Origin of the sequence: Homoserinimonas aerilata (assembly GCF_006716125.1) — a bacterium.
GTDB classification, from domain to species: domain Bacteria; phylum Actinomycetota; class Actinomycetes; order Actinomycetales; family Microbacteriaceae; genus Homoserinimonas; species Homoserinimonas aerilata.
In genome coordinates this window covers 1-57671 of sequence record NZ_VFOM01000001.1, presented here as the reverse complement: position 1 = coordinate 57671, position 57671 = coordinate 1, and the positions used below count along the sequence as shown (strand labels likewise).

Below are 57671 nucleotides of genomic sequence, written 5' to 3'. Positions count from 1 at the left end.
GCACGTTCGCGTAGCCGGCGCCGAACAGTGCCTTGGCGCGGTCGCGGGCGAGATCCTCCGCCACGTCGACGTATTCGCATCCGCCGTAGTAGCGACGGCCGGGGTAGCCCTCCGCGTACTTGTTGGTGAGCACCGAACCCTGCGCCTCGAGCACCGCGCGCGAGACGAAGTTCTCGCTGGCGATCATCTCGAGGGTCGAACGCTGGCGGCCGAGTTCCTGCTCGAGAACGCGCGCGATCTCGGGGTCGACACTCGACAGCGGGTCGGTGAATGAGGAGGGAAGTTTGTCGTTCATTGCTGGCTCCTTACGGCTGACATGTCCAAGGTACCGCGACGGCTGCCGCGGGGTCTCGGGCGGCCCAGGCGTACGGCCGCGTCGATGTCAGTCGCTCCCCGGTGGTTGCCCACCTCAACGCCAGTTGCGACCCTGCGATTCTAGCTGCGCGCATCCGCCGACCGCCAGCGGCTCCTACCGAAGCAGCAGGAAAGGGCGTCAGTGCTCGATCACGCGACGCGGGCGGATGCCTCGCAGAACCACATCGGAGACGATGACCGCCACGATCGAGAGCACGATGCAGCCGACCGCGATCGGGGCGAGCGAGCCGAGGCCCCACATGTCGAGCGCGATCGCGCCGACGAGCGCACCGCCACCGATGCCGATGTTGAACGCGGTCGTGTAGAAGGCGCTCGACAGGTCACGGATGCGCGCGGGCGCCGCATGCAGCACGCGCGTCTGCAGGAAGGTGGGCAGCATCCCGATCGCAAGCCCCCACAGGATGAAGGCTGCCGCGGCGAGCCAGAACACCTGCGGCCAGACGGCCAGGACGATGAGCGCGACGAGCAGCCCGGCGAGGGCGAGGTTGAGCCCGAGACGCGGGCGCGCACCCAACCACAGGGTGACGATGAGAACGGCGACGACACCCATGGCCCCATAGACGAACAGGGCGGGGCTGATGAGGTCACGGTCGAGACCCATGCCGCGTTCGAGGAACGGCGCGACGTAGGTGTAGAAGGTGTACTGCCCGACCATCGTGATGGCCGTGATGCAGCAGACGAGCACGACGGCGAGCGCCGACTGCTCCCGCCGGGGAGCCTTGCTCGCGGTCACCACGGTGGGCACGGCGCCCGTTCCGAAGCCGACGACGGCGACAGGCTCGGTGGGCGGATGCGGGGCAGCGTGATCGACCTTGGGCAGGAACCGGTAGACGATGAGCGCGCCGAGCACGGTCACCGCGGCGACGACACCGAAGGCGAGACGCCAGCCGAGGGCATGGCCGAGGGCGACACCGATGGGCACACCGAAGACGAAGGCGAGGGTTCCACCGCCGAGGGCGATCGCCACGGCCTTCGCGATCTGCTGCGGTGGCACGAGGTAGGCCGGGTAGGCGCCGACGACCGCCCAGAACAGGCCGTGCGCGAGGCCGCCCATGATGCGGGACACGACGAGCAGCTCGTAGTTGGGCGCGACAGCGGTGAGCACGGCACTGATGGCGAGGATGAGCAGCACCGTCACGACGAGCGTGTGCCGGCTGAAGCGACGGGTGAGGTGCGAGAGCACGGCGCTCGTGAGCACGACCGTGAACGCGAAGACACTCACCGTGAGGCCGATGAGCGACTCGCTCACACCGAGCTCTTCACTCATGTCGGGCAGCAGCCCGGTGGGCAGCATCTCGATGGTGACGCTCATGAAGGTCGCGACAGCGACGGTGACCATGGCGAGGTAGGGGAACTTGGGAGGGGAGACAGTTTCTGGCGCAGACACGCGACGGATCCGATCGAGGGGCTGTGGCGCGACGCCGCCAACGGGCCGTCGCAGAGCGCGGACGACCTGAGCAGTTTACAGTGCCACCCGCCGAACAGGCATGTCTTGGGCGACCCCTACTATCGACAAGTGAGTTCAGCAGCACCAGATGCAAACCCCACCCGCCTGCAGCGCCTCCGCGCGGGGGTCGCCGACCCTGTCCTGCGCATCCTCATCACGGCGGGCTTCGTGCTCACACTGGGCCGAGGCGTGTTCCTCACACTCACGGTTCTCTACTTCACCCTCATCGTCGGGCTCGGGGCGTTCGAGGTGGCCATCGTGCTGACGGTGTCGAGCGCGTTCGGTGCCGCAGCATCCGTCGTCGCAGGTCACCTCTCCGACCGCTACAGCTCGCGCATTCTGGTCGTGGTGTTCCAGATCCTCTCGGCGATCGCACTCACGAGCTACGTCTTCGCCGAGAACTTCTCGACCGCGCTGCTGCTCGCGTGCCTCTACTCGGTGACCTCGTCTGCCGCGAGCGCCGTGCGTTCGGCGATCATCGCCCGCGCCTTCGAGGGCGAGGTGCGGGTCAACGCCCGCGCCGTTCTGCACACCGTCACCAATGTGGGCATCGCTATCGGCAGCGCAGCGGCCGGGGTCGCCCTGCTCTTCAACACCCCGTTCGCCTTCCGCGCGACGATGGTCATCGCGGGTGTCGTCATCCTGGGCAGTGTGCTGCCGCTGCTGCGCCTGCCCGAGCGGGTCAACGCCTCAGCGCAGCCCACAACGGTGACGAGCGACACCGGCACGACGACTGCGATCGCCCCCGGCCGCTCGCCCTACCGCGACCCCCGCTACCTCGCGCTCACCGCCTTCGGCACCCTCTTCGGGCTGCAGTTCGGGCTGGCCGAGATCGGCATGCCGCTCTGGATCCTTCACCACACGGATGCCCCCATCAGCATGGTCTCGCTGCTGCTGATCGTGAACACGATAATGGTGATCGCGTTTCAGATCAGGGCAAGCCGAGGCACTAACGACGTTCGCCACGCGGGCAACATCGTCGCCGTCGCCGGGCTCCTCATGGCGGGCGCGTGCGGCATCTACGCGGCATCCGGCTACGTCAGCTTCTGGTTTGCCATCGTGTTCCTCCTCATCGCGACCCTCGCGCACAGCCTCGCCGAAGTGCTCGGAACGAGCGGGCAGTGGGGCCTCAGCTTCGAGCTCGCAGACCAGCGCAGGGCGGGCGCCTACCAGGGCGTGTACGGACTGAGCTGGCCGGTGTCGGCGATGCTCTCGCCGCTCATCATCACGGCCGCCGTCAGCAACGGGGTGCTCGGCTGGGCCGGGCTCACCGCCCTGCTCCTGCTCGCCACATTCGGCACCTGGGCGATCTCGCGGCGGGCGCTGCGAGGCTGACCTGTCGAAGCGTCCAGTCGGGCGCTGGGTTCAATCGGGCGCTGGGTTCAGTCGGCGCGGTGTTCAATCGGCGCTGAGGCGAACGCTGGCCACAGCAGTGCCTTCGCCCTCCGCACCATGCCAGCCCGCAGCTCGGCGTCACCGTGCGTGAGCGTGCTCGCGAGCATCGAGATGGCGATGACGACATCGTCAGCATCGACCGACGTGTTTATGTGACCGGCCGCGCGCTCTCGGGCAACCAGAGCATCCGCTGCCCCACGGATGCGGGCTGCGAGCTGGACGACACGCTCGTCGTCGCGGTCGGCGACGATCATGTCAATGAAGGCCGACGACACGAGAACCTGCTCGATGATGAGGTCGAAGAGGCCGTCGAGGGTTCCGTCAGGCGATTCGGCGTGAGCCTCGATGACGCGGATGTTCTCATCGAAGACGGCGACGGCGAGCGCGGTGCGATCCGGGAAGTGGCGGTAGAGGCTGCCCTGCCCGACACCCGCCTTCTTGGCGACGGCGCTGAAGGGCGTGGAGTAGCCCGAGACGGCGTAGACCTCGCGGGCGGCGGCGATGAGGGCGCGGCGATTCTCGGGACCAGCGGCGGGTCCTCGGTTCTCTTTCGCTTGTGCGGCCACGGGTGTAGCCTAATAGCGGACAGAGTTGTCCGGTTAGTTGACATCCCCACCCACGAAAGCAGGGAACCCATGGCAGACACCACACTCTCCGGAGACTCCTCCATCGCACAGTGGCTCGACCACCCCACCGGCGGCGCCATCCTCCGCGACATGCTCGCCCAGAACGGCCAGTCGGCCGACGTCTTCCGCCCCGTGCGCAAACTCGCCATCAAACGCCTCGTCAAGCTCAGCCGAGGCAGCTTCACACAGGAGATGATCGACGGACTCGTCGCGCGCGTCGAAGCCGGTGACGTGCCCGCCGAGCAGCCAGCCACCGCAAGCAGCACGACTGAAGAGGCGCCCGCCGCCGAACGCCCCGCCGTTGAACGCCCCGAATGGGTCGAGCGCATCGACGCCGGGCGCTTCACCGGCAAGACCGTCATCGTCACGGGCGCAGGCTCCGGGATCGGCCGCGCCACAGCATCCCGCGTCGCCCGCGAAGGCGGCCACGTCATCGCCGTCGACATCTCAGCGGAACGCCTCGCCGAGTTCGCGGACGAGCTCGCCGGCTCGAACATCGTCACCGTCTCGGGTGACATCAGCGACGACGCCTCCGTCGCCGCCATCATCGCGGCAGCAGGCGACCGCATCGACGCTCTCGCCAATGTCGCCGGAATCATGGACGACATGACCCCCGTCGGCGACGTCAGCGACGCCGTCTGGGATCGTGTGTTCCGCATCAACGTCACCGGAACCATGAAGCTCATGCGCGCCGTCCTGCCCAAGATGCTGCCCTCCGCCACCGGCTCCATCGTCAACGTCGCATCCGAGGCAGCCCTGCGCGGCTCCGCCGCAGGCGCCGCCTACACGGCGTCCAAGCATGCCGTCGTCGGCCTCACCAAGAGCAGCGCCTACATGTACGGCCCGAGCGGCATCCGCGTCAACGCCGTCGCGCCCGGGCCCACCATCACGAACATCGAAGCCAACTTCGGTTCACCGCTCGGCGAAGAACGCGTGCGCACAGGCATGGCGATCATGCCGGATGCGGCCGAAGCCGACGCCCTCGCCGCATCCATCACCTGGCTGCTCAGCGACGATTCCGTCAACGTCAACGGCGTCACCGTCGCCTCCGACGGCGGCTGGTCGGCCGCGTAGCCAACCATGCGGGGCGGCGTCATGCGCGGTGCCGCCCCGCGCCACAAGTAGGGTGTTCTCGTGAACACGCTCTCCGCATCCGCCCCCGACAGCACCCACTGGGTGCTCACGATCGTCTGCAACGACCGCCCCGGCATCGTGCACGCCATCAGCGGGGCGATCGTCGAAGCCGGCGGAAACATCACCGAATCGCAGCAGTTCTCGAGCCTCGACACCGAACACTTCTTCATGAGACTGCAGGTCGAATCGGCCGCGAGTCGCGAACAGTTCGAAGCCTCCCTCGCCCCCGTCGTCGCCCGCTACGACATGGCCTGGCACCTCGACATCGTCGGGCGCCCGCTGCGCACGCTCGTACTCGTCTCCAAGGCGGCGCACTGCCTCAACGACCTGCTCTTCCGCGAGCGCGCCGGCCAGCTGCCCGTGCACATGCCGCTCGTGCTCAGCAACCACAACGACCTCGCCGGCCTGGCCGAGTTCTACGGCGTGCCGTTCGAAACGCACGCCGTGACATCCGCCGGCCAGAAGCTCGCCTTCGAAGACCGCGTGATGGATGCCGTCGAGCAGCACGACATCGAACTGGTCGTACTCGCCCGCTACATGCAGATCCTCTCCCCCGAACTGTGCGAGCGACTCGCGGGGCGCATCATCAACATCCACCACTCCTTCCTGCCCGGCTTCAAGGGCGCCAACCCGTACCGGCAGGCGCACGCGCGCGGCGTGAAACTCATCGGCGCGACCGCCCACTTCGTCACCAGCGACCTCGACGAGGGGCCCATCATCGAACAGAACGTGGTGCGCGTCGACCACTCGCGCAGCCCCGCCGAGCTCGTCGCCATCGGGCAGGACGAAGAGAGCCGCACCCTCACGCAGGCCGTCAAGTGGTTCGCCGAGAACCGGGTGCTGCTCGACGGGCAGCGCACCATCATCTTCAAGTAGCACCGACAGGGCGGATGCCCGGGGCGGCACCCCAGGAACACGAGCATGCGTCGCTAGGGTTGCACCATGACGACGGTGTTCCACAGTGCCCACAAGGTCGACGTCGACGGCGAAGTCGACGACTTCTGGATGCTCGTCGACGGCGACACGATCACACAGACCGGCAGCGGCGAAACCCCCGACGCAGACACCTCCATCGACCTCGCCGGCACCACCCTCACCCCCGGCTTCATCGAACTGCACTGCCACGGAGGCGGCGGCAACACCTTCGACGACGGGCCCGACGAGATCGAGCGGGCGCTGCACACGCACCGCATGCACGGCACCACCCGCACCCTCATCAGCCTCGTCTCCAACCCCATCGCCATGCTCCGCGACAGCCTCGGGACCGTCGCCGCACTCACGGAACGCGACCCGCTCATCCTCGGCTCCCACCTCGAAGGGCCATACCTGAGCGCGGCCAGACGCGGCGCACACAACCCAGAACACCTCCGCGAAACCGACCAGCTGGAACTCGAAGGGCTCCTCGAAGCCGCCCGCGGAACACTCCGGCAGATCACCATCGCGCCCGAACGGGACGGTGCACTCGACGCCATAGAACGCCTCGTCGGCGCGGGCGTCGTCGTCGCCCTCGGCCACACCGAAGCCGACTACATCACCGCCCGCGAAGCCTTCGACCGCGGCGCCACCCTGCTGACGCACGCCTTCAACGCGATGCCCGGCATCCGCCACCGCGCGCCCGGCCCGATCATCGCCGCATTCGGCGACCCGCGCGTCACCATCGAACTGATCCTCGACGGCATCCACGTGCATCCGGATGTCGCCCAACTCGCCTTCATCTCCGCCCCCGGCAGAATCGCACTCGTCACGGATGCGATGGCTGCGGCAGGCTCAAGCGACGGCGACTACCGGCTCGGCTCACTCAACGTGTCAGTGCGCGACGGGCGCGCCCTGCTCAGCGGCACCAACACCATCGCCGGCTCCACCCTCACCCAGGACGAAGCACTGCGCTGCGCCATCGAGACCGTCGGCATCGCGCCCTCCGACGCGGTTGCCGCCGTCACAGCTACGCCCGCGCGGGCACTCGGGATCGACGAGCGGTACGGGAGGCTCGCGCCCGGCTACGCGGCCGACGCCGTCGTCTTCGAAAACGGCTGGCAGGTCGAACAGGTGTGGGCAGGCGGGGCGCGGCTGCGGTAGCCGGTCGCCCCTGGTTGCTCGGGGGCCTGGTCTCGAGACTGGCGCGGCAGACCGCACCACTTCGACCAGCAAGCTACCCGCGGGCCTGGTCTCGAGACTGGCGCGGTAGACCGCACCACCTCGACCAGCGGGCTACGCAACCATGGCACGCAGCGGCATTGCATGAGACCGATCGTGAAGCGATTCGATCATCTCCGGCGGAGGCCGCTGCGCTACAGCTTGTTGTCCCAGGCCTCGCGGTAGTAGTCGGCGAAGCGCAGACCCGATGCGGCAGCCTCGTCCACGAGAACCGTCACCCGCGGGTGCAGCTGCACCACCGAGCCGGGCGTCGACGCACTCACCGGACCCTCCAGAGCTGCCGCCACCGCAACCGCCTTGTTCTCGCCGAAAGCGAGCAGAACGAGGTGCCGTGCGCGCAGGATCGTGCCGAGCCCCTGCGTGATGCAGTGCCGCGGCACCTCCTCCAGAGTGTCGAAGAAGCGGGCATTGTCGATGCGGGTCTGATGCATGAGCGTCTTCACACGTGTCGACGAGGCGAGCGAGGAGCCCGGCTCGTTGAAGGCGATGTGGCCGGTCGCGCCGATGCCGAGCAGCTGGAGGTCGACGCCGCCGGCCTCTTCGATGGCGCGCTCGTAGCGCTCGCCGGCCCCCGCATCCGTGCCGTCGTCGCCCGGAACGCGCACCAGCTGCGGGTTCAACCCGAGCGGCACGACCGCCTCGCGCTGGATGACCGAATAATACGACTGCGGATGCCCCGGCTCGAGGCCCACATACTCGTCGAGCGCGAAGCCCCTCACCCGCGAAAGGTCATGCCCCCTCGTGGCGAGCGCACGGTACGTCGTGAGCGGCGTGGAGCCGGTGGCGAGGCCGAGCACGGCATCCGGCCTCCCGCCCACGAGAGCCTCGATGGCGTCGGCCGCGATCTCCCCCGCCGCCTCCGCGCTCTCCACGATGATGACCTCAGCCATTGACCCCCGCCTCCGCGTCAGGGCGCTGAGTTGCGCCGAAATGCTCTTCATCATCCCGGGGAACAGCACTTCGGGGCAAGTCACGGGCGGCCGGCTCGCCGATCCAGGCGGCCCCGAGTGCGGCGACGGGCGCGTCGCCCGGCAGCAGCATCATCCGCTCACGCAGTTCCAGTGAGGCGATGAACGGTGACGACGCCGCCCAACCGTCGAACACCTCGCCGACCCCGTCGACGATGCGCTCGCCCAGGCGGCTGATGCCGCCACCCACGACGACCGCGTCGACATCCACGGTGAGCACCAGGATGCGCACGGCCGACGCGATGCCGTCGAACAGGCGACGCCGGATGTCCACAGCCCGCCGGTCGCCCGCATCGGCCGCATCGAGAACGGCGCTGACCGCATTCGGTTCGCCCGTCCCCCACTGCCGGGCGATGCCCGAGCCGGAGGCCATGACCTCCAGCCCGCCCGGCTGCCCGTCGAGGTCGAGCGGCCCCTTCGGGTCGACCAGAATATGTCCGATCTCGCCCGCCGCGCCGCGCGATCCCCGCCACAGCCGGCCGTCGAGCACGAGGCCGGCCGCCAGTCCGGTGCCCAGATTCAGGTAGCCGATCGAGTCGGTGCCGGGGCGCCCGAGCAGGTGGAACGCCCCCAGCGCTGCCGCATTCACATCGTTCTCGACGCGCACGCCGTAACCCACGGCATCCGCGACTCTCTGCCCCAGTTCGAGACGTTCGACGCCCAGGTTGAGGGCATGCGAGACGGTGCCCGCGACGGGGTCGACCGTGCCGGGGGTGCCGATGCCGATGGGCACGCCGGGTGCTTCCAGTCGCGAGATCGCGTCCAGTGTGGATGCGACGACGCCGTCGGGGCCGAAACCGGTCGGGATGCGAATCTGCCGCACGATGGTGCCGCCGCCATCGAGCAGAACCGCCTCGGTCTTGGTGCCGCCGATGTCGACGCCGAGGCGGGCATCCGCCGGCACCGCCGCAGTGCTCCCTGTCACAGTGTTCCCTCCAGCCACGCGTCGAGCGCGCGGCCCACATGCCCGGATGCGCCGAAGGTGGCGACATCCGCATACTTCCTGTCGTCGGCGGGCCAGCCCATGTCGACGACGATCGTCGACGGATGCTGCTGCCGCAGCGCATCCGCAAGCTCCAGCACCCACGGGTGCAGGTGGTTGTCGCGGCCGACGAGCACCGGCTGGCCGTCGATCTGGGGCAGCGGCTGCCCCTCCCGTATGCGCAGCCCCCCGGCGGGCCCCCACGGCACCTGGCCGACGGCGGCGTTCGCGGTGGACTCGGTGACGATCACCGTGCGGCGCTTCTGCGGCGTGACGCCGGGGCGCACATCGAAGACGGCCGCGGTTCGTGCGAGCGGAAAGTCGGGGGCGGCCGGGGTCTGTTCCTGCGGGGCGCGCGCCTCGCTCGTTTCGCGCGCCTCCGCCAGCTCGTGGCCGAGCGCTGTCGTGCGCTCCGCCGCATCCGCCAGGCGCGTGGCCTCGAGCGCACCGTCGGCAATGGCTGTGGTGAAGGCCCGCTCGATCTCGGCGATCTGCGCATCCGTGTTGCGGGTTCCGATGCAGAGCAGATCGCAGCCGGCCGCGATCGCCCGCACGGCCGCCGCCGGGATGCCGATGTCGCCACTCGCGCCCGCCATGTCGAGCGCGTCCGAGACGATGACGCCGCCGAAGCCGAGCTCCTCACGCAGCAGACCCTGCAGGATGCGCCGCGACAGGGTCGCAGGGTTGTCGGGGTCGAGCTGCGGCAGCAGGATGTGCGAGGTCATGATCGTCTTCGTGCCCGCGCCGATCGCGGCAATGAACGGCACCAGTTCCCGCTCGCGCAGCTGCTGCAGCGAGCGGTCGACGACCGGCAGCGCCAGATGCGAGTCCTGCGCCGTGTCGCCGTGACCCGGAAAATGCTTCACGCTGGCGGCGACGCCCGCGGCCTGCAGACCGCGCGTCCAGGCGACCGTGTGCCGGGCCACGAGCTGCGGCTCCGCCCCGAAACTGCGCACGCCGATCACCGGATTGCGCGGATTCGAATTGGTGTCGGCATCCGGAGCGAAATCGAGGTTGCAGCCGACCGTGCGCAGCTGCTCGCCGACCGACACCGCGACCTGCGCCGTGAAAGCCTCGTCATCGATGCGGCCCAAGATGGCGTTGCCGGGGAACGGGGACCCTTGCGAATAGAAGAGCCGCGTGACGTCTCCGCCCTCCTCATCGATCGCAATGAGAGCATCCGGATTCGCCTCGAAGATCGAATCGCAGAGGGCACGCAGCTGCGCGGGCGCAGCGATGTTCTCGCCGAAGACGCACACTCCGCCGAGGCCCGCACGCAGCCGTGCGGCCAGCCAGTCAGGCAGCTCCAGCCCGACGAAACCGGGCATGAGCACGGCCAGAGGGTTCGCGGTCATCCCTTCACCGCCCCACTGACGAGACCCGAGGTGAGTCGGCCCTGCACGATGAGGAAGAAGATGATCACGGGGACCGCGACAAGAGTGGATGCGGCCATCACCTGACCCCAGTCGGTCGCGCGCGTCGCGCTCGCCTGCACGAAGCCGCGCAACCACAGCGGCAGGGTCTGGGAGGCCTCAGCCGGCAGCAGAACGAGCGCCACCGTGAACTCGTTCCAGGCCTGCAGGAACGCATATACGCCGCTGGCTATGAGGCCCGGCGCGAGCAGCGGGAAGGTTATGCGAAGGAACGCCTGCGTGCGACTCAGGCCGTCGACCATCGCCGCCTCCTCCAGATCGACCGGGATGCCGGTGACGAAACCGCGCAGCATCCAGATCGTGAACGGCACGACGGCCGCGATGTAGATGATGCTGACCCCGCCCACCGAATTGAGCAGGCCGACACTCGACATCATCTTGTACTGCGCGATGAACAGGCCCTCCGCCGGCAGCATCTGCACCAGCAACACCGCGACGATGAACGACTTGCGCCCCCGGAAGCGGAACCGGCTGATCGCCACCGCCGCGAAGAACGCGAACACGAGACAGAAGAACACGGTGATGAGCGTGATCGCCACGCTCATGCCCAGAGCGGAATAGAAGTCGCCGTCAGCGAGCGCCGCCGTGAAATTGTCGAGCGAACCGCCGAACGGGATGAACGTGGGGATGAACGACTCCAGCCGCGACGTCGGCAGCAGCGAGGAGTTCACCATCCAGTAGACCGGGAACACCCAGCCGAGGGCGATGACCACGGCAAGCGCGCTCCACAGCGTCCTGACTACAGTCGAGCGCCTCATGCCTCCTCCTCCCTCAACAGGCTGCGCACATAGAACCAGCTCAGTGCGATCGTGATCGCCAGCACCAGAATGGAGACGGCGGATGCCATCCCGAAGTCCTGCGCGCGCGTACCCAGCTTGTAGATGTACGTGCCCAACAGATCGAAAGCCCCCGACTTCGAGCCCGCATCCTGCAGCATCGTGATCTGCGTGAACACCCTCAGATCCCAGATCAGCTGCAACAGGAACACGATCATGATCACCGGGCGGATCATGGGCAGGATGATCTCACGCAGGCGCTGCCACGGGGTCGCGCCATCGATCTGCGCCGCCTCCAACACCTCATCGGAGACCTGCGTGAGCCCGGCATAGGCGGAGAACGCGACGAACGGCACCGACATCCAGAGCACAATGATGCCGGCCACGATGAAGAACGTCGTCGGCGTCTCCAACCAGTTGAACCGGTTCATGTCGACGCCAGGCACCAGATCGAGCAGATAGTTGACCACGCCGCGACGGCGATCGAACAACCAGATCCACACCGTCATCGCCGCCACCACCGGCATCGCCCACGCCAACAGCAACGCCACCTGCAGGATGAGCCGGGCCGTCTTCGTGACCACCGTCATCAGCAGCGCCAACAGCATGCCGATGACAAGCGTCACCGTCGCCGTCACCACACAGAACAGCAGCGAACGCGCGACGACGCCCCACAGCTCGGCATCCGCGAACAGCGTCACATAGTTGTCAACGCCGACGAACGACGCCGGCTTGCCGAACTGCTGCTGGATGCCGAACTTCTGCAACGAGGTGACCACCTGCCACACGAGCGGGTAGCCCATGCCCAGCAGCAGGATGAGGATCGCCGGAAGCAGAAGCACCTGCGGGGTGAAAGTCCGCTTCACGGCGGCCCTCCTCTCTGTGTCAGTTGTGTTGATCGTGGGTGCGGTTCTGCGGGTTGAGGAGGCCGAGGAACGAGGCCGTCTCGAAACCTCGCCCGCGAGCGACCCTTGGGTGGGTCTCGAGACGATCGCGCTGGGGCACGATCCCTCAACCGGCGGGGTGGGCCCGCCGGTTGAGGGGCACGGGGCCGCTAGTCGTTCAGCAGCGGCGTGATCTTCTCGTCGTACTCCGCGGCGAGAGCCTTCACGTCTCCGCCTCCAGCGACCTTGCCGAAGAACTCCTCCAGCAGACCCGAGCCCTCGACCGCAGCCCAGCCGGGTGCGGCAGGCGTCAGCTTCGACCCTGCGGCCGACTCCGCGAGCGCCTTCGCGAACTGGTCGTCACCGAGCGAGCCCGTGTAGTCGAGGTTGGCCGGCCCGAGACCGTTCTCGCCCAACATGTTCTGGTACTTCTCGCTGAAGATGATCTTCAGGAGCTCCTTCGACGCATCCTGATTCTTACTGGCCGCCGAGATGGCGATGTTGGAGCCGCCGGCGAACACGGGGGCGATTCCTCCGCCAGCGCCGGGGAGCGCGAACACGCCGAACACGTCGTCATTCCAGGTGGCGACCGTCTTCGTGTCGTCCTCGGGGTCGGGGGCGAGGTCACCGATCGACCAGTGCGCCCAGCCGGGTGCGATGATCGTGGCCGACTCGGGGGCTCCCGTCGACTCGTTGTCGTTGATGTTCACCCACGGCGTGCTGTCCGCCTCGGTGACCGGCGCATTCGAGGCATCCTGGAACAGCGCCTGGAACTGCTCGAGCCCCTTCACCGTCTTCGCATCGGAGAGCGATGACGCCCACTCGCCGCCATCCTTCATAGCAAGGTCGCCGCCGTTCGCGAAGACCCAGGAGACGCCATTACGCCAGTCCTCGCCGCCGATGTAGAAGCCCGACTGGTCGTCGCTCTCCAACTCGGCGACCGTCGCGTTGAACTCCTCGAGCGACGTCGGAACGGTCTTGCCCGCCGCAGCCCAGATGTCCTTGCGGTAGAACACGTAGCGCGAACCGAAGTAGTACGGCAGCGCATAGTTGGCGCCGTCGACAACACCCGCCTCCACGAACGACGGCAGCAGGCTGTCGCCGCCGAGCTCCTCATACATGTCGCTGAGGTCGCTGAATGCACCCGCATTGGTGAACGTGGGCGACCACGTGTTTCCGATCTCCACGACGTCGGGGGTATTCTCGGCGTCGGGGAGCGCCGTGGTGAGCTTTGCGATCGCATCGCCCCACGCCTGCTCCTCGATGGTAAGGGTGCCCCCGGTCGCGTCTGCGTACTCTGTCTTAAGGAAGTCGCGCAGCGTGTCCGGGGTGTCACCGCCCATCAGCCACAGGGTCACGTCCTTGCCGCCCGCATCCTCTGCCGGTGCCGTGGTGGAGCATCCGGCCAGAATGAGAGCCGCGGTGGCTGCTGCGGCAACCACTCCAAGCGTCTTCTTCATGTCTTTTCCTTCGTTTCTTGGTGCCGTGGGTGCGACCGGGTGACCGCATCCTGTGCCCGGGTCAGGAAACCCCGAGCTGCCCCGAGAGGACCATTGCGGCAGCGCCGCGCACAACGATGTCCTCGCCGAGGGTGGTCATGCGCACGATCAGCCCACTGTGGAACTCGGCCATGGTGCGCGCTGCGAACGTCTCGATTGTGGCCTCCATGAGGGGGCCGTCGAGAAGCTCTGCCGGACCGCTGAGCACGACCTCGGCGAGGTCGAGCGCTCCGACGACGGGAGCGAGGGCGATACCGAGGTGCCGCCCCGCCTCCCGAAGAATGGGGTCTGTGGAGTTGCCGGATGCCCGGGCCGCCGAGATGGCCGCGTCGAGCCGGGGCGTCGCCAACCAGGTCTCGAGGCATCCCTTCTTGCCGCACACGCAGTCGGCCCCGCCGTGGGTGCCGACGACGACATGGCCGAGCTCGCCGGCGGCGAAGCGGCTGCCGCGCAGCAGCGAACCGCCGAGGAGCAGGCCTGCGCCGACACCGTGACCGACCTTCACGAGCATCATGTCGCTGTCGGCGCCGCCGAAGCTGTGCTCGGCAAGAACGGCCGCGTTGGCGTCGTTGGCGACAAGCACGGGCAGTGCGAGACGGGATGCGAGAGTCGCCTGCAGCGGTTCGTCACGCCACCCGAGGTTGGGCGCGGCGAGCACGACGCCGGCGAGATCGACGACGCCGGGCGAGCCGACCCCGACGCCGAGGATGGGGGCGGTCGCCTGCGCTATGAGACCTTCGGCGAGCGCCACGACCTTGGCGGTGGCGTCGGCACCGGTGCTGCCCGCGAGCGGCACCTCGGCGCGCGCGATCACGCCGCCGTCGAGATCGAGGAGGGCGCCCCGGAAGATCTCGAAGGCGCTGAGGTCGAGGCCGACGATCTGGTACGCGCCGCGGTTGAGATCGAGCAGGGTGGCGGGCTTGCCGGGCCGGCTGCCCTCGCGCTGCCCGAGCTCGATGATGAGGCCCTCGGCCATGAGCTCGGCGACGAGGTCGGAGACGGTGACGCGGGTGAGGCCCGTCTCGCGGGCGACGTCGGCGCGACTGCGTTCGCCCGCCCGGTAGAGGGTCTGGAGTACGAGGGAGCGGTTGTGACTGCGGGCGTGCTCAGGCAGCACTTTCGTGGTGGGGCGCAACGCCCGGCCCGTCATGAACTCCATCGTCATGTTTGTTAGTAAAGCTTACGAACAAATTAAATGCAAGCAACGATTTGGCATCCGTCGTGCCTTTTTCAGGAGAAGTTGCGCGGGGGAGGTTTCGAGACGCTCCTTCGTCGCTCCTCAACCAGCGAGTTATTCAGCCCTCGAGAATGGCGCGCATCGACTCGGCCGCCTTCAACCCCGAGCCGCTCAGCACCGCCACCACGCGCTGCCCCGCCACGATCGCACCGCGCCGCGCGAACTCCGGCAGCGCGGCCGCCACGAGTGCGCTCGTCGGCTCGGCGTACAGGCCGCACGCAGCCAGCATCCGCACCGCCGGGGCGATGTCGCGCTCCGCGACCGCGACCATGTCCCCGCCCGAGGTGCGCACCGCATCCAGAACCTCCCTGTCGCGCACGGGCCGCGCAATCGACGTACCCTCGGCGAGCGTCGGATGCCACGAACCCGGCTGCACCTCGGCGGCGCCGGCATCGAAGGCCCGCACCAGGGGGCCACAGTTCTCGGGCTGCGCGACCAGCAGCCGCGGCATCCGCTCGATGGCCCCCGCCCGCAGCAGCTCGCCGAAGCCGATCGAGCAGCCGAGCACGAGGCTGCCCGCGCCGGCCGGCAGCAGAACGGCGTCCGGCGCGACGAATCCGAGGTCCTCCCAGATCTCGTAGGCGAGCAGTTTGGTGCCCTGCAGAAAGAACGGATGCCAGTTGTGGCTCGCATAGAACCGCCCGGCCGACTGCCGCACGGCCTCGTCAGCCGTCGCCTGGCGCGGCCCCGGGACGAGTTCGAGCTCGGCCCCATGCATTCGCGACTGCAGCGTCTTCGCCGCAGACTTCGACTCCGGCGCCAGAATCTTCGCCCGGATGCCCGCCGCAGCCGCGTAGGCGGCGATCGCGGCCCCGCCGTTGCCGCTGCTGTCCTCGAGCAGCTCGGTGACACCCTGCTGCGCGAGCAGAGCCACCATGACGGATGCGCCGCGGTCCTTGAAGCTGCCGCTCGGGTTGAACCATTCGGGCTTCACGAGCAGCTCGGCGCCCGGCGGGAGGCCGGGCAGCTCCGCCGCGAGCAGCGGGGTGCAGCCCTCGCCCAGCGACAGGGGAACCAGCGGAAGAGGCAGTGCCGCGGCGTAGCGCCAGTGCGAGCGCACGGTCGTGTCAATGTCGGTCCGGCCGATGCCGGGCAGCGCGGTCACCATGAGCGGCGAGCCGTCGTCGCCGCGCCAGCGCGGCTGCTCGATGGGGTAGCTCTGGCCGTCGCGGCCGATCAGCGCAGCCGTCATGCGCGTGCTCCCCTCGTCTCTGTGTCGTTACCTTTCCTCATCCTATGGAGCCCCGAACATCCGCCCCACACATCGCGAGTGGTCACTTCTCACCCCACCCCGCCCACCCTTAGGGCAAGAAATGACCACTCGCGCGAGAACACGAGACACGAGAACACACACCCGATGCCACCGCACCCGAGTCAGTGCACCCGAGTCAGTGCGCGAGTGGTCACTTCTCACCCCACCCCGCCCACCCTTAGGGCAAGAAATGACCACTCGCGCGAGAACACGAGACACGAGACACGAGACACGAGACACGAGAACACGAATCCACACACCGGATGCCATCGCACCGGATGCCATCGCACCCGAGTCAGTGCGCGAGTCAGTGCGCGAGTGGTCACTTCTCACCCCACCCCGCCCACCCTTAGGGCAAGAAATGACCACTCGCGCTCAGGGTGTGACCCCACGAGCACCGGAGACTCGCGCGAAGGCGCCCGTTACAGCACGATCCAGAGCAGCTGCTTCGTGCTCTTCGACGGCGCCACGGAGGAGTCGGCCGGCACGAACTCAGCCTGCACGTAGTGGAAGCCACGGCTGATCTTCTTCAGCGTCGTCTTGACGGTGCCATTGTCCGAAGCATCAAGGGCCACTTCGGCCACCTTTCTGCCGTCGACCGTGACGATGACGGTGCCTGCCTGCGGCGCCCCGACATCCGTCGTCACCTTCACGGTCGCGGTGACCTTCTGGAAGGAGAACGCGATGGGGGTGCTCAGCTTGAGCGACGTCTTCGAGTCGACGACGATGACGACGGACTCGGATGCGGCACTCGCGCTCGGCAGCCCCTCCTTCGACGCGGTCACGACGACGGAGATGGCGGCGCCCTGGTCGGCCTTGGTCACCCTGTAGCGCTTGCCCGTCTCGCCGGCGATGTCGACGCCGTCACGCTGCCACTGGTAGGCGAACGCGAGGCCCTCGACATCCCATTCACCCGGGTCGGCCACGAGTCGGGAACCGACGTGAGGCTCACCCGACACGCTCGGGGCCACCGTGTTCACGGGCGCTCCCGGCTCTGCGCCTTCGAGCGTCGTGACGCTGATCGCGGTGCTCGCGCCCGTCTCGCCGTAGGCGATGAGGCCCAGATAGCTGGAGAACGGCGCCAGCCCCGACCACGATGCGCGGTAGGTGACGGGCTCGCCCTGCACGCCTGCGAGCACGGCCGGTTCGAGGGTGAGCGGCTCGCCCGCCGCAGCCACCGCGAAGGTGGTGAGGTCGAACGCGGTCGGCGGGTTGGCCGAGTAGATGGATGCGATGACGAGGTAGTCGCCGGGCGTCGGCTCGGCGAGGTCGACGCGCTCGTCTGCCGAGCCTGTCGCTGACTGCCAGCCGGCGACGGGCGTGCCCGAGGCATCCAGCAGGTAGACGATCAGGTCGAGGTCGGCGCTGTCGTCGATCGAGTCGAGGTCGAAGCGGGCGAACGCGGTGCCCTCCGGCACGACGATCGAGTACTGGAACTCGTCGCCGTTGGTGCCGGAGCCGGAGTGTTCCGTCTCCGTGCCGGTGGGGTCGGCCTGCAGTACGCCTGCGGTGAGGCCGGTCGTCGTCAGCGGGATCTCGCCGTCGCCGCCGGGGGTGACCGTCACGTCGACCGCGCCGGTGGTGCCGGTGCCGTCGACGCCGGCGGGTGCCACGATCGTGACGGGCCGGATGGCGACGGGGCTGTGCACCACGGTGTCACCGCTGGTCCAGTTGAGCGCACCGCTCGTGAACTGGTCGAGCGGGGCATCCGTTCTGGTGAATGTGACCTCGTAGCTCTGGCTTTCGCCGGCCGCGCCGAACGTGAGCGTCGACGGCGACACTGTCGCGTCGATACCGGGCACGCTGATCTCGGCGGTGAATGTTCCGGCCTGCGTGGCCGTGACGGTGCGCGTGACCGTCTCGGTGCCCGTGAGCGAGCCGATGGCGATGGATGCGAGGTTCAGGTTGCTGGGGTCGATCGCCTCAACAGACGGGTCGAGCACGTCGTAGCCTGCGCCCTCGATGTACGACAGCCAGTCGGGCACGTCGTTCAGGTAGAGCAGGCCTGGCTCGAAGAAGCGGGTCGGGTCGACCTCGCCGGCCCCCTGTGTGAAGGGGTCGGTGACGGATGCTCCGTCGCCGTCCACCGTGTCGTATGCGGTGGTCATCATGGCCGATTTCACTTCTGCGGGTGTCGCGTTGGGCCGCTCGCCCAGGTACAGCGCCGCGAGCCCGGTGATGTGCGGGGCCGACATGGAGGTTCCGGAGAGGAACTGGTAGCTGGGGTCTGCGCCTTCGGCGTTGGCTCCTGCCGCGAGGATTCCGACGCCGGGTGCCGCGATGTCGGGCTTCAGGATGTCGCTGCCGTCAGCCTCGACGGGTCCGCGCGACGAGAAGCCGGCGACCTGCGGGGTGGGCGACTGGTACTCGGTGTCGTTTCCGGGGGTGAGTGTTGCCGTCGCGCCGGCGGTCGCGGCGTACGCGGTGACCGCCGCGTGGAACTGCGCGTCGAGATGCACGGTGGGCACCGAGTGGGTGTCGAGGTCGGTGGAGCTCGGCGCCGGGTTGATGAGCACCATGCCGATGCCGCCGACCCTGGCGACCTCAGCAGACTTGTCGACCCTGGCGCTGACGCCGCGGTCACACACGATGATCGCGCCGGCGGCGAGCGCCGGGTCGAGCGAGTCGGCGAGGCACAGCTCGGGGGTGGCCACACCGGGCAGGGCGACGGCTGCGGCGAGCACGAGCGGCCCACTCACGGGCTCGACGCCCTCGGCGCGGTCGACGGTCGAGGAGGCGCCCGGGTAGGCACTCCCGTCACCCAGGTCGACTGTCGCCTCGTAGTTGGGGATGGTGGATGCCGCGACGGTGGTGATCCACGGGGCCGCGTTGTCGAGGGTCGAGGCTCCGGGGCCGGAGTTGCCCGCTGACGCCGAGACGAAGACGCCAGCCGCGGCCGCGCCGAGGAATGCCTGATCGGTCGGAGAGACGGTGCTCTGCGCCGCGCCGCCGCCGATGGAGTAGTTGATGACGTCGACGCCGTCGGCCACCGCCTGGTCGATTGCCGCGAGCAGGTCTGTTGTCGCGCATCCGTCGTCTGCGGTGTCGTGGGGGTCCTGCCCGGTCCAGCACACCTTGTAGGCGGCGACCTTGGCTGCGGGTGCGACGCCAGAGAAGGTGCCGAAGTCGGCCGGGCCGGAGGGGATGTCGATGGTCGCGGGGGTGTCGAGGTTTCCGGCGGCGGTGCTCGCCGTGTGCGAGCCGTGGCCGTCGCCGTCGCGCGGCGACACGTACTCGCCGAGGGACGCGTCACCGAGGTTGCCCTGGCCGAAGCCTGAGACGAAGTAGCGTGCCGACACGATCTTGGTGCTGCAGTCGTCGGCCGTGAACTGCTCGCCCACGACGCAGCTGCCCGTGAAGGTTCCGCCGTCGGACTTGGCGAAGCGGATGCTCTCACCGTCGCGATACGGTTCGGCCCCCGGCGCGGTGCCGAGTGCGTCCCCGGCGAAGGCGGGGTTCTCGGGGGCGATGCCGGTGTCGAGCACTCCGACGACGACGCCTTCGCCCGCGTTCTCGGCTCCGCCGGTGGCCGCCCAGACTCCGTCGGCGCCTTCGAGGCCGAGGAACTCGGTGGAGCGCTGCGGGGTGGCCGTCACATGCTTGAGCTCGTCGGGCACGAGCGAGGCGACGTTCTTGTTCGCCGCGAGTTCGGCGGCCTGCTCCGCGGTGAGCACCGCCGAGAAGCCGTTGCTGGCGAGCGTGTACGAGTACTCGATGTCGGCGCCGACCGATGCGGCGGCGGTGGCCTGCTGCTCTTCGAGGTAGCTGCTGTAGCTCTGCACGGCCTGGCGTCGCGGGTTGAGCTGCTCGCCCTCCGGGGGCGTCGTGGCGTCGAAGCCGCGCACGCCGCCGTCGTAGGTGGCGACGGCCTGGTCGACCATGCTCACGATGTAGCGGCCGGGCGTGAAGGTGGTCTGCCCTCCGGAGCCTATGGATGCGGGCACCGCTGATGCTGCGAGCGCCCCACCTCCCATGAGCGAGGTTGCGATGAGCGCGAACGCCGCGACCGCGGACGCTGTTGTGGTGGATGCTGCCCGGCGAAGTCTCACGGAGTTCTTCCTGTCTCGAGAGGGTGCTCTGCGGCCAGGCGGATCACGTCGGCCAAGGGCACTCTAAGCACGAATACACCCCCATTAGGGGGGGCTTAAGGGTGACTTGTTACCAATCCGTGACATCCTGTCCCCCTTTGTGCGGACAATCCGGGGTGCAATTCGGGCATGCGGCGGATGCGAGGCCCGCCCTACACTCGGATCAGGACGGCGACGATCAGGACTGCGGCGGTGAGGACCCACTGATGGCTGTGAAGACCGGGATCATCGGTGGCGGCATCGTCGGAATCGCGCTCGCCCGCGAGCTCACCCGGCTCGGCGACGAGGTCGTCGTCTTCGAGAAGGAATCGGGGCTGGCCCGGCACCAGACGGGCCACAACTCCGGCGTCGTGCACGCAGGCCTGTATTACGCGCCCGGATCGCTCAAGGCGACCCTGTGCGCGGCGGGCCGCGTCTCGATGCGCGAGTTCTGCCAGGAGAAGGGGCTGCCGTACCGCGAGGTCGGCAAGCTCGTCGTCGCGGTCGACGAGTCGGAGCTCCCCGCTCTCGCCGAGATCGAGCGGCGTTCCATCGAGAATCGCGTGCCCGACCTCGCCCGCGTCGAGGGCGTCGAGCGCCTGCGCGAGATCGAGCCGCACGTCGCCGGTATCGCGGCCGTGCATTCCCCGCACACCGCAATCGTCGACTATGCCGCCGTCACGGAGGCCATGGGGCAGGATGCCCTCGCATCCGGTGGCAGCATCCTGCTCGGTCAGGAGGTCACCGGGATGCGCCTCGAGAACGGCCGGGTGCGGGTCGTGACCTCGCAGTCGGAGCAGCTGTTCGACCGCGTCATCGTGTGCGCGGGCCTGCAGTCGGATGCCGTGGCTCGCTTCGTCGGAGCAGACCCGTCGCCCAAGATCCTTCCGTTCCGTGGCGAGTACTGGGAGCTGACTCCCGACCGCACCGATCTCGTCAACGGCATGATCTACCCGGTGCCCGACCCGCGCTTCCCCTTTCTCGGGGTGCACTTCACCCGCGGCGTCTACGACACCGTGCACATGGGCCCGAACGCTGTTCCTGCGCTCGCGCGCGAGGGCTACGACTGGCTCACGATCTCCGTCAAGGACACTTGGGAGTCGCTCATGTGGCCCGGTGCGTGGCCCCTCGCGAAGCAGCATTGGCGGATGGGCGTCGACGAGATCAGCGCGTCACTGATCAAGCGCCGCATCTACACCAAGGCCCGCCGGTTCATCCCCGAGCTGCGGATGCGCGACCTCAGCCACAAGGGAGCCGCCGGCGTGCGCGCCCAGGCGTGGGGGCGCGGCGGCGAGCTGGTCGACGACTTCGCCGTCGACCAGGTGGGGCCCGTCACGCTGCTGCGCAACGCGCCCTCGCCCGCGGCGACCTCGTCGATCGCGATCGCGCAGTACGTGCTCGAGCATTTTCTCGGTACGCCTGCCCCACCACGGTGACCACACTCGGGTTTGAGTGGCCACTCTTCGCCCCAACTGTGGCCGCATAGGGCGAAAGATGACCTCTCACCTCGAACAGGGGCGCGGATGACCACCGCGAGCGCACAGGAGAAGGCCCCCGCATCCGAGTGATGGATGCGGGGGCCTTCGACGTGCGGGAGGCGGGTTACGCCGCCATGCGCGCCTTGAGGTTCTCGTCGAGCGTCGCGAGGAACTCCTCGGTCGTCTCCCACTTCTGCTCAGGGCCGACCAGAAGCGCGAGGTCCTTGGTCATGTGACCGGCCTCAACCGACTTGATGACGACATCCTCGAGGGTGAGGCTGAAGTCGATGAGCTCCTGGTTGCCGTCGAGCTTGCCGCGGTGCGCGAGGCCGCGCGTCCAGGCGTAGATCGAGGCGATCGGGTTCGTCGAGGTGGGCTTGCCCTGCTGGTGCTGGCGGTAGTGACGCGTGACGGTGCCGTGCGCGGCCTCCGCCTCGACGACCCTGCCGTCTGGCGTCGACAGAACCGACGTCATGAGGCCGAGCGAGCCGAAGCCCTGCGCGACCGTGTCGGACTGCACGTCGCCGTCGTAGTTCTTGCAGGCCCAGACGTAGCCGCCCTCCCACTTCATGGCGGATGCCACCATGTCGTCGATGAGGCGGTGCTCGTAGGTGAGGCCCGCAGCCTCGAACTGCGCCTTGAACTCGGTCTCGTAGATCTCCTCGAAGATGTCCTTGAAGCGGCCGTCGTAGGCCTTCAGGATGGTGTTCTTGGTGGAGAGGTACACGGGGTAGTTGCGGCTGAGGCCGTAGTTGAGCGAGGCGCGAGCGAAGTCGACGATCGAGTCGTCGAGGTTGTACTGGACCTGCGCGATGCCGTCGCCGGGAGCGTCGTAGACCTCGAACTTCATCGGCTCTGAGCCATCCTCCGGCGTGAACTCCACCGTGAGCTTGCCCTTGCCCTTGAACAGGAAGTCGGTGGCGCGGTACTGGTCGCCGAAGGCGTGGCGACCGATGATGATCGGCTTGTTCCAGCCGGGCACGAGGCGCGGGATGTTGGAGATGATGATGGGCTCACGGAAGATGACGCCGCCGAGGATGTTGCGGATGGTGCCGTTCGGCGACCGCCACATCTTCTTGAGGCCGAACTCCTCGACGCGGGCCTCGTCGGGGGTGATGGTGGCGCACTTGACGCCGACGCCGTGCTTCTGGATGGCGTGGGCCGCGTCGATGGTGATCTGGTCATCCGTCTCGTCACGCTTCTCGATGCCGAGGTCGTAGTACTCGAGGTTCACGTCGAGATAGGGGTGGATCAGGGTGTCCTTGATCTTCTGCCAGATGATGCGTGTCATCTCGTCGCCGTCGAGTTCGACGACCGTGCCTTCAACCTTGATCTTTGCCAATGGGTTCTTCCTCTCGTAGGGCCGCATACATCATACCCGCCCTGAGCAACTGTCTTGACGTCGAGATAGTTGTACCCCATTGCGTGCGGCGGAGGGCATCCGTTCACGCTCCGTTCACCTGTTGTTAACCAACAACAGACCCCCCGATCTGGTGGAGGAATTCTCCCAAAAGCTATGGCAGGCTTGAGGCCGAGCATCGGCGCTCCCCCGCACGCCGACCCTCCCGAGTCGGCACCTGCCGCGCACAGCGCGCACACCCGAGTACCCCTATGGAGCGACCCGTGAACAAGAAACTGCTTGCCTGCATCGCCATGGCATCCGCCGCGGGCATGCTGCTGGCCGGATGCGCAGAAGCAGACGCCGGGGCGAAGACCGGGCTCACCGAGGTCACCATCGGCGTCGTGCCGGGCGCCGACCTCGCCCCGCTCTTCCTCGCCCAGCAGGAGGGCCTCTTCGCCGAGCACGGCATCACCCTCACCATCAACTCGCTCGCGTCGACCACGGCCGGCATCGTCACCGCCGTCGACGCCGAGAAGTTCGACTTCGGCTACAGCGACGCAATCACCCTGCTCAAGGCTCGCGAGGATGGCACGAAGCTGCACCTCGTCGGTGCCGCCGCGGCCACATCCGGCGACACCGCCCTCGACTACGCAGCCCTCGTCGTGAACGCCGACTCCCCCGTGACGTCGCTCGCGCAGCTGCACGGCGCCACGGTCGCGGTCGACGCGATCGGCACCACCAACCAGGCGGTCGTGCAGATGGTCATCGACGAGACAGAGGCCGACGGCGACACCGTCACCTGGCGCGCCATCCCCTTCATCGACGGTGCGCAGGCGGTCGCCGACGGCTCCGTCGACGCTGCGCTCCTCGTGGAGCCCTTCGTCACGGAGGCGCGCCTCAACGGGATGCGCGTGCTCGCCTACCCCTACGCCGAGTTCAGCCCGGACCTCACCGTCTCTGCCTACTTCACCTCGGAGGACACGGCGAAGAGCCACCCCGAGCTGGTCGAGCGCTTCACCGCCGCGATCGAGGATTCGCTCGAATACGCGACCAGCGAGCCCGACAAGGTGCGCAACAACATCACGACCTACATCGCATCCGGGGCGGATGTGCGCAGCCGGCTCGCTCTGCCCCGCTTCAGCAACGAGATCGATCGGGCGGCCCTGAACAAGCTCATCAACGCGGGCCTGCGCTTCCACTTCCTGTCGTCGAAACCGCAGATCGACGACCTGCTGCCGTAGGCGCGCCGTGGGCGGAGGCATTTTGCCCCCCGGTTTGGAGGTAGGCGGCCGTGGCAATCGGGGCCTGAACAGTGCGATCATGGGTTCTTGACCCGAACCCGATCACCGTTCATGATTTCGACCCGATTCCCGGTTCCCGCCCGGATCCTTCCTCCCGCTGGAGTGGTATGAAGAAGCAGATGCTTGCCGGCATCGTCGCAGCCTCCCTGTTCGCCGTCGCGCTGACCGGATGCTCAGACGAGGGCGCGAACGCAGGCTCCGGACCGAACGACGTCACCATCGGGGTCATCCCCGGCGCCGACCTCGCCCCCCTCTACCTGGGCCTCGATCAGGGATTCTTCGCGGAAGAGGGCATCACCCTCCGCATCAACTCGCTCGCCTCGAAGACCAGCGGGATCATCACCGCCGTCGCGGAGGGCAACTACGACTTCGGCTACAGCGACGCACTCTCGCTGCTCACCGCCCTCGAGGCGAAGCAGCCGGTGTCCGTCATCGGTGGCGCAGCATCCACCTCCGGCGACACCTCCTTCGACTACGCCGCGATCATCGTGGGCAAGGACTCACCGATCACGAACCTCGCCGACCTCACCAGCCACTCGGTCGGCATCGACTCGCTGCGCACCACCAACGACCTGCTCGTCCGCAACGCGATCGACGCGGCCGGTGGCAGCTCGGCGAGCATCGAACTGAAGGAGGTCGCCTTCATCGACGCGGTCCAGGCCATCTCGGAGGGCACCGTCGACGCGGCGCTCGTCGTGGAGCCCTTCGCCACGGAGGCCCGGATGAGCGGCATGCGCGTGCTCTCCTACCCCTACGCCGAATTCGACCCGGCCCTCACCGTCTCGGCCTACTTCACCTCCTCCGCCATCGCGAAGGACGACCCCGAACTGGTCGAGCGCTTCACCGCGGCCCTCACCAAGTCGATCGACTACGCCGAGGCATCCGACTACGACGTACGCGACAACATCAACACCTACATCGGTGCCGGTGCCGATGTGCGCAGCAGGCTCGCCCTGCCCGTGTTCAGCCAGACGATCGATCGCGGTGCGGCCGACAAGCTCGTCGCCGCAGCCACGAAGTACGGGATGCTCCGCGAGCAGCCCGACCTCGACAGCATCCTTCCGTAGCCGAGAGTCACGGCGGGCGCTACACTCGCAGTCACAATGGGTCGCCGCAAGATACCCACGCGGCGACCCTTCTGCCTGCCCTCGGGAGTGCGCTCCAGAAGAGCCGACGATATACCGTTGGGCTTCCACGGCGGCAGAGGTTAGCCTGAGGTCATGGCCGAACTGACACTCCACGAGCTCTCCGCGAAGAACATCGAGGCAGCGAACACGCTCACCCTCAAGCCGGGGCAGGAACAGTTCATCGCGCCCGTCTCTTACGCGATCGCCGGCCCGCTGCTCGACCCGAGCACCTACTGGCAGCGCGTCGTCGTCGACGCCGACGGCACCGTGCTCGCATTCCTGATGGCCAACTTCGATGCGGATGCCCATGAAGAGCAGTTCCGCAGCTGCATCTGGCGCATGAATGTCGCCGCAGAGGCGCAGGGTCGCGGCGTCGGCAAGTTCGCCGTGCAGGCCGCCGTCGACGAGGCACGCAGACGCGGCTTCGAACGACTCACCGTCATCTGGGAACCCGGCGAGGACGGACCGGAGGAGTTCTTCCTCCGCGTCGGCTTCGTCGTCGTCGAGGAGACCCAGTACGGCGAGAAGGTCGGATCGATCCAGCTCTGATGGCGGCGACTCCGCCATCGACTCCCCCATCGGAGGACTTCGTGTCGCGGGTGCTCGACGTCGTCGCCTCGATCCCTCCCGGCCAGGTCATGAGCTACGGCGACGTCGCCGCCGCCCTCGGCTCACGCGCGGCCCGCGCCGTCGGGCAGGTGATGGCCTGGTACGGGTCTGATGTGCCGTGGTGGCGGGTGATCCGGGCCAGCGGGCATCCGGCCGTCGACCATTCGGCACGCGCCCTCGAGCACTACCGGGCAGAGGGCACCCCGCTGCTCTGGTCTCGCTCGGGAACGTTTCGCGTGGATCTCGCCCGGGCTCGCCACTCCGGGGAGTGACCCTCCCGCCCGACACGAGGCCACCCCCTTAAGGGTTCTATTCCGCTCCATGAGGCTGTGTCATGCTTGCGCAGGGGCGCGACCGTGGTTGAGTCGCCAGACGTATCTCCTACGCATACCCGATGACAACGGAGTGATCATGAAGAAGTCCACTGTGGCAGCATTCGCTGCGCTCAGTATCGTAGGCACGGCACTCACCGGGTGCGGCTCTGAAGGCGCCGGAGCATCCGGTCTCACCGACATATCGGTCGGGGTGCTCCCCAGCCTCGAGAGCGCACCGCTGTTCGTGGGCGTCGACGAGGGCTTCTTCGCCGATGAGGGTCTGTCGCTGCGCATCGGTTCGCTCGCATCGGGCAGCGCCGCGCTCATCCAGCCGACCGTCGAAGGCAACTACGACGTCGCAGTGAGCGACATGCTCAGCCTCATGCGGGCCTCGGTCTCCGGCTCCGAACTCGAGCTCATCGCCCCCGCGGGCTCATCGTCAGGCGACGCGGAGGCAGACTTCGGCGCGCTCATCGTCAGCGGCGACTCCGACGTCCAGAGTCTCAACGACCTCGAGGGCGGTTTCGTCGGCAGCAACAGCCTGCTCGACACCAACGACACGGTGCTGCGAGCGACCATGGATGCCGTCGGCGGCATCTCCTGGACGGTGCAGTGGCGAGAGGTCGCCTTCCAGGACGCCGAGAAGGCGCTCGACGACGGCACCGTCGACGCCGCCTTCCTGGTCGAGCCCTACCTGACCCGCGCGCTCAACAACGGCAAGCGCGTGCTCAGCTACAGCTACTACGACTTCGACCCGAACCTCGACGTGGGCGCCTACTTCACCTCGGCCGACTTCGCCGCCGAGAACCCGGATGTCCTGGAGCGGTTCACGAAGGCGCTCACCAAGTCGATCGAGTTCTCGAACGAGAACCCCACCAAGGTGCGGGCCATCGTGACCACCTACACGCAGACGCAGTGGAACGAGCGCATCACCGCAGCACTCCCCACCTACAGGACCGACTTCAACGCGGAGGCGGCCACCAAGCTCGCCACCATCGCCGTCAAATACCTGAGCCTGAAGCACATCCCCGAATTCGAGACGTTCCTCCCGTAGGGGCTGCTCCGTCTGGGCAGCTGTAGGAGCCGCCCGCGGGTGCCTCAGCGCACCCGCACCGACAGGCAGGTCACGCAGCCCTCGAGCTTCTCGAACTCGCCGATCGACACCGTCACGACGTCATAGCCGAGCCGGGTGAGCAGCTCCGCCGTCTTCGGCGCGGCCGCCGACATGAGAACGGTGCCCTCGTCGAGCACCACGACCGCGGCGCCCTCCGCCTCCGGCACCGCCAGGAAGCGCTCGAACAGGCCCGTGTCGTCGATGAAGGGCTCGAAGCCGATCACGGTGCCGTCGGGCAGTGCCGTCACCGCCGTCTTCAGATGCAGCGCCTTCGTCATCGGAACCGCGACAACCGTGTAGCCGAGCGGCGACACGATGCCGCGCAACTGACGGATGCCCTCCGCATTCGTGCGACCGCTGCTGCCCACATAGACGGTGCGGCCGACCTTCAGCACATCGCCACCATCGAGCGTGCCCGGCTGCTGGATGCGGGAGACCTTCAGGCGAAGCCCGCGCACCGCCGACTCGACAGCATCCGTCTCACCGATCCGCGACGCGGCACCCGGGCTGCCGATGACAGCCGTCGTGCCGAAGATCACCACAGTGTCCTCGATGAACACCGAATCGGCGTGGCCCTCCGCGACGGGAACCTCCACGACCTCCCAGCCGTGAGCATCCAGAGCGGCAACATACTGCTCCCACTGCTGATCGGCGAGCTCCGCGTTCACGGGCAGCCGCTCGATGTGCGTGATCTCGCCCTCCGCCAGATTGCTGGCCGGAAGCCGCACAAGAGCAATACGACGCTCGGATGCCGCAGAGCTGCCCGCAATGCGCCTCCAGATGGCAACACCCGCCGTCGCCGAAGCGACCGCCGCCGCCACAGTGAAAACCAGGTTCGGCCCCACGAGCGAATTCGCCAGATAGGCGAACGCCGCCTGGTCGAGCGTGTTGCCCTGACCCACCAGCGACAACATGGTGCCGAAATATGCGGCCAGGACTGCGGCCAGCGCACCAGCCGGCAACGCCACATACCACCAGCGGAATGCCTCCAGCGCGGCAGCCAGAGCCAGCAACACGAAGCCCAACAGGCTGCCCATCTGGAAGAACTCGCTGAGCGTCGCAAAGTTCGCCGGGTCAGCCCCCGACGACACAAAGAACACGAACACCGTCACCGCGTGGGCGATGACGGCCACCACGGCACCCGCGGCAAGGGCACCGCCGACGCGGCGGGCGGGCGACAGGGTAAGAGTGGGATAGGCCATGCTCATGAGCCTATTGGGTGCGGAGACCCGGCGGGTTGCGGAGCGAGTCGCTCAGACGAGAGAGTCGCGCCAGGCGGCGTGCATGCGCGCGAAGCTGCCCGTGCCCGCGATCAGCTCCTCCGGCGCACCATCCTCCACGATGCGACCGTGCTCCATCACAAGCACCCTGTCAGCGATGGCGACCGTCGACAGGCGGTGCGCGATGATCACGGCCGTGCGATCCGCCAGCAGCGTCTGCAGCCCCTCCTGCACGAGCCTCTCGCTGGGGATGTCGAGCGACGCCGTCGCCTCGTCGAGGATGAGCACGACGGGGTCGGCGAGGAACGCGCGCGCAAAGGAGATGAGCTGCCGCTGACCGGCGCTCACCCTGCCGCCGCGCTTGTTGACATCCGTCTCATAGCCATCCGGAAGCCGCTCGATGAAATCGTGCGCACCGACCGCCTTCGCCGCGGCGACGATCTCGTCTCGCGTGGCGTCCGGCTTGCCGAGGGCGATGTTGCCGCCGACGGTGCCCGAGAACAGGTACGCCTCCTGCGTGACCATCACGATCGCGCGGCGCAGATCCTTCGGGTGCAGCCTCCGAAGGTCGACGCCGTCGAGCGAAACCCTGCCCTGCGTGGGGTCGTAGAAGCGCGAGATCAGCTTCGCGAGCGTCGACTTGCCCGCGCCCGTCGACCCGACGAGTGCGATGGTCTGGCCGGCCGGGATCTGCAGGTCGAAGCTCGGCAGCACCACCCGGTCCTCCGTGTAGGCGAACTCGACGCCGTCGAAGCCGACGCCGCCCTTCGCCTGCCACAGGTCGATCGGTGTGGTCGGATCCTGCACACTCGGCCGCTCCTCGAGCACGCCCGAGATCTTCTCCAACGCGGCAGCAGCCGACTGGTAGGAGTTGTAGAACATGGCCAGTTCCTCGACGGGGGCGAAGAACTGGCGCGAGTACAGCAGAACCGCCAGGAGCGCGCCGATCGCGAGCTGGCCGTCGGCCACCCGCAGCCCGCCCACCAACAGCAGCGCAGCGAGCGTCACATTGCCGAGCAGGATCAGCCCCGGCTCGAAGGTGCCGAACAGCTGGATGACCTTCGCGTTCGCATCCCGGTACTCCTCGACATGCTCGCCGAAGACCTCCTCGTTGCGCTTCTCCGTTCGGAACGCCTTCACCGCCCGGATGCCCGTCATCGTCTCCACGAACTTCACGATGAGGCGCGCCGAGGCCACACGGGTGCGGCGGAAGCCCGCCTGCGAGCGACGCTGGAACCAACGGAACAGCACCGCGAGCGGCACGAGCGCGATCAGCAGCAGCAGACCGCTCACCCAGTCGACGAGGAACATCGCCACCGTGATGAACCCCATGTACAGGCCGCCGCGCACCAACTGGTTGATGCCGGAATCGAGCAGCTCGCGGATCGAATCAAGGTCGCTCGTCTGGCGCGCGATGATGCGGCCAGACGTGTAGTTCTCGTGGAAGTCGAGACTCAGCCGCTGCGTGTGCAGGAACACCCGCTTGCGCAGATCGAGCAGGATCGCCTGACTGATGCGCGCCGACATGACCGTGTAGGAGGAGATCAGCACGGCGCCCATGATGCCCGCGGCCAGATAGCCGGCCACCGTCAGCCACAGCGGCATCCAGTCAGCGTTCAGCGCCGCAGGCAGGCCGTTGTCGATGCCGATCGCGATCAGCGCGGGACCCACCACCTGCGCCGCCGTGCTCAGCACGACCACGAGCGCCGTCACCGTCACCCTGCCCCACAGCGGCCGCAGCAGCGAGGAGAGCAGCGCGATGGACCGCTGACGGATCTGTCGGCTCTCGGCGCGGGAGAAGTCGTCGCGCTCCTCACCCATGACCCCTGTGACGCTCATGCCGACACCCCCTCTCGCCTGTCTTCGTCTTTGTCTTCGTCTTCGAGGCTCGAGATCACGAACCTGTAGTGCTCGCTCGTCGCGAGCAGCTCGGAGTGCGTGCCGACGGCGGTCACGCGCCCCTCCTCCAGCAGCGCGACCCTGTCGGCGAGCGCCACCGTCGACGGCCGGTGCGCCACGATGAGCGCCGTCGTCGACGCCAGAACTCTGCGCAGGGCCGCCTCCACACGCGCCTCCGTGTCGACGTCGAGCGCGGAGAGCGGGTCGTCGAGCACGAGCACGGCAGGCTTCGCCGCGACCGCCCTGGCCAGCGCCAGCCGCTGCCGCTGCCCACCCGAAAGGCTCATACCCTCCTCGCCGATGAGCGTGTCGAGGCCCTTCGGCAGCGAGTACACGAAGTCGGCCTGCGCGATCGACAGGGCCTCCGCGAGCTCCTCCTCCGAGGCATCCGGCCGCCCCAGGAGCACATTGTCGCGCACGCTCGCCGAGAACAGGATCGCGTCTTCGAACGCCATCGCGATGTGCCGGCGCAGCTCGGTGCGGCGCAGCTCGCGCACGTCGACGCCATCGATCGTGACCGCTCCGCCCGTGACGTCGTACAGCCGCGTGGCCAGCGCCGTCATCGTCGACTTGCCGCTGCCCGTGAGCCCGACCAGCGCCATCGTCTCGCCCGGTTCGACGACCAGCTCGATACCGTCGAGGAGATCGGCGGATGCGGCAGCAGCATCCTGATACCTGAAATGCACACCGTCGAAGGCCAGTCGACCCTCCACCTTCTCCAGCGTCGTGGGGGCATCCGGATCGGCAATCGCGTTGACCTCATCCATGACCTCGAAGAAACGGTCGACCGCGGTGCGCGTGTCGAACGTCATCGACAGCAGGAACCCGATCGACTCGACAGGCCAGCGCAGCACCGTCGCCGTCGCAAAGAACGCCACCAGCTCGCCCACCGTCAACTGGCCCTCCACGGCCAACCACACGCCGCCGAGCAGGCCCAGCGCGAACGTCACATCGGGCACCAGCAGCAGCCACAGCCAGATGCCGGCCACCGCCTTCGCCTTCTCGATCTCCGTCGCCTGCAGCTGCTCGGCCTGAACGCCGAAACCCCTCAACGCCTCACGGCCGCGACCGAACGCCTTCAACACGCGGATGCCGTGAACCGACTCCTCCACGGTCGTCGCCAGATCACCGCTCTGGTCCTGGCTGCGCCGCGCCACCACCGAATAGCGGTTCTCGAACACGAAACCGTAGATCCAGAGCGGCACAGAGCAGACCAGGAACAGCAGCCCCAGCATCCAGTTGATGGCCACCAGGAAGCCGAACCCGATCAAAATCGTCACCGTGTTCACCACAAGCAGCACGATGCCGAACGACAACCAGCGGCGGATCAGACTCAGATCGCTCACCGCACGCGACAGCAGCTGCCCGCTCGGCCAGCGGTCATGGAACGCGACCGGCAGATCCTGAAGCTGGTGATACAGCCCGTTGCGCATCCGCGCCTCGATGGCCGTACCCGGCAGCAGCACGAACCAGCGACGCAACCAGATCATGGCCGCCTCGAGCACACCCAAGCCGAGCACGATGAGCACAGGCGCGACGATCTGGCCCGAATCGCCATCCTTCAGCGGGCCGTCAACGAGCGAGCGCAGCACCTGCGGGATCAGAAGGGCGACAACGGATGCCACCAGGGCCGCCGCCATCCCCAGATAGATGCGCGGCATCGCCGGACGCGCATACGGGTACACCCGCACAATCGACCGGAAGGTTCCGCCCGACGAGGCGGCGCGCTTCTGCTGTTCTGGCACTTGTGGTCCCTGTGGATCGGTGGGCGGGCCGCGGGTCCGCGCGGCCTCTCACCCTGCCGCCCGCACCCCTGATGTGCGGCGGGCAGCCTTACAGACTAGATCCTCCGCCCACCCGCTGACAACCACCCATCGCCATGAGGTTTCGAGACGGTACTCCATGCCCCTCAACCAGCGAGCATCCGGCCCCGCTCAGTGGAAGAAGTGGCGCTCGCCCGTGAAGTACATGGTCACGCCGGCTTCCTTCGCCGCCGCGATGACCTCCTCGTCGCGCACCGAACCGCCCGGCTGCACGATGGCCTTCACACCCGCGCGCAGCAGAACCTCGAGCCCGTCCGCGAAGGGGAAGAAGGCGTCGGATGCTGCGACGCTGCCCGGGGCACGGTCGCCCGCGCGGTCCACGGCAAGGTGGCACGAGTCGACCCGGTTGACCTGGCCCATACCGACACCCACCGAGGCGCCGTCGTGCGCGAGCAGGATGGCGTTCGACTTGACCGAGCGCACGGCCCGCCACGCGAACTCCAGGTCGGCCATCGTGGTCTCATCGGCGGGGGCGCCCGTCACAAGCTTCCAGCCGTCCGTGCTGAAGTCGTCGTAGTTGTCGGCCGACTGCACCAGCAGGCCACCCGACACCTGGCGCAGCTCGCGCTCGCTGCGGGCGTAGCCCTCAGGAAGCTGCAGCAGGCGCAGGTTCTTCTTCGTCTGCAGGATGGCCAGCGCCTCCGGCTCGAAACCGGGAGCCACCACAACCTCGGTGAAGATGTCCTTGATCGACAGGGCGGCAGCAGCCGTCACCGTGCGGTTCGCGGCGATCACGCCACCGAACGCGGAGACGGGGTCGCAGTCGTGCGCCCGCGCATGCGCCGACGCGATCGGGTCACCCGAACCACGCGAGACGGCGATGCCGCACGGGTTCGCGTGCTTGATGATGGCGACCGCAGGCTCGCTGAAGTCGAACGCGGCCCGCAGTGCGGCATCCGCGTCGACATAGTTGTTGTACGACATCTCCTTGCCGTGCAGCTGCGTGGCCTGGGCGATGCCGTGGCCGTCGGCCTCCACATACAGGGCCGCCGACTGGTGCGAGTTCTCGCCGTACCGCAGCGTGTCCTTGAGCGTCGCGGTCAGCGTGATCGACTCGGCCGCGGCATCCGTCGACTCGCCCTGCACCGGATGCTCGGCCCGCACGCCCACATTCGCGGCGAACCACTCAGCAACCGCCGTGTCGTACGCGGCCGTGTGCGCGAACGCCTCACCCGCGAGACGCTGCCGCTGGGCGAGCGTCGTGCCGCCGAGCGTGGCCGCCTTGATGATCTGCTGGTAACTCTCGGGCGACACCGCGATCGCCACATTCGCGTGGTTCTTCGCGGCGGCACGCACCATGGCCGGCCCGCCGATGTCGATCTGCTCGACCACAGCACCACCCTGCGCACCCGACGCGACCGTCTCCACGAACGGGTACAGGTTCACGACGACAAGCTCGAACGGCTCCACCCCGAGCTCCTGCAGCTGCTGCTCGTGCGCGGCCAGGCGCAGATCGGCGAGGATGCCCGCATGGATGAACGGGTGCAGCGTCTTCACCCGGCCGTCAAGCGACTCGGGAAAGCCCGTGACCGTCGCAACCTCGGTGACCGGATGCCCCGCATCCGCAATCATCTTCGCCGTCGACCCCGTCGAGACGATCTCGACGCCGGCGTCCACCAGTGCCGCGGCCAGCTCAAGCAGGCCCGACTTGTCGCTCACCGAGATGAGGGCCCGCCTCAGCGGGATGGCGTCGCGGTCACGGTACTCGGATGCGTCATGGCTGGGGCCGCTCATGAGACAAGCTCCTTCAGGTCGATGGTTCCATTGGCGATGTCGAGCACGACCTGCACCAGCAGCTCCCGCTCGACGAGCTTGATGCGGTCGTGCAGAGACGACTCGGTGTCATTCGGCAGCACCGCAACCCGGCGCTGCGACAGGATCGGGCCACTGTCGACCCCGTTGTCGACGACGATGACACTCGCGCCCGACTCGGACACACCCGCCGCGATCGCGTCGCGCACGCCATGCGCGCCCGGGAACTCAGGCAGATACGCCGGATGCGTGTTGATCAGATTCGGAGACAGGGCCGCGACCACGCGCGGCGGCAGAAGGCGCATGAGCCCACTCAGGATGACCAGATCAGGCTGCCACTGCTGAACCTGCTCGAGCAGCGCATCCCCCCACGCCTCACGGTCGGGATAGTTCGCGAACGAGACGGCGAACGACGGGATGCCGAACTCCTCGGCGTGCACGAGGCCCTCCGCGTCACGATCGGCACCGATCGCAACCACCCGGGCCGGATACTCCGCATCCTGCGCAGCCTCCAGCAGCGAGCGCAGATTCGAGCCGCCACCGGAGATGAGCACGACGAGTTTCAGCACTCGACAAGCCTACTGCCGCCATGAGGGCCGCCCCGTCGCAGGTGGCGACACCTCGACCAGCGAATCACCCTGCTGCTTGAGGGATCGGGGTCGCGCGACCGTACCGAAACCGGCTCACGCGCCCTACTCCCGCGCGCGGGCCGCCAACATCCCGGCGGTGCACGCCAGCCCGATCTCGAGCGCCGCGCACAGCCCCACAAGCAGCGGCGACGGGCCCAACTCGGCGAGCCGGCCCGGGCCGCCAGAACCGCCCGACCACCAGGCGAGCAGCCCCATGAGCAGACCCGCCCCGAGCGCGGTCGCCCCGCCCGTCGCCAGAACCGTGCCGAGCGCCGGACGCGCACCGAGCGCCCCGCGAAGGCGGGAGCTCAGCAGCACGCCGACGAGAAACGCGAGCACCACCGGCACGAGCAACCCCAGGAACCCCCACGCGAGTTGACCCGTCGGCAGCGCCCCCAGCACAGGGATCGCCGGGATCGGCCCGAGCGCCGTGCCGAGCGGCGACACGGCCGAACCAGCGCCGATCGCGAAACCGGGACCGAGCAGCCACGACGCGCACCAGATCACCAGATTCGGCACGAAGGCCAGCTGCGCGAGCGTCAGCGCGACCCCACCCAGCACCCCCGAGTGCGCCCCCTCGTAGAGGGCGACGATGTCGCCATAGTTGACGGCCACCAGCAGGGCGAGCACGAGAGACGCGACCACGACGAGCGCGGCGACGGATGCAACGGCGCCGACGAGCGCGCTGCCGACGACGGCGCGCATCCGCACAGGCCAGTCCGTGAGCCGCTCCCACAGGCGGTCGATCGCGTCGACCGGCCGCGAGCCTGCCAGACGGTACCGGGCCAGCCCCGCGCCCAGGCCGAGGCCGACCGCGAAGACGAGCGTCGTGAAGGCGGTGCCCTGCACGATCGAGGGACGGGCGAGCGGATGGAGCGCCGTCAGCACGAGGACGAACGCGAGCACCGCGAACGTCACGACCGCGACGGCGAGCCCCAGCAGGTGGTGCGGCGTCTCGGCGATGCGCCGGCCCGCACGCTGGCCGAGCAGCAGGGTGAGCAGACCGAAGCCGAGCGGGGCGAGCGTCAGCACGAACGGGGTTTCGGCTCCGGGCAGGCCGAGCGCCGCCGCCGTCACCTCATCGAGGGCCGCCGTCATGCCCGCGCCGTGGCCGAGCAGCCACATGTCGACGGAGGCGCGCCAGAACAGCACCCAGTCGAGTTGCAGACCGTACTGGATGCCCCACATCAGCGTCAGCGGAACCAGCGAGATACCGATGCCGATGCCGACGACGAGCAGCGCCTCCAGGGCGGAGAAGACGGCGGTGAGCGAGCGATTCATACCGTCTCCGACCCTACCTGCGCTGCGGCGGCGTCACAGCTCCCCCGCCGACCGCGTCGCCGAGAGTACGCAAACCGCACGCTTTCGCGCCGCAAACGTGCAACCTGCGTACTCTCGGCGAAATGGGTGAGGTGGATGCCGCCCGGGTGCGACCGCACACTTCGCCGAGAGTACGCAAACCGCACGGTTTGGGCGCAAAAACGTGCAATACGTGCAGTCTCGGCGAAGTGGAGGGGGTGGGAACGGGCAGGCGGGCGGAGTGGGTGGTGAAGTGGTGGCGCGGGACGGGCACCCGGATGCGACCACACACTTCGCCGAGAGTACGCAAACCGTACGCTTTGGACGCCAAAACGTGCAATACGTGCAGTCTCGGCGAGATGGAGGGGCGGGCGGATGCGGGCGGGCGCGGGCGGGCGCGGGTGGCGCGGCCGTTAACGACGGATGGCCCGCCGAAGCGGGCCATCCGTTTGGTGCGTGAGCCTTACAGCGCTGCGAGGACCTCGCGCATGAGCTTGGCCGCCTCGGACGGCGTCTTGCCGACCTTCACGCCCGCAGCCTCGAGGGCCTCCTGCTTCGCCTGCGCGGTGCCGGCGGAACCACTGACGATCGCGCCTGCGTGGCCCATCGTCTTGCCCTCCGGCGCGGTGAAACCTGCGACGTAGCCGACGACCGGCTTCGTCACGTGCGCCTTGATGAAGTCGGCCGCGCGCTCCTCAGCGTCGCCACCGATCTCACCGATCATGACGATCGCCTTCGTCTCCGGGTCGGCCTCGAACGCGGCAAGCGCGTCGATGTGCGTGGTGCCGATGATGGGGTCGCCGCCGATACCGATCGCTGTCGAGAAGCCCAGATCGCGCAGCTCGTACATCATCTGGTAGGTAAGCGTTCCCGACTTGGAGACGAGACCGATCGGGCCCTTGCCGGTGATGTTCGCCGGCGTGATGCCGACAAGCGACTCACCGGGCGTGATGATGCCGGGGCAGTTCGGCCCGATGATGCGGGTCGTGTTGCCCTTCTCCTGCGCGTAGGCCCAGAACTCGGCCGAGTCGCCGACAGGCACACCCTCCGTGATGATGACCAGCAGCGGGATCTCGGCGTCGATCGCCTCGACCACCGCATCCTTGGTGAAAGCCGGCGGAACGAACGCGATCGAGACATCCGCCCCCGTCTTCTCCATGGCCTCAGCCACGGATGCGAAGACAGGCAGCTCGACCTCGTTGCCGTCCTTGTCGTGGTGCAGAACGGTCGTGCCGGCCTTGCGCGCGTTGACGCCGCCGACAACCTGGGTGCCCGCCTTCAGCATGAGGGCGGTGTGCTTGGTGCCCTCGCCGCCGGTGATGCCCTGGACGATGACCTTGGAATCCTTGTTGAGGAAGATAGACATTCGGCGTTCCTTACTTCGCTGCGTTGGCGAGCTCGGCGGCCTTGTCGGCGCCCTCGTCCATGGTTGCGGCCAGGGTCACGAGCGGGTGGTTCGCCTCGTTCAGGATGCGACGACCCTCCTCGACCTTGTTGCCGTCGAGGCGCACCACGAGCGGCTTGTTCGCGGCCGAGCCGAGCTCGGCAAGCGCGCCCACAATGCCCTTGGCGACAGCGTCACAGGCGGTGATGCCGCCGAAGACGTTCACGAAGACACTCTTGACCTGCGCGTCGTTCAGGATGACGTCGAGGCCCGCAGCCATCACCTCGGCGGATGCTCCGCCACCGATGTCGAGGAAGTTGGCCGGCTTCACGCCGCCATGCCTCTCACCCGCGTAGGCCACAACATCCAGCGTCGACATGACGAGGCCGGCACCGTTACCGATGACACCCACCTCACCGTCGAGCTTCACATAGTTGAGGTCGTTCTCCTTGGCCTTCGCCTCGAGCGGGTCGGCAGCCGACTTGTCCTCGAGCGCCTCATGCTTCGGGTGCCGGAAGCCGGCGTTCTCGTCAAGCGAGACCTTGCCGTCGAGCGCGATGATGTCGCCATCTTCGGTGAGCACGAGCGGGTTGACCTCGACGAGCGTCGCATCCTCACCCTTGTAGACGTCGTAGAGCTTCACGAAGACCGGCGCGACCTTGGCGACCAGCTCTTCGGGGAAGCCGCCAGCCCGGGCGATCTCCTCCGCCTTGGCCAGGTCGAGACCCGCGCGCGGGTTGACCTCGATCTTGGCGAGAGCGTCAGGCCGCTCAACGGCGAGCTCCTCGATCTCCATGCCGCCCTCGACACTGCACAGCGACAGGTAGGAGCGGTTGGCGCGGTCGAGCAGCACCGAGAAGTAGAACTCCTTGTCGATGCGAGCACCGGCGGCGATCATGACGCGCTTGACGACATGACCCTTGATGTCGAGGCCCAGGATCTGCTCCGCCGCCGCGAACGCATCATCCGCATTGTGGACGACCTTGACACCGCCCGCCTTGCCTCGACCACCGACCTTCACCTGCGCCTTGACGACGACAGTGCCACCGATCTTCTCAGCGGCGGCCCTCGCCTCCTCAGGGGTGTCGGCGATCAGGCCGGCAAGTACGGGAACGCCATAGGACTCGAAAAGGTCCCTGGCCTGGTACTCATATAGATCCACGCTGCTCATTCCTATCCGCGCGTAATTGTCTGGAAGTGGCGAAAGTCCATGCGGACCGAAAGAGCAGGGCCGCAGAAGTGTGCCTCAAGAAACTCTACCCGCACCCCACTGCGGGATTCCCCGAGAGAGGTCCGGCTCGGGGTGAAAGACTGGCGAATCTTTCACCGGGGTTGCTCGCGGGTGAGGTTTCGAGACGGCCGCGGGCGGCCTCCTCAACCAGCGGAGAGCGAGCGGGCCGTCTGCGTGTCGAGCAGGATGCCCAGCAGGCGGTTCAGCTCTGCGCGGTCACGCTCGTCGAGCCCGCCGACGAGGGCCTCGTTCACGCGCTCCGCATGCGGCAGCAGCGTCGCGAGCTCCTCGCTGCCCTGCTCGGTGAGGCTCAGGATGTTCCTCCTGCGGTCCCCTTCATCACGCACGCGCGCGATCAGGCCGCGGCGTTCCATCCGCAGCACGACGTCGGCGACGGTGGAACGGTCCAGCTGCAGCAGCGCGCCCAGTGAGCGCTGGTCGATACCCGGGTTGCTGGCGAGCAGGCTGAGCACGCCGAACTGCACGGAGGTGCTCTCCGTCAGGAGTTCCTGCTGCCACAGTGCGGCATGCAGCTGCTGGGCGCGACGAACCAGGTAGCCGGTGTAGCGCGCAAGCTCGGGTGACAGCATCCGATGATCCTAGGACGAGGCGGATGCTCAGAGCCACCGCGGCGCGACAGGCACGGGCCCGCCGCCCGAGAGCTGCAGCCCGGTGTTCGCGCGTCCGGTCTCCCACGCGAGGAGCTGGGCGGCCTCGCCGGTGAGCACCTCCGGCTCGGCGTCGGCTGCGTCATCGAGTCGCAGCGACAGATCGGGGCGGTCGGTGGCGCGCAGCAGCAGGTTGGGCACGGCGTCGCCGCGCGTCTTCCACAGTGCGACGACCTCCGGCAGCAGCCGGTCGACGAACTCGGTCGGCAGGTCGCGCACGCTCGCCCCGTTGCCGAGGTCGATCGCGTGCAGCCACACCTCGCGGGTGCGCATCCAGACCGTCTCGGAGACGGGGACGATGCGGCCCTGCGCCGTTCTGACCTGGCGACCCCAGGCATCCGCGGGCAGGTCACGCCATTCCACGTTCAGGTGCACGATCGCGTGGTCGCTGAGGTTGCGCAGCGCCCGCGCGCTGAGCGTCGCCCCCAGCTGGATCTCGTCGTTGCGCTGCTCGGGCGAGGAGTACATGGGCGTCTCGACGCCCGTCGCCGCCCACTCGGTGAGACGCGTGAGGGCGCGGGCGTTGTAGCCGACGTGCGCCGCGAGGTGGGCGCGGGTCCACCCGGAGAGGAGCGACGGCTCGTACAGCTCACTGTCGCTCAGCTCGTTGAGCTTGCGGGAGAAGAATGCCGTGCCGCGGCGCGCGAGCAGCAGGCCCGCCGCGAGCTTCGGGTCGTCGACGTTGTCGGTACGTGCGGCCATCAGAACTCCTTCGCTTGGTTGTCGGCCCGGATGCGACATCCGGGCCGACAACGGATGCCTAGACGGACTTGGCCAGGTTGCGCTGGGCGCCGAGCCCGTCGATCTCGGTCTCCAGGATGGAGCCGTCCTTCAGGTAGCGCGCGGGCTTGCGGGCGTGGCCGACCCCGCCGGTGGTGCCGGTCGCGATGACGTCGCCCGCGTTCAGCGTGACGATGTCGGAGATGTAGGAGACGAGCTTCTCCGGCGTGAACACCAGGTCTGCCGTCGTCGTGTCCTGCACGGTGTCGCCGTCGACGATGCAGCGCATGTCGGGGCCGAGCTGCCACTCGTCGGTCGTCACCAGGTACGGGCCGAACGGTGTCGTGTTCTCGAACGTCTTGCCCTGCAGCCACTGCAGCGTGCGGTACTGGTAGTCGCGCATGGTCACATCGTTGAGCACGGCGTAGCCGGCGATGTGCGCGGTCGCCTCGCCCTCGGTGACGCGGCGCGCGGGGGCGCCGATGATGACGGCGAGCTCCGCCTCCCAGTCGACCTCGTTCGAAATGGCGGGCATCTCGACGTCATCGAACGGGCCGATGAGCGCCTCAGGGAACTTGGCGAACAGCGTCGGATGCACCGGCAGTTCGCGGCCCATCTCCGTGATGTGGGTGCCGTAGTTGAGGCCCACGCAGACGATCTTGCCGGGCTTCGGCACGACAGGAGCCCAACGCTGCGGCTCGATGTCGGCGAGCGCATGGCTCGCACCGGATGCGGCTGCCGCGGTGTCGCGCCAGCCTTCCGTCGCGAGCAGGGCACCGACATCCGTGAATCCGTCGATCTCGACGGCGGCGTCACCGTCGATGCGGACGGCGACGGTGCTGCTGCCGGGGCGGGCCTCGGCGCGGAGTGTTGCGAGTTTCACTTGTTCTCTCCAGGGATGTAGGTGCGGTTGAAGTGGAGGCGCTCCATGACGGGCGCATCCGAGAAGCGGAACAGGTCGAACTGCTCGCCGTTGGCGTGCAGTGACCACGGTACCCACGAGGGGACGACGAAGAGGTCGCCCTTCTCGAGCTTGTGTTCGACGTCGCCGAGCACCGCGGTGCCGGAGCCCTCGAAGACCTGCCAGACGCTCGATCCGACCTCGTGGCGGGTCTGGGTGGCGGCGCCGGCGCGGAGTCGGTGGAATTCGGCGCGGATCGTCGGCATGACGTCGCCGCCTGTCGTCGGGTTGGAGAACCGCACGGCAGCATGGCCCTGCTCGACGGTGGCCGGGTGGCCCTCGTCTTCGAGCAGGAGCTGCTCGGCGAGCGCGCGGTCGGTGTACTCCCAGCGGTAGGCGGGGATCGGCGACGACACGAGCGGGTCGAGGCTCGAGAGCGGGCGCAGGCCCGGGTAGGCCCAGAGCCGCTCGGATCGGGAGATGTCGGGCGTCGCGTAGTCGGTGACGCGCTCGGAGCCGAATTCGAAGAAGCCCACATCCATGTAGTGCGAGAGCGGGATGTCGAGGCCGTCGATCCACGCCATCGGCTGGTCGGTCTCGTTGTGGTGGCCGTGGAAGTTCCACCCCGGCGTGAGCAGGAAGTCGCCGCGGCTCATGCGCACAGGGTCGCCGTTGACGACCGTCCACACACCCTCACCCTCCACCACGAAGCGGAACGCGTTCTGGCTGTGACGATGCTCGGGGGCTGTCTCGTGGCCCTCAAGCCACTGGATGGCCGCCCACAGCGTCGGGGTCGCATACGCGGTGCCGGGGAGGCCAGGGTTCGCGAGGGCGATGGCGCGCCGCTCGCCGCCGCGCCCGACGGGCACGAGATGGCCGGCGCGCCGCGCGATGTCGTGCAGCACCTTCCAGCGCCACACGAAGGGGATTGCAGCGGGGCTCGGCTGCAACGGCATGAGGTCGCCGAGCTGCGTCCACAGCGGCGTCATGTTGTTCGCCTCGAAGTCCTTGTACAGCTGCTCAAGCTCCGGGGTGTCTGCGGTTCCATCCATCTGCTGCATTGCAGTCGTCCTCTCCGACGCGGCATCGCCGCCGATTAGTCAGTACACCAACTATATTCGCCGTCTCGTGATCTGTCACCCTCTATTTCTCGACGGGCGCGCATCCGGAGCCTGTCGACGCCCCGCAACCGCCGCCCTAGGCTGGAACGATGACCCCGGATGCCGCGCACGAGCTACAGAGACTGCGCGCCACCGCTTACGGTCGCACCCGCAACGCCGACGACGAACAGGCCGCCGCTGACGCGCGGCTCCGGCTGCAGGAGCTTGCGGCGGCGACGCCCACAGACGCAGACGCAGACGCAGACGCAGCCGCAGTCACCGAGCCGGATGCCTCGGCGCCCGAAACCGCAGAGCAGCCCTGGCCCGCAGAAGAGCCGACGACAACCCCGCCCAAGCGCAGGCTCTGGCCGCGCATCGCCATCGCCGCCGGCATGGTCGCCTGCTTCGGGCTCGGCTTCGCCGTCGCATCCGTGGCGCAGCAGCATCCGGGCGCGCCTGAGGACCTTGGCGCAGTGGCGGCACCTCCTCCCGTCACCGACTCGCTGCGCCCGCAACTCAACCCGGCCGAGCAGGCCGCCGCCGACGAACGCCTCGCCTCGGCCCTCGCGCTGCTCGACCGCCCCTGGACGAGCAACGATCTCACCATCACCCCTGAGCTCGCGGAATCAATGTCCGTCATTCCCGAGTCTGTGCGACTCGTCGACGCGACCGTCAACGGCAACGCCTACGCGGTCCGCAACACGGACGGCGACATCTGCCTGCTCGCGACAGACGGCTCGGCAGGGTGGGCGCTCTCCTGCATCCCCGAATCCGAGTTCGGCCCCAACGGCGGCCTCGCCATGGGAATGAACTCGGTCGATGTGAGCTGGGATGGCCAGCAACTGGTCAGCGCGGAGCGGTGACTCTGAACAGCACGGTTCCGGATGCCACATCCGCCGTCACGAGGGTCGCCGTCACCCGCTCGCCCGCCGTGAGCGCGCCATCGCAGCGGGCCGTGACGGCCGGGTCCAGCAGCTGGATCGTGCCGTGCGAGTCGTTCGCCGACACCACGACGGCGTCGAAACTCTCCGCCACCCGGTCGGCCAGCACCGCCGCCTCGACGATCGCGATGGCGCCGCTGTCGACCCGGGAGGCGAGCCGCCCCGATTCGGCCATGATCCCGGGGAGGCTCGCAAGGGCATCCGTCACCCACCCCGGCACGGGCCGCCCCTGAGACACGGCCTCGCACACGAGCAGCACGAAACGGTCGACCAGCCGGCGCAGCGGCGCCGTCACATGCGCGTACGGCGCACCGATGGCCGCCTGCACGACAGTCGCAGGGTCGACCGGCCCGTCGAGCACCGTGTACCCGGCCCCACGAAACAGCTTCGCCGCCGCCTGGATGATCGCCGGCGTCACAGGGTCATCCTGCGGCAGGGTGCGCAGGTACTCGCCGTACGCCATCCCGGTCGGCCACTCCCGGCCGAGCGCCGCCACCTGGATGCGGAACGCCTCGATCACCTGCGCGTCGGGCGCCGGCATTGTGCGCAGGATGCCCACCCCGGCCGACAGCATCATGTCGGCCGCCGCCATCCCCGTCATGAGTGACAGTTGCGCATTCCAACCCTCCACCGGGAGGGTCGCGCGCCGCACCAGCCGGTAGTGGCCGCCCTCCTCCACGATCTCCTGCTCAGGGCGGTTCAGGCTCGCCCCGCCGCGCTCGCGCTCCAGAGCGATGCGCAGCTCGCCCACCTCCTGCAGCAGCGACAGCAGCTCGTCGCCGCCGGCATCCACGTGGGCCTGAGCCTCCTCATACGACCCCTGCCAGGTGCTGCGGATGCGCGCCCGCCGCAGCGAGGCATCCGTCACCCTGCCGGCATGGTCGAGCTCGAAGCGCCACACGAACGCGCCCCGCTCCTGACCCTCGAGCAGGCTTGCGGCGCCCTCGCTGATGACGGGCGGATGCAGCGGGATGCGGCCATCGGGCGCGTAGATCGTCTGGCCGCGGCGTCGCGCCTCCGCGTCGACCGCCCCGCCGGGCGCGACGAACGCGGGCACGTCAGCGATCGCGTACAGAACGGTGAAGCCGTCGCCGGCGCGCTCGATGTGCAGCGCCTGGTCGAGATCGGTGGAGCCCGCCGGGTCGAGGGTCACGAACGGCACCCCGCTCAGGTCGTCGTCGGGCATTTCTGCCGCGTCGACTGCTCGCCGGGCCTCCGCCTCGACAGCCTCGGGGAAGGCATCCGGCAGATCCGTGCGCAGGCCGGCCAGGGCATCCGCCACCTCGCCGCCGACATTCGATCGCAGTTTTGTGAGCGGCATGGGATCCACGTTACGGGCCGCGGGTGACGTTGTGCGGGTTTTGTGTCGTTGTGCGCGTCAGGGCACGCGCAATGACACAAAACCCGCACAACGATGGCGGATGCCCGCGGCGCGCAGAGAGTTACAGCTTCTCGATGGGGATTGGCGCGAAGCGGCAATCAGACAAGAAGGCGAAGCTATAGCTTCTCAATCGGAGAAATCTTGACGAGGAGACGCTTGCGGCCGGCCGTGTCGAACTGCACCTCGGCGATGCTCTTGGCGCCGTTGTCGGTGACGGATGACACGCGCCCCTCCCCGAAGTCGTCGTGGCGGATGCGGTCGCCTACGGCCAGCTTGAGGTCGCCGTTGTCGCGCACCGTGCTGGTGACGCGGTTCGCCCACTGGGTCTTGTTCTCGGCGTTCTTGGCCGCGCGGGCCAACGCCGTCGCGCTCGGGCCGGTCGAGAAGCCGTAGCCGGAACCGCCGCTACTGAGGCCCGAACCGGAGGAGCCGAGCTCCCCGCGCCGCGCGTTGATCGCCCGCGGCTGCGTGCCACCGCGCGAGTTGGCCATGCCCGGCGACTGCCGCCAGTCGATGAGCTCGGTGGGAATCTCCTGCAGGTAGCGGCTCGGCATGGCCACGTTGACGTCGCCGAACTGGGCACGCGTCATGGCGAGTGACAGGTAGAGGCGCTGGCGGGCGCGCGTGATTCCCACATAGAAGAGGCGTCGCTCCTCGGCCGGGCCGCCCGGTTCGCCCGCCGACATCTGGTGCGGCAGCAGCCCCTCCTCCACGCCGGCGAGGAATACGGCATCGTATTCGAGGCCCTTCGCGGTGTGCAGCGTCATGAGCGAGACGGTTCCGCTGGAGTCGTCAAGGTCATCGGCGGCCGCCACAAGCGACACCTCGGTGAGGAAGTCGAGCAGCGTGCCCTCCGGGTTGCGCGTGCCGAACTCCTTCGTCTGCGCGAGGAGCTCTTCGACGTTCTCAGCCCGCGCCTCGTCTTGCGGGTCTCGTGACGCGCGCAGCGCATCCACGAATCCGGTCTGCTTGAGCAGCCCTTCGAGAATGTCGGCCACCTTCGCGGTCTCGACCACGAGGGTCGCCTGGTCGAGGGTCGCGGCGAGACCCTGGATGGCGGCCGTCACCTTCGGCCCGAGCCCCAGCTCGTCGACCTGTCGCAGCGAGTCGCGCAGCATCTGCTCGTTCTTGTCGGCATGGTTCTGCAGCGCCGCCTCGGTGGCCGGGCCGATGCCGCGCTTGGGCACGTTCATGATGCGGCGCAGGGCGAGCGGGTCGGCCGGGTTGGCGACGGCCGTGAGGTACGCCATGACGTCCTTGATCTCGGCGCGCTCGTAGAACTTGGTGCCGCCGAGCACGCGGTACGGGATGGCGGAGCGGATGAAGATCTCCTCCAGCGCTCGCGTCTGCGCGTTGGTGCGGTAGAACACTGCCATGTCCTTGTAGTCCATGCCGCCCTCGTGCAGCACACCGATCTCGTCGGCGATGAACTGCGCCTCGTCGTGCTGGCTGTACCCGGTGAAGCCGACGATCTTCTCACCATCGCCGACCGTCGTGAAGAGGTTCTTCTCCTTGCGGTCGAAGTTGTTGGCGATCACCGCATTGGCTGCGCTCAGGATGTTCTGGGTCGAGCGGTAGTTCTGCTCAAGCAGGATCACGGTCGAGTTGGGAAAGTCGCGCTCGAACTCGACGATATTGCGGATGTCCGCCCCGCGGAACGCATAGATGGACTGGTCGGAGTCGCCGACGACGGTGAGGCTCGCGCCCGGGATGCCGCCGGTGGCGTCGCGCTGCGAGCTGCGGTAGCCCTCGCCCGCCTCCAGCTCGGCGGCGACATGCGCCTCGACGGGCCTGGTCAGTTCGCGGATGAGGGAGTACTGGGCGTGGTTCGTGTCCTGGTACTCGTCGACGAGAATGTGCCGGAAGCGCCGCTGGTAGACGGCCGCCACCTGCGGGAACGCCCGGAACAGGTAGACCGTCTGTCCGATGAGGTCATCGAAGTCGAACGCGTTCGCCCGCTGCAGCTCGCGCGTGTACGTGCGGAAGATCTCGGCGAACACGCGCTCGGCCGGGTCGTTGAAGTTGGCGTTGCGGGCGTAGGACTCGACGTCGTTGAGCTCGTTCTTGAGGCGGGAGATCTTGGACGCGACAGAACTGACCGTGAAGCCGAAGGCATCCGCATCGAGCTCCTTGATGATGCGCTTGATGAGTGCGCGCGAGTCGGCGGAGTCGTAGATGGTGAAGTTCTTGGTGAAGCCGAAGTTCTCGGCCTCGCGGCGCAGAATGCGCACGCAGGCGGAGTGGAAGGTGGAGATCCACATGCCCTCGGCGGCCTGCCCGATGAGACCCTCCACACGGTCGCGCATCTCGGCGGCGGCCTTGTTGGTGAACGTGATGGCGAGGATCTGGCTCGGCCAGGCATCCTGATTCTGCAGCAGGCTCGCAATGCGGCGCGTCAGCACGCTCGTCTTGCCGGAGCCGGCACCCGCGAGAATGAGCAGCGAAGGGCCGCGATAGTCGACGGCCTGCCTCTGCTGCGGGTTGAGGCCGTCGAGGAGGTCGGGAGCGGTGGGGATGAAGGTCATGTCCCGCCCAATTGTAGGCGGCACCACCGACCCCGCAGGAGTGCCGACGGATCGTCGCTCGCTATTCCGCCGGGGGCGCGAGCGTGAGCTCGACATCGAGGGCGCGGATGCCCTCCGCGGCCCCCTCGCTCAGCTCGGAGTCGGTCACGATGGAGCTGAACTCACGCAGCTCGACCGCCGAATACATGCTGAAGGTGCCGTACTTGGAGCTGTCGGCGACGAGCACCGCGTCGGAGGTCGACGAGATGGCCGCCATCTTCACCTCGACCTTGCCCGGCGACGGGGTTGTCACGCCGTGGTGCATACTCCACGAGCTCGCGCTGATGAAGGCAAGATCGGTGTTGAGCCGTGCGAGCGTGCGCGCCGCTATCGTTCCGACGGTGGAACGGTTGGCCCATTCGACCTGACCGCCGATGTGCACGGCCTCGACGCCGCCGAGCAGCGACAGCTCGTCGACGATGGCGAAGTCATTGGTGATGACGGTGAGCCCTGTGAGGCCCGCGAGGTGCGGGACGATCGCGAGCGTCGTTGTTCCCGCATCCAGATAGATCACCATCTCGTCGCGGATGAGCCCGGCGGCGACGCGTGCGATGCCTGCCTTTCGCTGCGGCTCGAGCGCCGACTTGTCGACGCGGCTCGGTTCGGTACGCACATGGCTCGCCAGCCGCACGCCGCCCGGGATGCCGAGGGCCTTCCCATCCGTCTCCAGTGCGGCGATGTCTCGCCGCACCGTCATATGGGAGACCCCCAGCATCTCGGTGAGCTGGTGGACGCTCAGAACCTGCTCCCGGTGCAGCTGGCGCAGTATCTTCTCCCTACGCTGCTCGGGAATGAGCGGCGCTTCCGAGGTCGGGTTCTGGGCCATTCGCCTAGAGTACTGAATCGCCCACGATCGGCGTCGGCCGGTACACTCGCGCCGCCGTATCGTGGAAGAACGCGCGCTGCTCAGATGCCGAGAGCACGCTCGTGATCTCGCGGTAACCGTCGAGCAGCCCGCGGTATGTCGTGAACATGCCGTCGACCGGAAAGTTGCTGCCGAACATGACGCGCTCTGCCCCGAAAGCGGCAACCATGTCGAGCACGACGCGGGCGTTGAGGTCGACACTCCACGGCACGCCTTCGACACAGAGCCCGGATGCTTTGATCACCACATTCGGAAGGGCGGCGGCCGCGTCGATGGCTGCGCGCCATCCTGCGAGCGTTTCCGGCTCGCGGTCGAGCAGCACGCCGGAGTGGTTGATCACGAGGGTCGTGGCCGGGAAGTCCTTCGCCAGTTCGACGGCCTCGGGAAGGTTCCACCACGGTGTCTGCAGCTCGAAGTGCATCCCGTGCTCCTCGAGGAGGGCGTAGCCAGCCCTCCACGCGTCGTCGCTCATGAGCGTGCGCTCGCTTCCGACGGCAGCGAGTGTCGCTGGGCCGCCGGGCTTGTGCCGAACGCTGCGCACTATGCCCGTCGCCGCGTAGGAGGAGAGGACTTCGGCCAGATCCGGCGCGTTCAGCCACGCCTGCGCGGCCATCGCCCCCGGCACGCCTGTGGTCGCACTGATCTCACGGATGTACTCGACCTCGCCGAGAGGGTCGCTCGGATCCCATTCGGCTTCCATGTACACGCTGGCTTCGACCGGCGTGCCCTCGATGTCGTCGAGGAAGTCGGCGGCCAGATAGTCGTGCTTGATGGCGCTGTAGTCACCGTAGCGGTGTGCCACTTTGCCCTCGGGGGTCAGCCAGGGGTGGAGGTTGCGTCGGAGGTCCCAGACGTGGTGGTGGGCGTCGATGACGGGTCCGTCATAGCCCGCCGCCGCGGCATCCGTCTCAGGCATGCGCCAGTTCCTTCTCCTGCGTGTCGCTCTTCTTGGTGCCGTTGAAGTTGATCGACAGTGAGCCGACGAGGTAGACGAGTGCTGCCCCGGCAAGGAAGATCAGCACCGCGGTGTAGCCGCCCGTGATCTCGAGGAGGACTCCGGCCACGATGGGCACGATGATTCCGGCGGATGTTCCGGCGAAGTTCATGACGCCGCCGACGAGGCCGACGCGGTCAGGCTTGGCGAGCATCGCCGGGATGGTCCAGTAGAGGCCGCCGAACAGGTTGAAGAACACGCCGACGCAGAGGAGGGCGACGGCGACTCCCGCATCCGACACCATCGGAAGCGCGACGAGCGCGGCGAGACTCAGTGCCCCGGAGCCTCCGAAGAGGAGCTTGAACGAGACGTTGCGGGAGAAGCGCTTCTGGAGCTGGTCGGCGAGGAAGCCGGAGAGGATTTCTCCGATTGCGCCGCAGAGGAAGATGAGGAAGATCGCGAAACCCATGGCCTTGAGGTCGAGCCCGCGGGCCGCGCTCAGGTAGCTCGGGCCCCAGGTGACGAGACCCCAGAAGACCATCGCCCAGGCGAGACGACCGATGACCATCGCGACGATGTTGGCTTTGCTCAGGCCAGGCTTCTCACCCTCGGCTTCGGCCGGGACCTCGATGAGGGCGATCTCCTGCTCGTTGACGTGCGGGTGCTCGTGAGGCTTGTTGCGGATGTAGAGGGCTACGAGGATGCCGATGACGATTGTCGAGACACCGATGATGAGGAAGGACCAGCGCCACGACCCGGTGGTCGAGATCAGCCAGGCGATGAGAAGGCCGCCGATCGCGGCACCCAGCGGTGCCCCGGAGTCGATGAGCGTGACGCCACTGGCGCGACGCTTGGGCGGCATCCAGGCTGCGACAAGCTTGCTCGCGGACGCCATGTAGGGCGCCTCGAATGCGCCGAGTCCGACGCGGGCGAGGATGAGCATGACGCCGTTGACGGCGAGGCCGGCAAAGGCGGTGAAGGCACCCCAGATGGCGGCGGCGACGCCAATGACTCGGCGCGGGCCGAATTTGTCAGCGGCGAGGCCTCCGGGGATCTGCAGCAGGCAGTAGCTCCAGAAGAAGGCACTGAGGATGACGCCCTGCATCGTCGGGGACAGGTGGAAGTCTTCTGTGATCGATGGCAGCGCGACACCCAGGGCGGCGCGGTCGATGCAGTTGATCGTGTAGAACACGAACAGCACGACGACGATGCTCCAGCGGACGCTCGTGGCCTTGCCTGTGGCTCGAGGCTTGGTGGCCGTGGCTGATGAACTCATAATGCTCCTTTGCAGATGGATTGGGGGTCGGTGAAGTGGTTCAGGATGTTGTGGAGGCGGCGAGCAGAACGGGGTCGTAGCCGCTCACATCGTCGATGGCGATGAGTTCGCCCGCTCGGATGTCTCGCACGGTCGTGGCGAACGAGAGCACGTAGAGGGGTGCTGTGCCCACCGGCACTGTTCCGCGCTCGACGAGCACGGGGTTCACACCCGCGACATCGTGGTGGTGGCCGCCCATGCTGAGAACTGTTCCGGTGGGAAGGTCGCGAGCTGCGCGCCCGGCGAGAAGGGTGTCGCCGCGCGCCTGCGAGTAACCGGTCGCGAGCCCGAGCCGCGCGATGGCGAGCAGCGTCAGCGGGGTTTCGATGCCCATGAAGTGGTACGGCAGGTAGATGGCGGCGTAGCGCTCGTTGCGGCTGACGACGTGGCCTTTCTCGGCAAGGATGCGCCAGGTGGCCGAGTCGTGGGTGCGCACGACGACGAAGACGCCGCCGGCGAAGCTGGCCTCGCCGCGCAGGCGGAGCGCGCTGAAGACGTCGATCCGTCCGGGCGCGGAGAGAATGCCTCCGTCTTCTTGGAGCGAGTAGATGTCGGCAAGTTCGGCAGTGCGGGCGACGGGGTAGTGCAGCCGTTCGACGTCGGCCGAGAAGCCCCCGTTGGTGGCGACGACCGCCATCTCGCAGTAGTCGGCGGTTGCGCGGCGGTTCAATGCCTCGACCACTTCGGCCCTCTTCGCGAGGGTCTCTGTGACGCTGGTGCCGAGGTCGAGGTGGTCGAGCATCCCGGAGCCGTCGATCGTCTCGTCGAGTTGGCTGAGCTGGCCCGTGTCTGGGTCGAGCACGAGGTCGTATTCGCTGGATTTGCCGACGGCGACGATGTCGAGGCCGAGCGTGCGCACCCAGCTGATGAGGCCGAGGAGGTTCGCCGGCTGGTCTCCCCCCGCGAGTGTATAGACGACGTCGTTGCGGGCGGCCACGCGCAGCAGGTGGCTGCCGGCGATCGAGTCGACCTCTTTGCTCACCATGGCGACGTGGTGGCCCGATTCGAGTGCCGAGAGCGCCGCTTGGTAGCCGATGGCCGGGTTTCCGGTGGCCTCGACGAGGATGTCGAAACCGAGTTCGCCGATCGAGGTCACATCGTCACTGAGGATGATCGCATCGGAGGGGGCATCGGATGCTTCGGCCGCCAGGACGAGGCGCTCGGCGGGGTAACCCAGCTCGCTGAGTGTGGCGCGCAGCCCTTCGAGGTCGAGGTCGCACAGGATCGCGGGGTGAAGTGAGGGCACGAGCAGCAGCTGCGCGAGCAGGGTACGCGCATAGGCGCCGTTCGCACCGGTGAGGGCGATCCTGATCGGGGCACCGTCGGCCTCCTTCAGGAGGGCTTCTATATTCACTGCGATTCCTTATGTGTTCGGTTGAGAGACAATAACCATAAATTCACACGACTTGCAAACAGAATCACAAATCGTCACATGTTAGTGTGAATCGACTTAGGAGAGACCATGCAACTTCTCGGCTGCATTGCCGACGACTTCACGGGCGCAACCGACATCGGGGCCGCCCTCGTGAAGGCCGGATACCGCACCGCCGTCACGATAGGACACGCCACCGTCGAGTCGGCCGACAGCGTCGACGCGGTCGTCGTCGCCCTCAAGACGCGCACCACACCCGTCGACGACGCCGTCGACGCCAGCACCGCCGCCTACGACGCCCTCGTCGCGGCGGGAGCAGACCGCTTCTACTTCAAGTACTGCTCCACCTTCGACTCCACAGAGACCGGCAACATCGGCCCCGTCACGGATGCCCTCCTCGACCGTACCGGCGCAAGCACCGCCATCATGGTCCCCAGCTTCCCCGCCAACGGCAGGACCGTCTACCAGGGCCACCTCTTCGTCGGCGACGCACTCCTCAGCGACAGCTCCATGCGCAACCACCCGCTCACCCCCATGACCGATGCGAACCTCGAACGCGTGCTCGCACCGCAGACGAGTCGGCCGGTGCGCCGCATCGGGCTTGCCACCGTGCGCGGTGAACAGGATGCGCTCACCGCCGCCATCACAGAAACGCCAGGCCTCGTCATCCTCGACGCCATCGACGACAGCGACCTCGCCAGGATCGCCGCCGCAACCCCGGCCGAGGTACTGCTCACGGGAGGCGCCGGACTCGCCGCACAGCTCACGCCGAAAGAACCGCGTGAGGCGGCAGGCGCCCTCACGCCCACGCCCGGCCGACGACTCGTCGTCAGCGGGTCCGCATCCGAGGCGACGCGCGGCCAGGTGAGCGCAGCATCCGATCGGATGCCCTCCCTCCACCTCGACCTCGACGCGCTCGGCGAGCGCTTCGATGCAGAGATCGACCGCATCCTCGACTGGGCTGAAGACCACTGGGCTGCCCAGCCGGATGCCCCCGTGCTCGTCTACGCGACAGGCTCAGCGGCAGACCTCGAGGCGACGGCGACGACGCGGGAGGAGGCATCCGAACTCATCGAGGCGGCACTGGCCCGCATCGCAAGCCGCGGGGTCGACGCCGGCGTACGCCAACTCATCGTCGCCGGCGGCGAAACGTCAGGCTCCGTCGTCTCCGCACTCGGCATCACCGAGTTGCTCATCGGCCCAGAGATCGCCCCCGGCGTGGTCTGGGCGAACGCCACAGTCGACGCGGGCCCGACCATCTCCATCGCCCTCAAGTCCGGCAACTTCGGATCAGAAGACATGTTCAGCACAGCCTGGGAGCACCTCGCATGACAGACAAGAGAAACCGCCTCATCGAGGCGGGCCGCGAATTGGTCGACGCCGGCCTGAGCCCCGGTCGTTCCGGCAATATGAGCATCCGCGACGGCGACACCATCCTCATGACCCCCACCAACTCGAGCCTCGGCTCGCTGCGCGCCGATGAACTCTCCGTTGTCGCACTCGATGGCACCCACCTCGACGGCCCTCGCCCCTCCAAAGAGGTTCCCCTGCATCTGGCGATGTATGCGCGCGACCCCCGCGACACCGCAGTCGTGCATGTGCACTCGGCGAGCGCCACCGCACTGTCCTGCCTCGAACCGTGGAGTGCGCACACCGCCATCATGCCGGTGACCCCCTACCTGCTGATGAAGGTCGGCCAGGTGCCGCTGTTCCCGTACTTCGCGCCGGGCGATCCGCGACAGGCAGACGCCATCCGCAGCAGCCCGCTCGAGTTCCGCGGGGCGCTGCTCGCCAACCACGGCTCCATCGCCGCGTTCCCCACCCTTGCCCAAGCCCAGACTGCCGTCGGCGAGATCGAGGAGGCGGCACAGACCGCACTCCTGCTTCACGGGCGCCCCTACCGGTTGCTCGATGACGCGCAGATCCGCGAACTCACCACCGCCAACGGCACGCCCTGGACACCAGCGCAGGCCCGCGAGGGTGTCGCGACGACGGTGTAGCAGCGGTCAGAGCCGCGCCCGCGCCTCGATCGCCAAGTCGGGCTGGTCGGCGAAGACGCCGTCGATGCCCGAGGAGAGGATCAGCTGGAACTCCTCCAGCCAGTTGCCCCAGCGGGCGGCGCCGCCCGGCCTGCGCAGGTTCTTGCCCAGAAAGCGGTTCTCCGCACGCAGGGTCCAGCAGAACACGGTCAGCCCGTGGGCGTGCGCCCGCTCGACGATCGTGCCCAGCCCCAGGGTGTTGCCGTCCGCATCCGCTCGCAGCAGCATCCGCTTGTCGACACTGATGCCGTCGACGAGCAGCGCCAGCTCGGCCAGCCCGTTCGGGGTCACATCGTCGGCGTAGGCGCGGGCGGCGTCACCATCGCGGGCGACCCTGTCGGCGGGCGCCCCGCTCGCCTCCACGAGATACACATACGATGCGCGGATGCCTCGGCCGCGGATCAGATGCAGCACATCGAGTTCGAAGCTTTCCACGGTGAGGCGCTCGTCGTTCGCCCACCCGGCCTGCCGAAGTTCGGCCGCGAACAGCTCGTCGAGCGGCAGCCCGATCGACTCGAAGTAGGCGGCGTGCTTGATCTCGGCGACCAACCCGACCGGCCGACCGGCCGCATCCAGCATCGCCAGCAGATCGGTGAGCCTCAGGATGCCGTCCGCACCGTCGAAGGTGGTGCTCGCATCGCGCAGCTTCGGCAGCCGCTCGCGCACCCGCAGCGTGCTCAGCTCGGCCCACGTGAAGTCCTCCGTGAACCAGCCGGTGAGCGCGATGCCGTCGATCGTCTTGGTGGCCCTGCGGGACGCGAACTCCGGATGCTCGGCAACATCCGTCGTGCCCGAGATCTCGTTCTCGTGGCGCAGCACGAGCACGCCGTCGCGGGTCGGCACGATGTCCGGCTCGACCGCGTCGGCACCCATGGCGAAGGCCAGCTCGTAGGCGGCACGGCTGTGCTCCGGGCGGTAGCCGCTCGCACCGCGATGCGCGATCACCAGCGGGCGGGATGCTGGGCCGAGCGACGGCCTGGCCGGATGGCGCGCCACCTCACCGTGGGGGCGCTCCTCGATGGGCTGCCCGGTCGTCGCGTTCTCGTCATCCACAGTGCAACGCTACGGCCATTCCCGCGCGCCGCCAATCGTTGCTAGCCTGCCAGAATGCCCACCTGCCCCAGCTGTGCCCGGCAGCTCTCGCCCGAATGGAAATTCTGCATTCACTGCGGCGCAGACCTGAGCGCCGCAGAGCCCGCCGCCCCCATCACGGATGCGCCCGCGCCCCTCCTCGAGGTGCCGGTCGCGGATGCGCCAGTTGCTGATGCGCCAGTTGCGGATGCCCCGCTTGCGGATGCCCCCACGAGCGTCGCCGAGATACGGGAGGCCATTCAGGGCGAGACGGTGCCCGCGGCCATCCGCCCGGAACCGGCGCAGACCGCATCCGACACTGCTGGCGACGCATCCGAAACGCCCGCCGCCCCCGCGAGCCGCAGGACCGCGCAGAAGACGGAACGGCAGAAGACGAAACTCGACGTACCGCTGCTCATCGGCGTCGTGCTGGGCATCGCCGGCGTCGCCCTCATCGTCTACATGGGCATCGAACTGTTCGGGCCCGGCCGCTGACCGACGGCGGATGCGCATCCGTTCGCAGGCATATTCGCAGCTTCCCGCAGGAACAGATTCGATAGCCTGAAGGTTGCACCCACAGACCGGCACTCCCACCAACGCAGCCGGCCGACCCAGGAGAAGACCATCATGGCCAACCCCGCATTCAGCAACTCCCCCGCCTTCGCCTCCGGCGCCAAGGCCGCCAGCTACACGAAGCCCGTCTCGAGTGAAGAGCTCGACGCCATGTACGGCCGCCCGTCGGCCACGCCCACCGACACGGGTCGCATGAGCTACGAGGACACCATCGTGAAGACGCTCATCGCCTTCGCGGTGCTCGTCGCCACGGCCGTCGTCGGCTGGATGGTTCCGATCCTGATGATCCCGGGTGCCATCGCCGGCCTCGTGCTCGCGCTCGTCAACATCTTCAAGAAGCAGCCGTCGCGCGGGCTGATCCTCGCCTACGCGGCCGCAGAAGGCCTCTTCGTCGGTGGAATCTCCTACGTTTTCGGTAGCGGCTTCGGCTACGACATCGTGCCGCAGGCCGTGTTCGGAACGCTCGGCGTCGTCGGCGTGACGCTCGCCCTGTTCCTCAGCGGCAAGGTGCGCGCCACCCCCAAGATGACGAAGATCTTCCTCGTCGGCATGGTCGGCTACGCCATGTTCTCGCTCGTCAACTTCGGCCTCGTCGCATTCGGCGCCACCGAAAGCATGTTCGGCCTGCGCGACGCGAACCCGATCGTGAGCATCGGCCTCGGCATCCTCATCGTGCTGCTCGCCGCATACTCGCTCGTCATGGACTTCGAGAATGTGAAGACCGGCGTCGAGCGCGGCGCCCCGCGCGTGTTCGGATGGCAGGCCGCGTTCGGCATCATGGTCACCGTCGTGTGGCTGTACGTCGAGATCCTGCGCCTCCTCGCCATCTTCCGCGACTAGCGTTCGCTTCGCACAAGGGCCGTCCCGTTCGGGGCGGCCCTTTCGCGTTGCGCCCCGCCTCCATCCGGCTCAAGTACGGCAAACGGCTGCTCCGGCCGACTCGCTGGTCGAGGTGGTGCCGACGGGCTACAGCGCCTCCGCGAGGAGCTCCGCCAGGTGGATGCCGCGGGTCGCGCCCAACTGGTCGGCCTGCGTGCGGCACGAGAACCCGTCCGCAAGGAACACCGTCTCACTCGCCCGCGTGCGCAGCGCCGGCAGCAACGCGTTCTCCGCGACGGCGACCGACACCTCGTAGTGCCCCTTCTCCATGCCGAAGTTGCCGGCCAGCCCACAGCATCCGGCGAGCGCGGTGACGGATGCTCCGAGCCCCTCCAGCAGGCGGGTGTCAGCGTCGAAACCCATGACGGCGTGCTGGTGGCAGTGCGGCTGCACGAGTACATCGGTTCCGTCGAGGCGCGGCGGCGACCAGCGCGCGCCGGGGCCAATCGGTTCGGGCGCGGCGAGCAGTTCGGCGAGCGTGTGGGTTGCCGCGGCGACTCGGGCGGAGCGCGGGTCGTCGGGCAGCAGCTCCAGCAGATCGGAGCGCAGCACGGCCGTGCACGACGGTTCGAGCCCGAGGATCGGCACGCCCGCGTCGACATACGGCGTGAACTCGTCGAGCAGCGCGGAGAGCTTCGCGCGGGCGGCCGTCAGCTGGCCGGTCGTGATCCAGGTGAGCCCGCAGCAGACCGGCTTCGGGGTGACAACCTCGTAGCCTGCCGCCTCGAGAACGGCGACGGATGCGTGCGCGATCGACGGCGAGAAGTTGTCGCTGAACGAGTCGGCCCAGACGAGCACGCGGGGGGCTGGGTTTCGAGACGATCGCGCCAGAGCGCGATCCCTCAACCCGCGAGTAGTGGGCAACCCGCTGGTCGAGGTGCCGCCCTCTAGGGCGGCAGTCTCGAGACCGGCGCGCGAGTTTTGGGTGGGCTGGTTTCGAGACGATCGCGCCAGAGCGCGATCCCTCAACCCGCGTGGGGTGCGGCGGCTCCTGCTGAACGACACGTCCGCGAAGCGCGGCACGCTGCGGCGCGCATCCATTCCTCCGGCCCACAGCACGAGCCGCTGCAGGGGCCGCCACTGCAGCAGCGGGTTCAGGATGCGGGCGAACGGCGACGCAAGGCGCGCCCACCGCGGCAGCCAGCCGAGCACGTAGTGGGTGACCGGTCGCATCCGCCCCTCGTAGCGTCTGAACAGCGCCTCCGACTTGTAGGCGGCCATGTCGACGCCGGCCGGGCAGTCGCTCGCGCAGGCTTTGCATGAGAGGCACAGGTCGAGCGATTCCTGCACTTCGGGTGACTGCCATCCGCCGGTGACGAGGGTTCCGTTGGCCATCTCCTGCAGCACGCGGGCGCGGCCGCGAGTCGAGTCCTTCTCGTCACCCGTGGCGAGGTATGACGGGCACATGAAGCCGCCGGATGCCGTGTTGTCGGCCCGGCATTTGCCGACTCCGACGCAGCGGTGCACGGCTTTTGTGAAGTCGCCGCCGTCGTGGTCGAGGGCGAAGCCGCGCACCTTCGGCAAGGGCAGCGCCTGCGGTCGGCGCAGGTCGGCGTCGAGCGGACGCGGGGCGACGAGCACGCCCGGGTTGAGGAGA

48 protein-coding genes and 1 riboswitch (1 of these 49 running past the window's edge) are annotated in these 57671 nt (G+C 68.1%); of the genes, 15 read left to right on the top strand and 33 right to left on the bottom strand.

The window, feature by feature from the left end; genetic code table 11:
- Both glyA and FB562_RS00235 read right to left on the bottom strand, forming a co-directional pair.
- Nucleotides 1-295, bottom strand: partial view of a serine hydroxymethyltransferase gene (gene glyA / locus FB562_RS00240; RefSeq protein ID WP_141879304.1) — the start only. It extends 1004 nt beyond the left edge of the window; 295 of the gene's 1299 nt are visible here — the first part of the coding sequence; the start codon lies at nt 293-295; its stop codon lies beyond the left edge, outside the window.
- 55 nt (nt 296-350) lie between these two features.
- Nucleotides 351-433, bottom strand: a riboswitch (ZMP/ZTP riboswitch).
- Between the two features lie 60 nt (nt 434-493).
- Entirely contained in the window at nt 494-1762 is a 1269-nt protein-coding gene (locus FB562_RS00235; protein WP_246081279.1) for an MFS transporter, read from the bottom strand.
- Nucleotides 1763-1891: 129 nt separating this feature from the next.
- Here FB562_RS00235 and FB562_RS00230 point away from each other — a divergent pair, with 129 nt between their 5' ends.
- A complete protein-coding gene (locus FB562_RS00230; RefSeq protein ID WP_141879303.1) occupies nt 1892-3157 on the top strand; it encodes an MFS transporter in 1266 nt (421 codons plus the stop codon).
- A gap of 47 nt (nt 3158-3204) precedes the next feature.
- On the opposite strand, the gene FB562_RS00225 is transcribed toward FB562_RS00230, so the two are convergent.
- A complete protein-coding gene (locus FB562_RS00225) occupies nt 3205-3783 on the bottom strand; it encodes a TetR/AcrR family transcriptional regulator (protein WP_141879302.1) in 579 nt (192 codons plus the stop codon).
- A gap of 69 nt (nt 3784-3852) precedes the next feature.
- On the opposite strand from FB562_RS00225, the gene FB562_RS00220 reads away from it, so the two are divergent.
- From FB562_RS00220 to nagA, 3 genes are all read left to right on the top strand, one after another.
- Nucleotides 3853-4917, top strand: a complete 1065-nt coding sequence (locus tag FB562_RS00220; protein WP_141879301.1) for an SDR family NAD(P)-dependent oxidoreductase — start codon at nt 3853-3855, stop codon at nt 4915-4917.
- 60 nt (nt 4918-4977) lie between these two features.
- Nucleotides 4978-5853 (top strand): formyltetrahydrofolate deformylase, encoded by an 876-nt coding sequence (gene purU, locus FB562_RS00215; protein ID WP_141879300.1) that lies wholly within the window; start codon nt 4978-4980, stop codon nt 5851-5853.
- A gap of 66 nt (nt 5854-5919) precedes the next feature.
- Nucleotides 5920-7053 (top strand): N-acetylglucosamine-6-phosphate deacetylase, encoded by a 1134-nt coding sequence (nagA, locus tag FB562_RS00210; protein WP_141879299.1) that lies wholly within the window; start codon nt 5920-5922, stop codon nt 7051-7053.
- A 212-nt stretch (nt 7054-7265) separates the two neighbouring features.
- Here nagA and FB562_RS00205 read toward each other — a convergent pair whose 3' ends face one another.
- The 9 genes from FB562_RS00205 to FB562_RS00165 all read right to left on the bottom strand — a co-directional run bounded on the left by FB562_RS00205 (nt 7266) and on the right by FB562_RS00165 (nt 20211).
- Nucleotides 7266-8021 (bottom strand): glucosamine-6-phosphate deaminase, encoded by a 756-nt coding sequence (locus tag FB562_RS00205; protein ID WP_141879298.1) that lies wholly within the window; start codon nt 8019-8021, stop codon nt 7266-7268.
- Nucleotides 8014-9024 (bottom strand): ROK family protein, encoded by a 1011-nt coding sequence (locus FB562_RS00200; protein WP_246081278.1) that lies wholly within the window; start codon nt 9022-9024, stop codon nt 8014-8016. The genes FB562_RS00205 and FB562_RS00200 overlap by 8 nt, the downstream gene beginning before the upstream one ends.
- Nucleotides 9021-10436: a glycoside hydrolase family 3 protein gene (locus tag FB562_RS00195; protein ID WP_141879297.1), complete on the bottom strand. Its 1416-nt coding sequence runs from the start codon at nt 10434-10436 to the stop codon at nt 9021-9023. The genes FB562_RS00200 and FB562_RS00195 overlap by 4 nt, the downstream gene beginning before the upstream one ends.
- Entirely contained in the window at nt 10433-11272 is an 840-nt protein-coding gene (locus tag FB562_RS00190; protein WP_141879296.1) for a carbohydrate ABC transporter permease, read from the bottom strand. The genes FB562_RS00195 and FB562_RS00190 overlap by 4 nt, the downstream gene beginning before the upstream one ends.
- Nucleotides 11269-12156 carry a carbohydrate ABC transporter permease gene (locus FB562_RS00185; RefSeq protein ID WP_246081277.1) on the bottom strand — a complete coding sequence of 296 codons (888 nt, stop codon included), beginning with the start codon at nt 12154-12156 and terminating at the stop codon, nt 11269-11271. The genes FB562_RS00190 and FB562_RS00185 overlap by 4 nt, the downstream gene beginning before the upstream one ends.
- Before the next feature lie 188 nt (nt 12157-12344).
- Nucleotides 12345-13634, bottom strand: coding sequence for an extracellular solute-binding protein (locus FB562_RS00180; RefSeq protein ID WP_141879295.1), 1290 nt, complete (start codon nt 13632-13634; stop codon nt 12345-12347).
- 61 nt (nt 13635-13695) lie between these two features.
- Nucleotides 13696-14832, bottom strand: coding sequence for an ROK family transcriptional regulator (locus FB562_RS00175; RefSeq protein WP_141881001.1), 1137 nt, complete (start codon nt 14830-14832; stop codon nt 13696-13698).
- Nucleotides 14833-14968: 136 nt separating this feature from the next.
- Entirely contained in the window at nt 14969-16102 is a 1134-nt protein-coding gene (locus tag FB562_RS00170; protein ID WP_141879294.1) for a threonine synthase, read from the bottom strand.
- A gap of 482 nt (nt 16103-16584) precedes the next feature.
- Nucleotides 16585-20211: a S8 family peptidase gene (locus FB562_RS00165; RefSeq protein ID WP_246081276.1), complete on the bottom strand. Its 3627-nt coding sequence runs from the start codon at nt 20209-20211 to the stop codon at nt 16585-16587.
- Nucleotides 20212-20456: 245 nt separating this feature from the next.
- On the opposite strand from FB562_RS00165, the gene lhgO reads away from it, so the two are divergent.
- Entirely contained in the window at nt 20457-21665 is a 1209-nt protein-coding gene (lhgO, locus tag FB562_RS00160) for an L-2-hydroxyglutarate oxidase (protein ID WP_141879293.1), read from the top strand.
- Between the two features lie 166 nt (nt 21666-21831).
- On the opposite strand, the gene FB562_RS00155 is transcribed toward lhgO, so the two are convergent.
- Nucleotides 21832-23049: an NADP-dependent isocitrate dehydrogenase gene (locus FB562_RS00155; protein ID WP_141879292.1), complete on the bottom strand. Its 1218-nt coding sequence runs from the start codon at nt 23047-23049 to the stop codon at nt 21832-21834.
- Nucleotides 23050-23330: 281 nt separating this feature from the next.
- Here FB562_RS00155 and FB562_RS00150 point away from each other — a divergent pair, with 281 nt between their 5' ends.
- From FB562_RS00150 to FB562_RS00130, 5 genes are all read left to right on the top strand, one after another.
- Nucleotides 23331-24290, top strand: coding sequence for an ABC transporter substrate-binding protein (locus FB562_RS00150; protein WP_185740405.1), 960 nt, complete (start codon nt 23331-23333; stop codon nt 24288-24290).
- Between the two features lie 167 nt (nt 24291-24457).
- Nucleotides 24458-25417 carry an ABC transporter substrate-binding protein gene (locus tag FB562_RS00145; RefSeq protein ID WP_141879290.1) on the top strand — a complete coding sequence of 320 codons (960 nt, stop codon included), beginning with the start codon at nt 24458-24460 and terminating at the stop codon, nt 25415-25417.
- A 153-nt stretch (nt 25418-25570) separates the two neighbouring features.
- Complete coding sequence (locus FB562_RS00140; protein ID WP_141879289.1) at nt 25571-26026, top strand: GNAT family N-acetyltransferase; 456 nt, start codon at nt 25571-25573, stop codon at nt 26024-26026.
- Nucleotides 26026-26358: an MGMT family protein gene (locus FB562_RS00135; protein ID WP_141879288.1), complete on the top strand. Its 333-nt coding sequence runs from the start codon at nt 26026-26028 to the stop codon at nt 26356-26358. Before FB562_RS00140 ends, FB562_RS00135 begins: the two co-directional genes overlap by 1 nt.
- 139 nt (nt 26359-26497) lie before the next feature.
- A complete protein-coding gene (locus tag FB562_RS00130; protein ID WP_185740404.1) occupies nt 26498-27454 on the top strand; it encodes an ABC transporter substrate-binding protein in 957 nt (318 codons plus the stop codon).
- 44 nt (nt 27455-27498) lie between these two features.
- On the opposite strand, the gene ddaH is transcribed toward FB562_RS00130, so the two are convergent.
- The 12 genes from ddaH to FB562_RS00070 all read right to left on the bottom strand — a co-directional run bounded on the left by ddaH (nt 27499) and on the right by FB562_RS00070 (nt 42101).
- The gene (gene ddaH / locus FB562_RS13875) at nt 27499-28716 is read right to left on the bottom strand and encodes a dimethylargininase (RefSeq protein ID WP_141879286.1); all 1218 of its coding nucleotides are present in this window, start codon (nt 28714-28716) and stop codon (nt 27499-27501) included.
- Nucleotides 28717-28767: 51 nt separating this feature from the next.
- On the bottom strand, nt 28768-30573 hold the full coding sequence (locus FB562_RS00120; protein WP_141879285.1) for an ABC transporter ATP-binding protein: 1806 nt from the start codon (nt 30571-30573) through the stop codon (nt 28768-28770).
- A complete protein-coding gene (locus tag FB562_RS00115; protein ID WP_141880999.1) occupies nt 30570-32294 on the bottom strand; it encodes an ABC transporter ATP-binding protein in 1725 nt (574 codons plus the stop codon). Before FB562_RS00115 ends, FB562_RS00120 begins: the two co-directional genes overlap by 4 nt.
- A 273-nt stretch (nt 32295-32567) precedes the next feature.
- Nucleotides 32568-34190, bottom strand: coding sequence for a bifunctional phosphoribosylaminoimidazolecarboxamide formyltransferase/IMP cyclohydrolase (gene purH, locus FB562_RS00110; protein ID WP_141879284.1), 1623 nt, complete (start codon nt 34188-34190; stop codon nt 32568-32570).
- Complete coding sequence (gene purN / locus FB562_RS00105; RefSeq protein WP_141879283.1) at nt 34187-34777, bottom strand: phosphoribosylglycinamide formyltransferase; 591 nt, start codon at nt 34775-34777, stop codon at nt 34187-34189. Before purN ends, purH begins: the two co-directional genes overlap by 4 nt.
- Nucleotides 34778-34900: 123 nt before the next feature.
- Nucleotides 34901-36118 carry a cell division protein PerM gene (locus FB562_RS00100; protein ID WP_141879282.1) on the bottom strand — a complete coding sequence of 406 codons (1218 nt, stop codon included), beginning with the start codon at nt 36116-36118 and terminating at the stop codon, nt 34901-34903.
- 481 nt (nt 36119-36599) lie between these two features.
- The gene (sucD, locus tag FB562_RS00095; protein WP_141879281.1) at nt 36600-37502 is read right to left on the bottom strand and encodes a succinate--CoA ligase subunit alpha; all 903 of its coding nucleotides are present in this window, start codon (nt 37500-37502) and stop codon (nt 36600-36602) included.
- A gap of 10 nt (nt 37503-37512) precedes the next feature.
- Nucleotides 37513-38682: an ADP-forming succinate--CoA ligase subunit beta gene (sucC, locus tag FB562_RS00090; protein ID WP_141880998.1), complete on the bottom strand. Its 1170-nt coding sequence runs from the start codon at nt 38680-38682 to the stop codon at nt 37513-37515.
- A 212-nt stretch (nt 38683-38894) separates the two neighbouring features.
- On the bottom strand, nt 38895-39341 hold the full coding sequence (locus tag FB562_RS00085; protein ID WP_141879280.1) for a MarR family winged helix-turn-helix transcriptional regulator: 447 nt from the start codon (nt 39339-39341) through the stop codon (nt 38895-38897).
- Nucleotides 39342-39368: 27 nt separating this feature from the next.
- The gene (locus tag FB562_RS00080) at nt 39369-40121 is read right to left on the bottom strand and encodes a maleylpyruvate isomerase family mycothiol-dependent enzyme (protein ID WP_141879279.1); all 753 of its coding nucleotides are present in this window, start codon (nt 40119-40121) and stop codon (nt 39369-39371) included.
- A 58-nt stretch (nt 40122-40179) separates the two neighbouring features.
- Nucleotides 40180-41022: a fumarylacetoacetate hydrolase family protein gene (locus FB562_RS00075; RefSeq protein ID WP_141879278.1), complete on the bottom strand. Its 843-nt coding sequence runs from the start codon at nt 41020-41022 to the stop codon at nt 40180-40182.
- Entirely contained in the window at nt 41019-42101 is a 1083-nt protein-coding gene (locus FB562_RS00070; RefSeq protein WP_141879277.1) for a cupin domain-containing protein, read from the bottom strand. Before FB562_RS00070 ends, FB562_RS00075 begins: the two co-directional genes overlap by 4 nt.
- A 149-nt stretch (nt 42102-42250) precedes the next feature.
- Here FB562_RS00070 and FB562_RS00065 point away from each other — a divergent pair, with 149 nt between their 5' ends.
- Nucleotides 42251-43003: a hypothetical protein gene (locus FB562_RS00065; protein ID WP_141879276.1), complete on the top strand. Its 753-nt coding sequence runs from the start codon at nt 42251-42253 to the stop codon at nt 43001-43003.
- Here FB562_RS00065 and FB562_RS00060 read toward each other — a convergent pair.
- The 6 genes from FB562_RS00060 to FB562_RS00035 form a co-directional block, all read right to left on the bottom strand.
- On the bottom strand, nt 42987-44402 hold the full coding sequence (locus tag FB562_RS00060; protein ID WP_141879275.1) for an RNB domain-containing ribonuclease: 1416 nt from the start codon (nt 44400-44402) through the stop codon (nt 42987-42989). The two genes, FB562_RS00065 and FB562_RS00060, sit on opposite strands and share 17 nt — an antisense overlap.
- A 176-nt stretch (nt 44403-44578) precedes the next feature.
- Entirely contained in the window at nt 44579-46987 is a 2409-nt protein-coding gene (locus FB562_RS00055; protein WP_246081275.1) for a UvrD-helicase domain-containing protein, read from the bottom strand.
- Between the two features lie 61 nt (nt 46988-47048).
- Nucleotides 47049-47852, bottom strand: a complete 804-nt coding sequence (locus FB562_RS00050) for a DeoR/GlpR family DNA-binding transcription regulator (protein ID WP_141879273.1) — start codon at nt 47850-47852, stop codon at nt 47049-47051.
- A 4-nt stretch (nt 47853-47856) separates the two neighbouring features.
- Complete coding sequence (locus FB562_RS00045; protein ID WP_141879272.1) at nt 47857-48807, bottom strand: amidohydrolase family protein; 951 nt, start codon at nt 48805-48807, stop codon at nt 47857-47859.
- A complete protein-coding gene (locus FB562_RS00040) occupies nt 48800-50101 on the bottom strand; it encodes an MFS transporter (RefSeq protein WP_141879271.1) in 1302 nt (433 codons plus the stop codon). Before FB562_RS00040 ends, FB562_RS00045 begins: the two co-directional genes overlap by 8 nt.
- 40 nt (nt 50102-50141) lie before the next feature.
- Nucleotides 50142-51494: a homoserine dehydrogenase gene (locus FB562_RS00035; RefSeq protein ID WP_246081274.1), complete on the bottom strand. Its 1353-nt coding sequence runs from the start codon at nt 51492-51494 to the stop codon at nt 50142-50144.
- A 108-nt stretch (nt 51495-51602) separates the two neighbouring features.
- Between FB562_RS00035 and otnK the strand changes: the two genes are divergently transcribed.
- Both otnK and FB562_RS00025 read left to right on the top strand, forming a co-directional pair.
- Complete coding sequence (gene otnK / locus FB562_RS00030) at nt 51603-52844, top strand: 3-oxo-tetronate kinase (protein WP_141879270.1); 1242 nt, start codon at nt 51603-51605, stop codon at nt 52842-52844.
- Nucleotides 52841-53512, top strand: coding sequence for a class II aldolase/adducin family protein (locus tag FB562_RS00025; protein ID WP_141879269.1), 672 nt, complete (start codon nt 52841-52843; stop codon nt 53510-53512). The genes otnK and FB562_RS00025 overlap by 4 nt, the downstream gene beginning before the upstream one ends.
- Before the next feature lie 6 nt (nt 53513-53518).
- On the opposite strand, the gene FB562_RS00020 is transcribed toward FB562_RS00025, so the two are convergent.
- Nucleotides 53519-54547 carry a glycerophosphodiester phosphodiesterase family protein gene (locus FB562_RS00020; RefSeq protein ID WP_141880996.1) on the bottom strand — a complete coding sequence of 343 codons (1029 nt, stop codon included), beginning with the start codon at nt 54545-54547 and terminating at the stop codon, nt 53519-53521.
- A gap of 111 nt (nt 54548-54658) precedes the next feature.
- Between FB562_RS00020 and FB562_RS00015 the strand changes: the two genes are divergently transcribed.
- Both FB562_RS00015 and FB562_RS00010 read left to right on the top strand, forming a co-directional pair.
- Nucleotides 54659-55117, top strand: coding sequence for a zinc ribbon domain-containing protein (locus FB562_RS00015; RefSeq protein WP_141879268.1), 459 nt, complete (start codon nt 54659-54661; stop codon nt 55115-55117).
- A 132-nt stretch (nt 55118-55249) separates the two neighbouring features.
- On the top strand, nt 55250-56035 hold the full coding sequence (locus FB562_RS00010) for a Bax inhibitor-1/YccA family protein (protein WP_141879267.1): 786 nt from the start codon (nt 55250-55252) through the stop codon (nt 56033-56035).
- A gap of 126 nt (nt 56036-56161) precedes the next feature.
- On the opposite strand, the gene FB562_RS00005 is transcribed toward FB562_RS00010, so the two are convergent.
- Nucleotides 56162-57671, bottom strand: a 1510-nt coding sequence (locus tag FB562_RS00005; RefSeq protein WP_185740403.1) for a (Fe-S)-binding protein, incomplete at its 5' end; no start/stop codon positions are given.

What these genes read in the sequence shown, in the direction of transcription:
- FB562_RS00220 (WP_141879301.1), top strand. Translation starts at nt 3,853, where the DNA reads ATGGCAGACACCACACTCTCCGGAGACTCCTCCATCGCACAGTGGCTC.
- nagA (WP_141879299.1), top strand. Translation starts at nt 5,920, where the DNA reads ATGACGACGGTGTTCCACAGTGCCCACAAGGTCGACGTCGACGGCGAA.
- FB562_RS00205 (WP_141879298.1), bottom strand. Translation starts at nt 8,021, where the DNA reads ATGGCTGAGGTCATCATCGTGGAGAGCGCGGAGGCGGCGGGGGAGATC.
- FB562_RS00195 (WP_141879297.1), bottom strand. Translation starts at nt 10,436, where the DNA reads ATGACCGCGAACCCTCTGGCCGTGCTCATGCCCGGTTTCGTCGGGCTG.
- FB562_RS00190 (WP_141879296.1), bottom strand. Translation starts at nt 11,272, where the DNA reads ATGAGGCGCTCGACTGTAGTCAGGACGCTGTGGAGCGCGCTTGCCGTG.
- FB562_RS00180 (WP_141879295.1), bottom strand. Translation starts at nt 13,634, where the DNA reads ATGAAGAAGACGCTTGGAGTGGTTGCCGCAGCAGCCACCGCGGCTCTC.
- FB562_RS00175 (WP_141881001.1), bottom strand. Translation starts at nt 14,832, where the DNA reads ATGGAGTTCATGACGGGCCGGGCGTTGCGCCCCACCACGAAAGTGCTG.
- FB562_RS00170 (WP_141879294.1), bottom strand. Translation starts at nt 16,102, where the DNA reads ATGACGGCTGCGCTGATCGGCCGCGACGGCCAGAGCTACCCCATCGAG.
- lhgO (WP_141879293.1), top strand. Translation starts at nt 20,457, where the DNA reads ATGGCTGTGAAGACCGGGATCATCGGTGGCGGCATCGTCGGAATCGCG.
- FB562_RS00145 (WP_141879290.1), top strand. Translation starts at nt 24,458, where the DNA reads ATGAAGAAGCAGATGCTTGCCGGCATCGTCGCAGCCTCCCTGTTCGCC.
- FB562_RS00140 (WP_141879289.1), top strand. Translation starts at nt 25,571, where the DNA reads ATGGCCGAACTGACACTCCACGAGCTCTCCGCGAAGAACATCGAGGCA.
- FB562_RS00135 (WP_141879288.1), top strand. Translation starts at nt 26,026, where the DNA reads ATGGCGGCGACTCCGCCATCGACTCCCCCATCGGAGGACTTCGTGTCG.
- FB562_RS00130 (WP_185740404.1), top strand. Translation starts at nt 26,498, where the DNA reads ATGAAGAAGTCCACTGTGGCAGCATTCGCTGCGCTCAGTATCGTAGGC.
- ddaH (WP_141879286.1), bottom strand. Translation starts at nt 28,716, where the DNA reads ATGGCCTATCCCACTCTTACCCTGTCGCCCGCCCGCCGCGTCGGCGGT.
- FB562_RS00120 (WP_141879285.1), bottom strand. Translation starts at nt 30,573, where the DNA reads ATGAGCGTCACAGGGGTCATGGGTGAGGAGCGCGACGACTTCTCCCGC.
- FB562_RS00115 (WP_141880999.1), bottom strand. Translation starts at nt 32,294, where the DNA reads ATGCCGCGCATCTATCTGGGGATGGCGGCGGCCCTGGTGGCATCCGTT.
- purH (WP_141879284.1), bottom strand. Translation starts at nt 34,190, where the DNA reads ATGAGCGGCCCCAGCCATGACGCATCCGAGTACCGTGACCGCGACGCC.
- FB562_RS00100 (WP_141879282.1), bottom strand. Translation starts at nt 36,118, where the DNA reads ATGAATCGCTCGCTCACCGCCGTCTTCTCCGCCCTGGAGGCGCTGCTC.
- sucD (WP_141879281.1), bottom strand. Translation starts at nt 37,502, where the DNA reads ATGTCTATCTTCCTCAACAAGGATTCCAAGGTCATCGTCCAGGGCATC.
- FB562_RS00085 (WP_141879280.1), bottom strand. Translation starts at nt 39,341, where the DNA reads ATGCTGTCACCCGAGCTTGCGCGCTACACCGGCTACCTGGTTCGTCGC.
- FB562_RS00080 (WP_141879279.1), bottom strand. Translation starts at nt 40,121, where the DNA reads ATGGCCGCACGTACCGACAACGTCGACGACCCGAAGCTCGCGGCGGGC.
- FB562_RS00070 (WP_141879277.1), bottom strand. Translation starts at nt 42,101, where the DNA reads ATGCAGCAGATGGATGGAACCGCAGACACCCCGGAGCTTGAGCAGCTG.
- FB562_RS00065 (WP_141879276.1), top strand. Translation starts at nt 42,251, where the DNA reads ATGACCCCGGATGCCGCGCACGAGCTACAGAGACTGCGCGCCACCGCT.
- FB562_RS00060 (WP_141879275.1), bottom strand. Translation starts at nt 44,402, where the DNA reads ATGCCGCTCACAAAACTGCGATCGAATGTCGGCGGCGAGGTGGCGGAT.
- FB562_RS00055 (WP_246081275.1), bottom strand. Translation starts at nt 46,987, where the DNA reads ATGACCTTCATCCCCACCGCTCCCGACCTCCTCGACGGCCTCAACCCG.
- FB562_RS00050 (WP_141879273.1), bottom strand. Translation starts at nt 47,852, where the DNA reads ATGGCCCAGAACCCGACCTCGGAAGCGCCGCTCATTCCCGAGCAGCGT.
- FB562_RS00045 (WP_141879272.1), bottom strand. Translation starts at nt 48,807, where the DNA reads ATGCCTGAGACGGATGCCGCGGCGGCGGGCTATGACGGACCCGTCATC.
- FB562_RS00040 (WP_141879271.1), bottom strand. Translation starts at nt 50,101, where the DNA reads ATGAGTTCATCAGCCACGGCCACCAAGCCTCGAGCCACAGGCAAGGCC.
- otnK (WP_141879270.1), top strand. Translation starts at nt 51,603, where the DNA reads ATGCAACTTCTCGGCTGCATTGCCGACGACTTCACGGGCGCAACCGAC.
- FB562_RS00025 (WP_141879269.1), top strand. Translation starts at nt 52,841, where the DNA reads ATGACAGACAAGAGAAACCGCCTCATCGAGGCGGGCCGCGAATTGGTC.
- FB562_RS00015 (WP_141879268.1), top strand. Translation starts at nt 54,659, where the DNA reads ATGCCCACCTGCCCCAGCTGTGCCCGGCAGCTCTCGCCCGAATGGAAA.
- FB562_RS00010 (WP_141879267.1), top strand. Translation starts at nt 55,250, where the DNA reads ATGGCCAACCCCGCATTCAGCAACTCCCCCGCCTTCGCCTCCGGCGCC.